Annotated in this window: 54 protein-coding genes and 1 pseudogene (2 of these 55 cut by a window edge); 20 read left to right on the forward strand and 35 right to left on the reverse strand. The window is 59.9% G+C overall.

The window, feature by feature from the left end; translation table 11 throughout:
• From IGS55_RS21700 to panB, 6 genes are all read left to right on the forward strand, one after another.
• Nucleotides 1–363, forward strand: the 3' portion of a protein-coding gene (locus IGS55_RS21700) for an AI-2E family transporter (protein ID WP_070301049.1). The gene continues 720 nt to the left of window position 1, outside the view; only the last 363 of its 1,083 coding nucleotides appear in the window; the start codon falls outside the window, past its left edge; its stop codon occupies nt 361–363.
• 76 nt (nt 364–439) lie between these two features.
• The gene (gene hda / locus IGS55_RS21705) at nt 440–1,108 is read left to right on the forward strand and encodes a DnaA regulatory inactivator Hda (protein ID WP_058048421.1); all 669 of its coding nucleotides are present in this window, start codon (nt 440–442) and stop codon (nt 1,106–1,108) included.
• Nucleotides 1,108–1,779, forward strand: coding sequence for an HAD family hydrolase (locus tag IGS55_RS21710; protein ID WP_128143214.1), 672 nt, complete (start codon nt 1,108–1,110; stop codon nt 1,777–1,779). The genes hda and IGS55_RS21710 overlap by 1 nt, the downstream gene beginning before the upstream one ends.
• Nucleotides 1,772–3,148, forward strand: coding sequence for a polynucleotide adenylyltransferase PcnB (gene pcnB, locus IGS55_RS21715; protein WP_230517008.1), 1,377 nt, complete (start codon nt 1,772–1,774; stop codon nt 3,146–3,148). The genes IGS55_RS21710 and pcnB overlap by 8 nt, the downstream gene beginning before the upstream one ends.
• Complete coding sequence (gene folK / locus IGS55_RS21720) at nt 3,145–3,621, forward strand: 2-amino-4-hydroxy-6-hydroxymethyldihydropteridine diphosphokinase (protein WP_230517007.1); 477 nt, start codon at nt 3,145–3,147, stop codon at nt 3,619–3,621. Before pcnB ends, folK begins: the two co-directional genes overlap by 4 nt.
• A gap of 108 nt (nt 3,622–3,729) precedes the next feature.
• Complete coding sequence (gene panB, locus IGS55_RS21725) at nt 3,730–4,605, forward strand: 3-methyl-2-oxobutanoate hydroxymethyltransferase (protein ID WP_230517006.1); 876 nt, start codon at nt 3,730–3,732, stop codon at nt 4,603–4,605.
• A gap of 14 nt (nt 4,606–4,619) precedes the next feature.
• Here panB and IGS55_RS21730 read toward each other — a convergent pair whose 3' ends face one another.
• The 8 genes from IGS55_RS21730 to IGS55_RS21765 form a co-directional block, all read right to left on the reverse strand.
• Nucleotides 4,620–5,327 (reverse strand): HipA domain-containing protein, encoded by a 708-nt coding sequence (locus IGS55_RS21730; RefSeq protein WP_230517005.1) that lies wholly within the window; start codon nt 5,325–5,327, stop codon nt 4,620–4,622.
• A gap of 91 nt (nt 5,328–5,418) precedes the next feature.
• On the reverse strand, nt 5,419–6,903 hold the full coding sequence (locus tag IGS55_RS21735; RefSeq protein WP_230517128.1) for an aldehyde dehydrogenase: 1,485 nt from the start codon (nt 6,901–6,903) through the stop codon (nt 5,419–5,421).
• A 38-nt stretch (nt 6,904–6,941) separates the two neighbouring features.
• On the reverse strand, nt 6,942–7,787 hold the full coding sequence (locus IGS55_RS21740) for an ABC transporter permease (protein ID WP_034746027.1): 846 nt from the start codon (nt 7,785–7,787) through the stop codon (nt 6,942–6,944).
• Nucleotides 7,784–8,713: an ABC transporter permease subunit gene (locus IGS55_RS21745; RefSeq protein ID WP_070301043.1), complete on the reverse strand. Its 930-nt coding sequence runs from the start codon at nt 8,711–8,713 to the stop codon at nt 7,784–7,786. The genes IGS55_RS21740 and IGS55_RS21745 overlap by 4 nt, the downstream gene beginning before the upstream one ends.
• A 7-nt stretch (nt 8,714–8,720) precedes the next feature.
• A complete protein-coding gene (locus IGS55_RS21750; RefSeq protein ID WP_230517004.1) occupies nt 8,721–9,869 on the reverse strand; it encodes an ABC transporter ATP-binding protein in 1,149 nt (382 codons plus the stop codon).
• A 197-nt stretch (nt 9,870–10,066) separates the two neighbouring features.
• Nucleotides 10,067–11,527, reverse strand: coding sequence for an aspartate aminotransferase family protein (locus IGS55_RS21755; protein ID WP_268991908.1), 1,461 nt, complete (start codon nt 11,525–11,527; stop codon nt 10,067–10,069).
• 10 nt (nt 11,528–11,537) lie between these two features.
• Nucleotides 11,538–12,908, reverse strand: coding sequence for a glutamine synthetase family protein (locus IGS55_RS21760; RefSeq protein WP_099376355.1), 1,371 nt, complete (start codon nt 12,906–12,908; stop codon nt 11,538–11,540).
• Nucleotides 12,909–12,964: 56 nt separating this feature from the next.
• Nucleotides 12,965–13,732: a gamma-glutamyl-gamma-aminobutyrate hydrolase family protein gene (locus IGS55_RS21765; protein WP_230517003.1), complete on the reverse strand. Its 768-nt coding sequence runs from the start codon at nt 13,730–13,732 to the stop codon at nt 12,965–12,967.
• A gap of 282 nt (nt 13,733–14,014) precedes the next feature.
• Between IGS55_RS21765 and IGS55_RS21770 the strand changes: the two genes are divergently transcribed.
• Complete coding sequence (locus IGS55_RS21770; RefSeq protein WP_230517002.1) at nt 14,015–15,160, forward strand: MFS transporter; 1,146 nt, start codon at nt 14,015–14,017, stop codon at nt 15,158–15,160.
• A 4-nt stretch (nt 15,161–15,164) separates the two neighbouring features.
• Here IGS55_RS21770 and IGS55_RS21775 read toward each other — a convergent pair whose 3' ends face one another.
• The 5 genes from IGS55_RS21775 to IGS55_RS21795 all read right to left on the reverse strand — a co-directional run bounded on the left by IGS55_RS21775 (nt 15,165) and on the right by IGS55_RS21795 (nt 21,582).
• Entirely contained in the window at nt 15,165–15,938 is a 774-nt protein-coding gene (locus IGS55_RS21775) for a hypothetical protein (protein ID WP_230517001.1), read from the reverse strand.
• Nucleotides 15,935–16,501 (reverse strand): sigma-70 family RNA polymerase sigma factor, encoded by a 567-nt coding sequence (locus tag IGS55_RS21780; protein WP_230517000.1) that lies wholly within the window; start codon nt 16,499–16,501, stop codon nt 15,935–15,937. Before IGS55_RS21780 ends, IGS55_RS21775 begins: the two co-directional genes overlap by 4 nt.
• Before the next feature lie 49 nt (nt 16,502–16,550).
• Nucleotides 16,551–18,428, reverse strand: a complete 1,878-nt coding sequence (locus IGS55_RS21785) for a beta-propeller domain-containing protein (RefSeq protein ID WP_230516999.1) — start codon at nt 18,426–18,428, stop codon at nt 16,551–16,553.
• A gap of 96 nt (nt 18,429–18,524) precedes the next feature.
• Complete coding sequence (locus IGS55_RS21790; RefSeq protein WP_034746006.1) at nt 18,525–19,148, reverse strand: trimeric intracellular cation channel family protein; 624 nt, start codon at nt 19,146–19,148, stop codon at nt 18,525–18,527.
• Nucleotides 19,149–19,152: 4 nt separating this feature from the next.
• Nucleotides 19,153–21,582: a penicillin-binding protein 1A gene (locus IGS55_RS21795; RefSeq protein ID WP_230516998.1), complete on the reverse strand. Its 2,430-nt coding sequence runs from the start codon at nt 21,580–21,582 to the stop codon at nt 19,153–19,155.
• 137 nt (nt 21,583–21,719) lie between these two features.
• Between IGS55_RS21795 and IGS55_RS21800 the strand changes: the two genes are divergently transcribed.
• A complete protein-coding gene (locus IGS55_RS21800; protein ID WP_230516997.1) occupies nt 21,720–22,613 on the forward strand; it encodes an HTH-type transcriptional regulator ArgP in 894 nt (297 codons plus the stop codon).
• A gap of 14 nt (nt 22,614–22,627) precedes the next feature.
• Here the strand turns inward: IGS55_RS21800 and IGS55_RS21805 are convergent, their stop codons facing one another.
• The 4 genes from IGS55_RS21805 to IGS55_RS21820 form a co-directional block, all read right to left on the reverse strand.
• Nucleotides 22,628–23,500 (reverse strand): ABC transporter permease, encoded by an 873-nt coding sequence (locus IGS55_RS21805; protein ID WP_230516996.1) that lies wholly within the window; start codon nt 23,498–23,500, stop codon nt 22,628–22,630.
• Nucleotides 23,497–24,342, reverse strand: a complete 846-nt coding sequence (locus IGS55_RS21810) for an ABC transporter ATP-binding protein (RefSeq protein WP_230516995.1) — start codon at nt 24,340–24,342, stop codon at nt 23,497–23,499. Before IGS55_RS21810 ends, IGS55_RS21805 begins: the two co-directional genes overlap by 4 nt.
• Nucleotide 24,343: 1 nt before the next feature.
• A complete protein-coding gene (locus IGS55_RS21815; RefSeq protein WP_230517126.1) occupies nt 24,344–25,300 on the reverse strand; it encodes an ABC transporter substrate-binding protein in 957 nt (318 codons plus the stop codon).
• A 90-nt stretch (nt 25,301–25,390) separates the two neighbouring features.
• Entirely contained in the window at nt 25,391–26,275 is an 885-nt protein-coding gene (locus tag IGS55_RS21820) for a TauD/TfdA dioxygenase family protein (protein WP_230516994.1), read from the reverse strand.
• Between the two features lie 210 nt (nt 26,276–26,485).
• On the opposite strand from IGS55_RS21820, the gene IGS55_RS21825 reads away from it, so the two are divergent.
• The gene (locus IGS55_RS21825; RefSeq protein WP_230516993.1) at nt 26,486–26,971 is read left to right on the forward strand and encodes a tetratricopeptide repeat protein; all 486 of its coding nucleotides are present in this window, start codon (nt 26,486–26,488) and stop codon (nt 26,969–26,971) included.
• Between the two features lie 18 nt (nt 26,972–26,989).
• On the opposite strand, the gene can is transcribed toward IGS55_RS21825, so the two are convergent.
• The 7 genes from can to IGS55_RS21860 form a co-directional block, all read right to left on the reverse strand.
• Nucleotides 26,990–27,661: a carbonate dehydratase gene (can, locus tag IGS55_RS21830; RefSeq protein ID WP_034788731.1), complete on the reverse strand. Its 672-nt coding sequence runs from the start codon at nt 27,659–27,661 to the stop codon at nt 26,990–26,992.
• Between the two features lie 136 nt (nt 27,662–27,797).
• Complete coding sequence (gene dnaJ, locus IGS55_RS21835) at nt 27,798–28,931, reverse strand: molecular chaperone DnaJ (protein WP_034745985.1); 1,134 nt, start codon at nt 28,929–28,931, stop codon at nt 27,798–27,800.
• A gap of 161 nt (nt 28,932–29,092) precedes the next feature.
• Nucleotides 29,093–31,036, reverse strand: coding sequence for a molecular chaperone DnaK (gene dnaK / locus IGS55_RS21840; RefSeq protein ID WP_034745982.1), 1,944 nt, complete (start codon nt 31,034–31,036; stop codon nt 29,093–29,095).
• 91 nt (nt 31,037–31,127) lie between these two features.
• Nucleotides 31,128–31,664, reverse strand: a complete 537-nt coding sequence (grpE, locus tag IGS55_RS21845) for a nucleotide exchange factor GrpE (RefSeq protein WP_034745977.1) — start codon at nt 31,662–31,664, stop codon at nt 31,128–31,130.
• 345 nt (nt 31,665–32,009) lie between these two features.
• Nucleotides 32,010–33,119 (reverse strand): ferrochelatase, encoded by a 1,110-nt coding sequence (gene hemH, locus IGS55_RS21850; protein ID WP_230516992.1) that lies wholly within the window; start codon nt 33,117–33,119, stop codon nt 32,010–32,012.
• 151 nt (nt 33,120–33,270) lie between these two features.
• Complete coding sequence (gene recN / locus IGS55_RS21855; protein WP_230516991.1) at nt 33,271–34,938, reverse strand: DNA repair protein RecN; 1,668 nt, start codon at nt 34,936–34,938, stop codon at nt 33,271–33,273.
• Nucleotides 34,939–34,985: 47 nt separating this feature from the next.
• A complete protein-coding gene (locus tag IGS55_RS21860) occupies nt 34,986–35,957 on the reverse strand; it encodes an NAD kinase (protein ID WP_230516990.1) in 972 nt (323 codons plus the stop codon).
• A gap of 257 nt (nt 35,958–36,214) precedes the next feature.
• Here IGS55_RS21860 and IGS55_RS21865 point away from each other — a divergent pair, with 257 nt between their 5' ends.
• From IGS55_RS21865 to gloA, 4 genes are all read left to right on the forward strand, one after another.
• Nucleotides 36,215–36,481: a hypothetical protein gene (locus IGS55_RS21865; RefSeq protein WP_230516989.1), complete on the forward strand. Its 267-nt coding sequence runs from the start codon at nt 36,215–36,217 to the stop codon at nt 36,479–36,481.
• A gap of 51 nt (nt 36,482–36,532) precedes the next feature.
• Nucleotides 36,533–37,843 (forward strand): PQQ-dependent sugar dehydrogenase, encoded by a 1,311-nt coding sequence (locus IGS55_RS21870; protein ID WP_230516988.1) that lies wholly within the window; start codon nt 36,533–36,535, stop codon nt 37,841–37,843.
• Nucleotides 37,844–37,958: 115 nt separating this feature from the next.
• Nucleotides 37,959–38,381, forward strand: coding sequence for an OsmC family protein (locus IGS55_RS21875; protein ID WP_035828320.1), 423 nt, complete (start codon nt 37,959–37,961; stop codon nt 38,379–38,381).
• Between the two features lie 111 nt (nt 38,382–38,492).
• Entirely contained in the window at nt 38,493–38,900 is a 408-nt protein-coding gene (gloA, locus tag IGS55_RS21880) for a lactoylglutathione lyase (protein ID WP_071653386.1), read from the forward strand.
• Between the two features lie 4 nt (nt 38,901–38,904).
• Here gloA and IGS55_RS21885 read toward each other — a convergent pair whose 3' ends face one another.
• A complete protein-coding gene (locus IGS55_RS21885; RefSeq protein ID WP_230516987.1) occupies nt 38,905–39,810 on the reverse strand; it encodes a LysR substrate-binding domain-containing protein in 906 nt (301 codons plus the stop codon).
• Between the two features lie 92 nt (nt 39,811–39,902).
• Here IGS55_RS21885 and IGS55_RS21890 point away from each other — a divergent pair, with 92 nt between their 5' ends.
• Complete coding sequence (locus tag IGS55_RS21890) at nt 39,903–40,370, forward strand: DMT family transporter (protein ID WP_230516986.1); 468 nt, start codon at nt 39,903–39,905, stop codon at nt 40,368–40,370.
• Nucleotides 40,371–40,442: 72 nt separating this feature from the next.
• On the opposite strand, the gene IGS55_RS21895 is transcribed toward IGS55_RS21890, so the two are convergent.
• The 10 genes from IGS55_RS21895 to IGS55_RS21940 form a co-directional block, all read right to left on the reverse strand.
• Nucleotides 40,443–41,783, reverse strand: a complete 1,341-nt coding sequence (locus IGS55_RS21895) for a TolC family outer membrane protein (RefSeq protein ID WP_230516985.1) — start codon at nt 41,781–41,783, stop codon at nt 40,443–40,445.
• Between the two features lie 141 nt (nt 41,784–41,924).
• A complete protein-coding gene (locus tag IGS55_RS21900) occupies nt 41,925–42,248 on the reverse strand; it encodes a rhodanese-like domain-containing protein (protein WP_034788759.1) in 324 nt (107 codons plus the stop codon).
• Nucleotides 42,249–42,261: 13 nt separating this feature from the next.
• A complete protein-coding gene (locus tag IGS55_RS21905) occupies nt 42,262–42,912 on the reverse strand; it encodes a protein-L-isoaspartate O-methyltransferase family protein (protein WP_139090593.1) in 651 nt (216 codons plus the stop codon).
• A gap of 169 nt (nt 42,913–43,081) precedes the next feature.
• Entirely contained in the window at nt 43,082–43,732 is a 651-nt protein-coding gene (locus IGS55_RS21910; protein ID WP_034745948.1) for a TetR/AcrR family transcriptional regulator, read from the reverse strand.
• Nucleotides 43,733–44,321: 589 nt separating this feature from the next.
• Nucleotides 44,322–44,774, reverse strand: coding sequence for a hypothetical protein (locus tag IGS55_RS21915; protein ID WP_230516984.1), 453 nt, complete (start codon nt 44,772–44,774; stop codon nt 44,322–44,324).
• A gap of 608 nt (nt 44,775–45,382) precedes the next feature.
• Nucleotides 45,383–45,889, reverse strand: coding sequence for a hypothetical protein (locus IGS55_RS21920; protein ID WP_230516983.1), 507 nt, complete (start codon nt 45,887–45,889; stop codon nt 45,383–45,385).
• The gene (locus IGS55_RS21925; protein ID WP_230516982.1) at nt 45,861–46,436 is read right to left on the reverse strand and encodes a helicase-related protein; all 576 of its coding nucleotides are present in this window, start codon (nt 46,434–46,436) and stop codon (nt 45,861–45,863) included. The genes IGS55_RS21920 and IGS55_RS21925 overlap by 29 nt, the downstream gene beginning before the upstream one ends.
• 109 nt (nt 46,437–46,545) lie before the next feature.
• The gene (locus tag IGS55_RS21930; RefSeq protein ID WP_230537280.1) at nt 46,546–46,818 is read right to left on the reverse strand and encodes a hypothetical protein; all 273 of its coding nucleotides are present in this window, start codon (nt 46,816–46,818) and stop codon (nt 46,546–46,548) included.
• A 114-nt stretch (nt 46,819–46,932) separates the two neighbouring features.
• Nucleotides 46,933–47,574, reverse strand: a complete 642-nt coding sequence (locus tag IGS55_RS21935; protein WP_230516981.1) for a retron system putative HNH endonuclease — start codon at nt 47,572–47,574, stop codon at nt 46,933–46,935.
• Nucleotides 47,561–48,889, reverse strand: coding sequence for an AAA family ATPase (locus tag IGS55_RS21940; protein ID WP_230516980.1), 1,329 nt, complete (start codon nt 48,887–48,889; stop codon nt 47,561–47,563). Before IGS55_RS21940 ends, IGS55_RS21935 begins: the two co-directional genes overlap by 14 nt.
• A gap of 212 nt (nt 48,890–49,101) precedes the next feature.
• Between IGS55_RS21940 and IGS55_RS21945 the strand changes: the two genes are divergently transcribed.
• The 6 genes and pseudogenes from IGS55_RS21945 to IGS55_RS21970 all read left to right on the forward strand — a co-directional run.
• The gene (locus tag IGS55_RS21945; RefSeq protein ID WP_268991912.1) at nt 49,102–49,308 is read left to right on the forward strand and encodes an ATP-binding protein; all 207 of its coding nucleotides are present in this window, start codon (nt 49,102–49,104) and stop codon (nt 49,306–49,308) included.
• 284 nt (nt 49,309–49,592) lie between these two features.
• A pseudogene (locus IGS55_RS21950) lies at nt 49,593–49,811 on the forward strand (IS3 family transposase); the annotation flags it as partial.
• 418 nt (nt 49,812–50,229) lie between these two features.
• A complete protein-coding gene (locus IGS55_RS21955; RefSeq protein WP_230516978.1) occupies nt 50,230–51,300 on the forward strand; it encodes a DUF4007 family protein in 1,071 nt (356 codons plus the stop codon).
• Between the two features lie 77 nt (nt 51,301–51,377).
• Nucleotides 51,378–54,704, forward strand: coding sequence for a hypothetical protein (locus IGS55_RS21960; protein WP_230516977.1), 3,327 nt, complete (start codon nt 51,378–51,380; stop codon nt 54,702–54,704).
• Between the two features lies 1 nt (nt 54,705).
• Complete coding sequence (locus IGS55_RS21965; RefSeq protein ID WP_230516976.1) at nt 54,706–55,557, forward strand: phosphoadenosine phosphosulfate reductase family protein; 852 nt, start codon at nt 54,706–54,708, stop codon at nt 55,555–55,557.
• A 24-nt stretch (nt 55,558–55,581) separates the two neighbouring features.
• Nucleotides 55,582–57,301 carry the 5' portion of a hypothetical protein gene (locus tag IGS55_RS21970; protein WP_230516975.1) on the forward strand. Its footprint extends 104 nt past the window's final position, so the window shows 1,720 of its 1,824 coding nt (coding positions 1–1,720); it begins with the start codon at nt 55,582–55,584; its stop codon lies beyond the right edge, outside the window.

The following is a 57,301-nucleotide window of genomic DNA, read 5'->3' on the forward strand; positions in this document are numbered from 1 at the left end:
GTGGCATTGCCTGTGGGCATCATCACGGGCTTGCTGGTGTTTATCCCCTACCTGGGCTTCGGCCTGGGCCTGATGCTGGCGCTGATCGCCGCCCTGCTGCAGTTTGCCGACTGGAGCGGCGTCATCGCCGTGGCCGTCATCTACGGCTGCGGCCAGGTCATCGAAGGCTTTTTCCTCACGCCGCGCCTGGTGGGCGAGCGCATCGGTTTAAATCCACTGGCCGTGATCTTCGCCTTATTGGCTTTCGGACAATTGTTCGGTTTCGTCGGCGTTTTGCTCGCTTTACCCGCTTCTGCCGTCCTGATGGTCGCTTTTAAGCATCTAAGACGCCACTACCTCTCCAGCAGCTTCTATAATACCTAGTAAAAGCGGATATCATATCAACCTAGCAATACCACGATGCACATGCAGTAATGAAAAACAGGACAAGGCGTACGCCATGAAACAACTGGTGCTCGATTTAGGCACAGACCAGGCGCACAGCCTCGATACCTTCGAGGTGGGACAAAATGCCGAAGTGGCGCAGCTGATGCGCCAGTTCGCCGCGCGCACGTCGCGCGAACATTTTGCCTACTTGTGGGGCGAACTGGCCGCCGGCAAGAGCCACCTGCTCAAGGCCCTGGCCAGCACCGAGCGCGCGCGCTACATTTCGCCATTCTCGATCGAGTCCGAATTCGTGTATTCGCCTGACGTCGACCTGTACCTGCTCGACGACTGCGAAAAGCTGTCGCCGCTGGCGCAGATCGACGCCTTTGCCCTGTTCAATGAAATCCGCGCCAACAAGGCGTTCATGGTGTGCAGCGGCGCCGTGCCGCCCGCCGTGCTGCCCGTGCGCGAAGACTTGCGCACCCGCATGGGCTGGGGCCTGATCTACCAGATCCACGGCTTGACGGACGATGAAAAAATCGCCGCCCTGACCCAGGCGGCCACCACCCGCGGCTTGACCTTGTCGCCCGGCGTGTTACCCTATCTGCTGTCCCATTTCCGGCGCGACATGCGTTCGCTGTCGACGATGCTGGACTCTCTCGACCTCTACTCCCTGGAAACCCAACGCCCGATCACCTTGCCATTGTTGCGCGAGTTGCTGCAGGCGGAAGCGAAAGAATGATGAATCTGGCCCTGTTTGACCTCGACCACACCCTGCTGCCCATCGACTCGGATCACGAGTGGGGCGAATTCCTGGTACGCATCGGTGCCGTGGACGCCGCCGAATTCACCCGCCGCAACGACGAATTTTTCGCGCAATACCAGGCCGGCACGCTCGATCCGGTGGAATACCTGGAATTCTCGCTCGGCACGCTGGCGCAATTCCCGCGCGAGCGCCTGGAAGCGCTGCACCGGCAATTCATGGCCGAAGTGGTCATGCCGGTCATCCGCCCGGAAGTCGTGGCCCTGCTGAAACAGCACCAGGACGCGGGCGACCTGCTGGCCATCGTCACGGCCACCAACCATTTCATCACCAAACCCATCGCCGATGCGCTGGGCGTCGAGCATCTGCTGGCCGCCATGCCCGAATATGACACTCAGGGCAATGTCACGGGCAAGCTGGTAGGCACGCCGACCCTGGGCGCGGGCAAGCTGACCCACACCTACGCCTGGCTGGAAAAGATGGGCAAGGAACTGGGGCAGTTCGAGCGCAGCTATTTTTACAGCGATTCGCACAACGACATTCCCCTGCTGTCGGTCGTGACCCACCCTGTCGCGACCAACCCCAACACCGCTTTGAGCGCACACGCATCCCTCCACGGCTGGCCATCACTCCACTTATTCAATGATTAAAAAATTCATCCGCAAGATCCTCGGCGTTAAAAAAGAGGCAGCGCGCGACACCACGGCACCCATCGTGCTCGGTCCTGCGCAACACGGAATCGACCCGAAACTGGTGTCGTCGAATGCCATCCGCGTCACCAGCAGCCTGCAGGAAGCGGGCTTCGAGGCCTTTGTCGTCGGCGGCGCCGTGCGCGACCTGCTGCTGGGCGTCAAACCGAAAGACTTCGACATCGCCACCAACGCCACGCCGGAACAGGTCAAGCGTTTGTTCCGCCGCGCCTTCATCATCGGCAAGCGCTTCCAGATCGTGCACGTGATGTTCGGCCAGGATTTGCTGGAAGTGACGACCTTCCGCGGCGCCGGCGCCGACTCCGCGCCCAAGGATGAACATGGCCGCGTCCTGCGCGACAACACCTTCGGTCTGCAGCACGAAGACGCGCTGCGCCGCGACTTCACCATCAACGCCATGTACTACAACCCGGCCACGCAGGAAGTGCTCGATTACCACGGCGGCGTGGAAGACATCCGCGCCAAGACCTTGCGCATGATCGGCAAGCCGGAAGAGCGCTACCGCGAAGACCCCGTGCGCATGCTGCGCGTCGTGCGCTTTGCCGCCAAGCTGAAATTCACCATCGAGCCGCACACGGCCGCGCCGATTCCCGTCATGGCGCCGCTGATCAACAACGTGCCGGCGCCGCGCGTGTTCGACGAAATGCTCAAACTCCTGATGAGCGGCCACGCGCTGGCCTGCCTGCAGCAGCTGCGCAAGGAAGGCTTGCATCACGGCCTGCTGCCGCTGCTCGACGTGGTGCTGGAACAGCCGCTGGGCGCGAAATTCGTCACCCTGGCGCTGGACGCCACGGACCAGCGCATCGCCGCCGGCAAGACCGTCTCGCCGGGCTTCTTGTTTGCCTCGCTGCTGTGGCACCAGGTGCTGGAAAAATGGACGGCCTACCGCGCCGCCGGCGAGTCGACGATCCCCGCGCTGCACCTGGCGGCCGACGACGTGCTCGACTCGCAAACGGAAAAACTGGCCTTGCAGCGCAAGATCGGTTCCGACATGCGCGACATCTGGTCGATGCAGCCGCGCTTTGAGCGCCGCGTCGGCAAGGCGCCGTACAAACTGCTTGAGCACCTGCGCTTCCGCGCCGGCTACGACTTCCTGCTGCTGCGCTGCGCCTCGGGCGAGATCGACGTGGACATCGGCGAATGGTGGACGGCCTTCTATGAAGGCGACGAGGAAACGCGCGAAGCGCTGCTCGTCAGCGCCAATGCCGCGCCGGGCGCCGTCAAGAAGAAGCGCCCGCCACGCCGCAGCACGCGCAGCAAGACCAGCACGGGCGGCGGCTCGACCACCGGCAGCACCAGCGGCGAATGACGGTCACCGCCTACATCGGCATCGGGGCCAACCTGGGCGACGCGCGCGCGAATGTGCAGGATGCGATCGCGCGTCTGGCGCGCCTGCCTGGCGCATCCCTCGTTGACGCCTCGGCCAGCTACCGCACGGCGCCCATCGATTCGAGCGGCGACGACTACATCAACGCCGTGGCGCGCATCACGACCGCCCTGCCGGCGGAGGAACTGCTGCTGGCGCTGCACGCCATCGAGGCGGCGCACGGACGCGAGCGGCCTTACCGCAACGCGCCGCGCACCCTGGACCTGGACTTGCTGCTGTACGGCGACGAGCAGATCGCCAGCGCCACCCTGACGGTGCCGCATCCGCGCCTCACCGAGCGCGCCTTCGTGCTGGTGCCGCTGCTGGCCCTGGCGCCCGCCATCGTCGTGCCCGGACTCGGGCCGGCGCAAGCCTTCCTGGCAAGCGTCGCCGACCAGGCCATCAGCCAGCTCTGAGCCACGGCGCCAGACATACACTACAATGCCGCCCCTGCACGCCGCCATATAAAGTACTACACTAGCGGCGTCGCAATCGCATCACCCCCTTTCACTCTAGAGAATACTATGTCCGCTTATTTGCAAGGAACAGATCTGGCAGCCAAAGACAAGGCCGCCACACCGGCGCCGGCGCCAGCCAAGCCTGTCGCCAACAAGGCCGTGACCATCCATACCCTGGCCACGCTGCGCGCCGCCGGCGAAAAGATCACCATGCTGACCTGCTATGACGCCAGCTTCGCGTCCCTGATGGACCGCTGCGGCGTGGAGATCCTGCTGATCGGCGATTCGCTCGGCATGGTCTGCAATGGCCACAATTCCACCCTGCCCGTCACCGTGGCCGAACTGGCCTACCACACGGCGTCCGTCGCGCGCGGCAGCAAGTCGGCCATGATCATGGCCGACTTGCCATTCGGCGCGTACGGCACGCCTGAAACAGCCTATGCGAACGCCGTCATCCTGATGCAGGCCGGCGCGCACATGATCAAGATCGAAGGCGGCGCCTGGCTGGCCGAAACCGTCCGTTTCCTCACCGAGCGCGGCATCCCCATCTGCGCCCACATCGGCCTGACGCCGCAATCCGTGCACCAGCTGGGCGGCTATAAAGTGCAGGGCAAGAGCACGGAAAGCGCGGCCGAACTGAAGAACGATGCGCTGGCGCTGCAAAACGCGGGCGCCGCCATCGTGCTGATGGAAGCGATGCCGACACAGCTGGGCAAGGAAGTGACGGAGATGCTGACGATCCCGACGATCGGCATCGGCGCAGGTCCCGACTGCTCGGGCCAGGTGCTCGTCATGCACGACATGCTGGGCGTCTTCCCAGGCCGCAAGGCGCGCTTCGTGCGCAACTTCATGGAAGGCGCGGCCAGCATCGACGACGCCGTCACCGGCTACGTCAAAGCCGTCAAGGATGGCAGCTTCCCGGCGCTGGAACACTGCTTCTGATCTTCTGATCTAGCCTATTGAGGCGATATCGCCCCGGCACTCGTCGGGGCGATTTTTTTTTCGAACTGGCTGGGCGTGGCTTCAAAGCCGACGATACCTGCCAGTGAAGCGGCGCTTTCCTGATGCAGCCGCAGCACTTTTCCATCCACGATGCGGCGGTCAAAACGGGGAATGAACAAGCTATCGTCCTGGTAGCGCAGCTGGCCTTCGGTGCGCAAGCCCACCGCGCGCGCCACAGTCATGTATGCGGCCTCATTCCGCAATACCTTGGCGTCGCTGGCGGTCTTGCCGCGCGGACGCTTGACGATGAAATGGACAGCCGCGTCCTCGTCCGCCAGGGCGCCATCGGCATGCCAGAGACCGGCATGGTCAGTGGTCAGCAGATATTTCGGCGCCGCTCCTTGCACCCCCAGACTGCCGGCGCCCAGCATGCTATGCATCAGCATGCGCTCATTGAAGGCATCGCCGCGACCTATGATCTCGTCCAGTGAAAAACCGGTCTGCGGCTTGCCCTTGTCATGGCGATTCATATGCTGTGCGTAGTACTGCACGGCCTCGGCGATGCGCACGCGCCCGACGGGATTGAATGCGCCAGCGCACATCAGAGGAAAATCGGCAGCCGGACCATCGGCCAGTTGCAGCTGCCCAAGCAAATATGTCCGTCCGCTTCCCTGGGGAATCAGGTCAAAGATAAAGGCTGGCCACTGCGCCAGCTTCTGCATCTCTGCGCCATGAAAAATTCAATAGGCCCTAAAAGAACTATTTTAAGCCGGCAACACCCTTAATTAGCCCTTTTAAGTACCCTTATAGCAATTACCCCACCTGTATCCACGTCGTCTTCAACTCCGTGTACTTGTCCAGCGCGTGCAATGACTTGTCGCGCCCGTTGCCCGACTGTTTGTAGCCGCCGAACGGCACGGTGATGTCGTCGCCGTCGTACTGGTTGACGTGCACGGTGCCGGCACGCAGGGCGCGCGCCGTCTGGATGGCCTTGGTGATGTCCGAGGTCCACACGGCTGCCTGCAAGCCGTATGGCGTGGCATTGGCCTGCTTCACCGCTTCGGCGATATCCGTAAAGCCCAGCACGGACAGCACGGGGCCGAAGATCTCTTCGCGCGCGATCGTCATGCCGGCCTCCACGCCAAAGATGGTCGGCTGCACGTAGTAGCCACCTGTCTCCGCGCGCACGGCCTCGCCGCCGCCCAGCAGCTGCGCGCCTTCGCTCTTCCCGGCCGCGATATAGCCCATCACCGTTTGCATCTGCGTGGCGTCGACGATGGCGCCCATAACGGTGGCTTCGTCAAGCGGGTCGCCGGGCTGGAAGCGGGGCAGCATGGCCAGCGCCTTGGCGATAAATTCTTCCCTGATCGATTCTTCCACGAACAAACGCGAGGGCGCGTTGCAGCTTTCGCCCTGGTTGAAGAAAATGGAGCCGACGGCGGCCGCCACGGCCTTGTCCAGATCCGGGCAATCGGCGCACACGATGTTGGCGGACTTGCCGCCCAATTCCGTCCACGCCCTTTTCAGGTTCGACTGGCCCGCCATCTGCACGATCAATTTCCCCGTGCGCGTGGAACCCGTAAAACCGATGCAATCGACGTCCATGTGCAGCGCCAGCGCGGCGCCGGCCTCGCTGCCGTAACCAGGCAGCACGTTGAAGACGCCCGCCGGCACGCCCGCTTCCAGCGCGATGTCGGCCAGGCGCAGGGCCGTCAGCGGCGATTTTTCGGATGGTTTCAATATCACGCTGTTGCCGGCCGCGAGGGCGGGCGCGATCTTCCAGGCGGCCATGATCATCGGGTAGTTCCACGGCACGATGGCGGCGACGACGCCTACCGGTTCGCGCGTGATCAGGGCCAGGCTGTTGGCGGGAGTTGGGGCGATTTCATCGTAGACCTTGTCGATCGCCTCGCCATACCAGCGCAGGCAGTTGGCTGTGGCGCCCACGTCCACGCTCTGGCTGTACTTGATCGGTTTACCCATGTCCAGGGTTTCCAGCAGGGCCAGTTCGGGACCGTATTTCTGCACCAGGTCGGCGAACTTGATCAACACGCGCTTGCGCTGCGCGGGCGATTTGCCTGCCCAGCGGCGGTCGTCGAAGGCGGCGCGGGCGGCCTGCACGGCCGCATCCACGTCCGTGCCATCGCAGCGGGCCACCTGACCCAGCAAGCGCCCATCGATGGGCGACAGATTGTCGAAAGTCTGGCCGGACGTGCCCCCCACTCGTTCGCCATTGATGAAGGCGCGTCCATCGATCGTGAGCGCTGCGGCCCGCGCATGCCAGCTGGTGTTTTCCATCATGGTCGTCTCCTGCAAGGTGAAAACGCCAGCTTACTCTAGTCTTCCAAATACGCTGCGGACAGTTGCTTGCGGCGTCTGCGGTCGGCGCGCGCCAGCATCACGGCGTACGCGATCACGGCGAGCGTCACGACGAGAATGGTCAGCGCGGCAATGGCGTTCACGCGGGGATCGAGCCCCAGGCGCGCGCGCGAGAAGATCACCAGCGGCATCGTCGTCGAACCGGGACCGGACAGGAAAGCCGAGAGCACCACGTCGTCGAGCGACAGGGTAAACGTCAGCAGCCAGGCGGACGCCAGCGCCTGCGTGATGTTCGGCAGGGTCACGAGGAAGAACACCTGGTGCGCGCGGCAGCCCAGGTCCATGGCCGCTTCGGCCAGGGATTTACTCATCTCCTGCAGGCGCGATTGCACCACCACGGCCGCATACGCCATGCCCAGCAAGGTGTGGCCCAGCCAGATGGTCAGCACGCCCCGCTCGGGAAAACCGAAAACCTTTTGCATGGACACGAGCATCAGCAGCAGGGACAGGCCGATGATCACTTCCGGCATCACCAGCGGCGCGCTGACCATGGACGAGAACAAGGTGCGGCCACGGAAGCGCTGGTAGCTGGTCAAGGCAAAAGCGGCAAACGTGCCGAGGATGACGGACGAGGTGGCCGACATGAAGGCGATCTTCAGGGACAAACCGAAGCCCGAGATGATCTCCGTATCGCTCATCAACTCGCTGTACCAGCGCAGCGAAAAACCGCTCCACACCATGTCCTGGCGCGAGCTGTTGAACGAAAAGACGATCAGCACGATGATGGGCAGGTAAAGGAACAGATAGCCGAGCGAGAGCCAGCCGCGGCCGAACCAGCGCTGCAGGAAAGTACGTCCGTTCATGTGCGCTCCTCCGCGTCCTGCTCCGTCTTGTATTTGTTAAAAATGGCCATCGGCACGAGGATCAGCAAGACCACCAGCACCGTCACCGACGACGCCATGGCCCAGTCGTTATTGGTGAAATATTCATCCCACAGCACGCGGCCTATCATCAGGGTTTCCGGGCCGCCCAGCAGCTCGGGAATCACGTATTCGCCCACGGACGGAATGAACACCAGCATGGCGCCGGCGATAATGCCCGACTTCGACAGGGGCACGGTGATGCGCCAGAACGCCTGCAAGGGCGTGGCGCCCAGGTCGGCCGCCGCTTCCAGGTAGCGCATGTCCATTTTCACCAGGTTCGCGTACAGGGGCAGGATCATGAACGGCAGGTAGGCGTACACCATACCGACGACCAGCGAGAACGAGGTGTTCATCATGTGCAGCGGTTCGCTCACGACGCCCAGCGCGATCAAGAGATCGTTGAGCAAGCCGTGGTTGGCCAGGATGCCCTTCCACGCATACACGCGCAGCAGAAACGAGGTCCAGAACGGCAGCATCACCAGCATCATCAGCACGGGGCGGATCGACGGTTTGGCGCGCGCCATGAAGTAGGCGAACGGGTAGCCGATGAAGAGGCAAATGGCCGTGGTAATCGCCGCGTATTTGATGGAACTGAGGTAGGTCAGCAGATACAGTTCATCGGCGGCGATGAACAGGTAATTGGCGATTTTCACCTTCAGCACGACGATGCCGTCAACGTACGACAGCAAGCCGCCGAACGGGCTGCCCGCCGTGTCCATGTCGGACAGGCTGATACGCAGCACGATCAGGAAGGGCACGAGGAAGGCGGCCGCCAGGAACAGCGACGGCACGGCGATGACGGCGTTGCGCCCAGTCACCCAACGCAGGGTGACCAGGCTACGCAGCGATTGCAGGAGGGACGTCATGGTGGCCTCAGCTGGTCAGCACGACGATGTCGGCGCCATCCCACCACACCCACACGCGCTGTTCGCGCTCGAGACGCACGGCGTCGTGGCGGGCCGCGTTGGTGCGCGACACTTTCACCATGGTGCCGCTGTCGAGCCGCACGTGGTAGCTGGTTTCATTGCCAAAATACGCCATGGCGACGATCACGCCCTGGGCGCAGTTGTAGCCGTGTTCCGCCGGCGATGCGCGCTCTTCCAAGGCGGGTGGCGCGATCTGGATGCCGATTTTTTCGGGGCGCACGGCCACCGAGACATCCATGCCCAGGTTGCCCGTGATGCCGTGCGACACATAGTGCTCGCCATCGGGCGTGGCGATCACCACGTGATCGGGTTCGTCCTGCGTGATGCGGCCGTCGAACAGGTTGACGCTGCCGATGAAGTCGGCCACGAAACGGCAATTCGGCGTCTCGTAGATTTCGCCGGGCGCGCCCACCTGCAAGATGCGCCCTTCGCTCATGACGGCGATGCGCGTGGCCATGCTCATGGCCTCGTCCTGGTCGTGCGTGACCATCACGCAGGTGACGCCCACTTGCTCAATGATGTTGACCAGTTCCATCTGCGTGCGTTCGCGCAGTTTCTTGTCGAGCGCGCCCAGCGGCTCGTCGAGCAGCAGCAATTGCGGACGCTTGGCCAGGCTGCGCGCCAGCGCCACGCGCTGCTGCTGGCCGCCCGACAGCTGGTGCGGCTTGCGCTTCGCGTATTGGCCCAGCTGCACCAGCGCCAGCATCTGCTCGACGCGCGCCGCCACTTCCGCTTTCGGCAAACCGTCGCGGCGCAGTCCGAAGGCGATGTTGTCCCACACGGACAAATGCGGGAACAGCGCGTACGACTGGAACATCATGTTGATGGGACGCTGGTGCGGCGGCACGTCGACGATGCTGTTGCCCGCCAGGGCGATGCGCCCCGACGTCGGCGTCTCGAAACCGGCCAGCATGCGCAGCAGGGTCGACTTGCCGCAACCTGAACTGCCCAGCAGAGCGAAAATCTCGCCCTTGTTGATCGTCACGGAAATATCATTGACGGCGCGCACGCCATCGAATTCCTTGACCAGTTGATCAATCAGCAAGAAAGGCGCTGGGGCGTCGCTGGCCGACGCGGCTGGTGTTGCTATCGTCATGTGGAGGCTTTGGGTAAGTGGCTATCAAAATGAAAAACTGGCCGCTACAAAGAGCGGCCAGGATGGAAGTTTAGCGGAACTGCCGCGATTCTGGTCCAAAAAAATGCATAGATGCCGCTTATTTGGGTAAAAACCCAACGGCAAAGGCTGGGGTCAGACCCGGCGGGTCTGACCCCGGTATTTAAGCCAGCTCAGAGCTAAACCCATCCCTTCGCCTGTACATCCGCATACGTCTTGTCCAGGCACAGCCGTATCAAGCCCACCATTTCATCGATCTGCGCGCGCGTCATGACCAGCGGCGGGGCGACGATCATGCGCTCGCCCACGGCGCGCATGATGACGCCGTTGTCGAACATGTGGCCGCGGCAGATCATGCCCACGCCCTGGCCCTCGTCGAACAGCTCGTTCTCGTGCACGGTGGCGCCCTTCTTGCGCACCAGGTTCAGGCCCGCGACCAGGCCGCAGCTGTCCGCATAGCCGACCAGCGGATGTTCGCCCAGGCTGGCGAAGCACTGCTTCAGGTACGGTCCCGTGTCGTCGGCCACCTTGGCCACCAGCCGCTCTTCCTCGATGATGCGGATGTTTTCCAGCGCCGCCGCGCAGGCGACGGGGTGGCCCGAATACGTAAAGCCGTGCGTGAATTCGCCCCCCTGCTCGATCAGCACCTTGGCGACACGGTCTCCCACCAGCACGCCGCCCAGCGGCACATAGCCCGAGGTGACGCCCTTGGCGAACGTGATCAGGTCGGGCTTGATGCCGAACAGTTCGGAACCGAACCAGCGCCCCAGGCGGCCGAAGCCGCAAATGACTTCATCGGCGATCAGCAAGATGCCGTACTTGTCGCAGATGCGCTGGATTTCGGGCCAATAGGTCGAGGGCGGGATGATGACGCCGCCCGCGCCCTGCACCGGTTCGCCGATGAAGGCGGCCACCTTGTCGGCGCCGATTTCCAGGATTTTGTCTTCCAGCCAGCCGGCCGCCTTCAGGCCAAAGGCTTCCGGTGTCAAGCCCTGGCCCGACTCCAGGTAATTGGGCTGGCCGATATGCACGATGCCCGGTATCGGCATGCCGCCCTGCGCATGCATGCCGTCCATGCCGCCCAGCGACGCTCCCGCCACCGTGCTGCCGTGATACGCGTTGTGGCGGCTGATGATGGTGTGGCGTTCCTTGTGGCCGAGGATATCCCAGTAGCGGCGCACCATGCGCAAATTCGTGTCATTGCCTTCGGAACCGGAACTGGTGAAGAACACGTGCTGGAACTGCGGCGGCGATATCTGCGCCAGCTTGGCGGCCAGCTGCGCGGCCGGCACGTTCGTCGTGCCAAAGAAGCTGTTATAGAACGGCAGCGTTTCCATCTGTTTGTACACGGCTTGCGAGATCGACGTGCGGCCGTAGCCCACGTTCACGCACCACAGGCCCGACATGCCATCGACGATCTTCTTGCCCTGGCTATCCCACAGGTAGACGCCGTCGCCGCGCACCATCACGCGCGCACCCTTGGCTGCCAGATCCTGGAAATCGGTAAATGGATGCAGGTAGTGGGCCGAGTCCATCTGCTGGATGGCGGCCGTGTCGTACACCTGCGGCGCCGCGTTTTTCTGCGCCACGGAGGCAACCAGGGCGGCGCTTGGCGCCAGCGGATTGTTGGATGTGCTCATAGATGATCCTTTATACGTGCAGTAACAGGTGTTCGCGCTCCCATGGGCTGATCACCGTCATGAACTCCTGGTGTTCGAGGTCCTTGATGGCCGCATACACGTCGATGAAGCGCTCGCCCAGCACCGTGCGCAGCTTGTCTTCCGCGCGCAGCAGCTGCAAGGCCTCGGGCAAACCTTGCGGCAGTTCGAACTTCATGTCGTAGGCGCTGCCCACCATCATCGGCGTCGCTTCCAGCTGCTCCGTCATGCCCAGGTAGCCGCAGGCCAGCGTGACGGCCAGGGCCAGGTAGGGATTGGCGTCGGCGCCGATGATGCGGTTTTCCACGCGCCGGTCCTGCACGCCCGACTCGGGCACGCGGAAGCCCACCGTGCGGTTGTCCAGGCCCCACTGGATGTTGATCGGCGCGGCCGTGTGGCGCACGATGCGGCGGTAGGAATTCACGTAGGGCGCGACGATGGCCATGGCCGACGGCATGTAGCGCTGCAAGCCCGCGATGTAATGCTTGAAGATGGGCGCGGCAGAACCGTCCTCGTTGCTGAAGATATTCAGGCCCGTCTTCGCATCGACGACGCTCTGGTGCACGTGCATGGCGGACCCCGGCTCGCCCGCCATGGGCTTGGCCATGAAGGTGGCGTACATATCGTGTTTCAAGGCCGCTTCGCGCAGGGTGCGCTTGAAGAAGAAGACCTTGTCGGCCAGGCCCAATGGGTCGCCGTGCAGGAAGTTGATTTCCATCTGCCCCGCGCCGATTTCGTGGATCAGGGTGTCGACGTCAAGGTTCATCAATTCGCAGTAATCGTAGATATCCTCGAACAGCGGATCGAACTCGTTGACGGCGTCGATGCTGTACACCTGGCGGCTCGTCTCGGCCCGGCCGCTGCGCCCGATGGGCGGTTTCAAGGGCAAGTCGGGGTCCGTGTTTTTCGCCGTCAGGTAGAATTCCAGTTCCGGCGCCACGACGGGTTTCCAGCCCTTGTCCGCATACAGTTTCAGCACGCGCCGCAACACGGATCTTGGGGCGAAATCGACCAGCGCTCCGTCGGAAAAATAGCAGTCGTGGATGACTTGCGCGGTGGGATCGGTTGCCCACGGCACCATGGTGATGGTGGTGGGATCAGCCTTCAAAATCATGTCGCGGTCGGTGCTGGAAATGGCGCGGTCATAGCCGCCGTCATCGACCGGATAATTGCCCGTCACCGTCATGCCCAGTACCGCTTCCGGGATGCGCATGCCGCGCTCCTGGGTAAATTTCCCGCGCGGCAGAATCTTCCCCCGCGCCACGCCCGTCAAATCGGGGACCAGGCATTCGATTTCCGTGACGCGCTTTTCATTGAGCCACAAATCCATGTCCGTATAAGTGAAATTTTCGCGTATTGCCATGTTTCCCTCTCGCTGGTCTTGATCAAACGCCGCGTGCTACTCGTGCGGCGCGCCGGTCATTCTTTCTTTCGGTGCTGCTGTTCCTGGTAATCGCGGCATGCCTGGCCGAAGGCGCCAAACAGCCGCATGGACTGCGGATTGTCCTCCACCTGCCATTCCGGGTGCCATTGCACGGCCAGCGCAAAGCCGGCGGCGCTGGCCACGCTATACGCTTCCACCAGGCCGTCGTCGGCCAGCGCTTCCACCAGCAAGCCATCGGCCAGCCGCGCCACGCCCTGGCCATGCAGGGAATTGACCATCATTTCGCTCTCGCCGCCCAGCAACCGTGACAGCAGGCCGTCGGGCATCAGCTTGATGCGGTGCGCGGGCCCGTACTGGCGCGCCAGGGGATCGAGCACGTTTTCACGGTGGTCCTGCATGCCCGCTACCGCGTGCACGGCCTGGTGCAGGCTGCCGCCCAGGGCCACGTTGACTTCCTGGAAGCCGCGGCAAATGGCGAGCAGGGGCAGCTGGCGCGCCAGCGCGGCGCGGATCAGGGGCAAGGTGGTGGCGTCGCGCGCGGGGTCTTGCGGCAGGTCGGGATGCAGGATGTCTTCGCCATACAGGCGGGCGTCGACGTTCGAGGCGGAACCGGTCAGCATGACGCCGTCGGCGATGCGCAGCGCCGCTTCCAGGTCCGCGTCCGCGCCCAGGGCGGGCAGCAGCAGCGGCATGCAGCCGGCGCCACGCAGCACGGCGTGCAGGTATTTGTCCTGCGCCATGTGCCAGGCATGGCTGCCCAGCTGACGCTGGCAGGCGGGAACGAGAACGACGGGACGGCGCATAGAGCTTCCTCGCTGGCGTGACGATCCAATGACAGCGCCATGACAGCGCTGCCGCTCGCTTCACTGTACAGCAGAGCCGCAGGCAGCGGCCACACCGATGGGCGTGGCCAGCGATGGCACACATCGCCTACACTACGGCTTTGCAATATTGCACTTAGTAAAATCATCATATGCCCGTCCGGCGCCAAACACCAGCGCCGCAGGCAAAGTCCCTCACTTTCCCATGCATCCACACCGTATTCCAGCCTTCCTGAACACCTTTTCCACCCCGAGGGGGCGGCCATGAAGCACATGCCATGGCGCGACTTCTTCGCCCTCGTCGTCAGCATCGGCGTGGTCGGCCTGGGCCTGGGCGCCACCATGCCGCTCACCGCGTTGACCCTGCACCAGCGCGGCGTGGGCACGGACATCATCGGCATGATCACGGCCGTCAGCGCCCTCGGCATCCTGGCCGCCTCGCCGTTCGTTTCGCGCTGGGTGGGGCGTTTCGGCGCGCGCGCCACCATGCTGGGCGCCGTGTGGGTGGCGTCGCTGGCGACGATCGCCATGCAGTGTACCGACCACCTGCTGGCGTGGAGCTTGCTGCGCTTCCTGTTCGGCGGCGCCATGGGCGTGCTGTTTACCATCGGCGAGGCGTGGGTGAACCGACTGGCGCCCGACAATTCGCGGGGACGGGTGGTGGCCATGTACACCACCAGTTTTACGTTTTTCCAGCTGATCGGCCCTGCCCTCGTGGCGCTCTTCAACGACAAGATTTCGTGGAGCTTCGCCGCCTGCGGTCTGCTGTTTCTGCTGGCCGTGCCGGGATTGATGCTGATCTCGAACAGCGGCCCGGAAAGGGAGCCGGAAGAACACGGCGTGAAGTGGCCCCTGATCCTGCCGCGCATGCCGATGATCGTGCTCGGCGCCGCCTTCTTCGCCCTGTTCGACACACTGGCATTGAGCTTGCTGCCGCTGTACGCGATGGAGCACGGCATCGGCACGGACCTGGCCCTGCTGTCGGCCACCGTGGTGCTGGTGGGCGACACTGGCCTGCAATTCGCGCTGGGATGGATGGCCGACCGCTACGGCCGCGCCAAAGTCCACGCGGGCTGCGGCGTGGCCGTCTGCCTGCTGCTGCCGCTGCTGCCGTTTGCCGTCGGCACGCCGTGGCTGTGGTGGACCTTGCTGCTGTTGCTGGGCGCGGCGGCGGGCGGCATCTACATGCTGGCGCTGGTGGCCTGCGGCGAACGGTTTACGGGCCTGTCGCTGACCAGCGCCAGCGCCATCGTCAACGCCACCTGGGGCGTGACCAGCGGCGGCGGCCCCCTGCTGACGGGCGTCCTGATGCAGTCCGTGGGCGTGAACGCCCTGCCGGCCGTGATGTGGGTGTGCGCCGCCATTTTCGTCGGCAGCGCCGTATGGGAACGCAGGAAGGGGATCGTGTAACGCGCTATTTCTTTTCCAGCCGCTGCCGCAGCTCGTCGGCCACCGGATAGTCGGGATAGGCCTGCCGGAACGCCGTCCACTCTTCCTGCGCCAGCGCGCCTTCGCCCGCCTTCAAAAGGGCGTCGATCTTCACCAGCCACACGCCAGCGTCGAGTTTTGCGGGCGGCGGCATCGGCGCGGAGCGGGCCGCGACGGGCACGGGCGCCTGGCGCTGCATACTGGACTCGGCCTGCATGGCCGCTTGCTGCTCCATCGCCTGGCTCATCGCCGTGGCAGGCGCCGGTGGGGCCACTGCTACCGCCTGCGGCGCGGAAAACGGGGCTGGCGCCGGCGGCGCTGGCTTGGCTGCCATTTTGGCCATGGCGCGCGGCGCTGGCGCTGCCGGCGGCGATGGCGCGGGCGCAGCGGCCGGTGCGGCAACCGGTGCGGTGGCAGGCGCGGACATCACCTCCTGCGTGACCGGTTCCCCCACCACGGGAAATTGCGCCGGCTTCGAGCCGAACCAGTCCACGCCGATCAGGTTCACCGTCAGCAGCACGGCGGCGGCCAGTCCCAGCGGAACGCGCCAGCGCTGCAGGTAGTCCGGCGATTTCTTGGCCGGCAAGGTGCGCAGCACGCCGTCGGCGCTGTCGTTCGCGGCTGCCGGTTTTTGCAAGGCTTTTTCCGCGTCCGCCAGAATGGCCGCATCGAGGGCGCTGGAAGGCGCCGGCTGCGGCAGGCTGGCCAGCAGCGCGTTCAATTCCTCGTCATTCGGTTCGTCGTGATCGTGCGTATTCATGCCTGTCCTCCCGCGCCAGCGGCGCTGTCCAAGCCCGCGCGCAATTTCTGCATGGCGTAGCGCAGCCGGCTCTTGACGGTTTCCGCTTCCGCCCCCGTCACGACGGCGATCTCGAGGATGCTCATGCCGCTGAACTGCTGCAGCACCAGCGCTTCCTTCTGCTCCACCGGCAGCGCGGCGATGGCCGCATGCAGCCGCGCGTGCTGCTGTTTCTGCTCCAGCGATTGCGGCGGCGACGCGCCCTCGTCCGCCCGTTCGCCCGCGTCATCGTGTTCCTGTCCTTCCCGCTGGCGCAGCAGGTCGATCAGGCGGTTGCGCGCGATCTGGTACAGATAGGTGCGGAATGCCGCTTGCGGCTGATAGCCGGCACGCGCCGCATGCAGACTGGCCCACGCATCCTGCACGATCTCGTCCACCCACGCGCGGCGCGGCGAACGCCAGGCCACGAAGCGGTACAGGCCATGGCTATGGCGCCGGTACAGTTCGCGAAACGACGGCAGGTCGCCGGCGCCGTAGCGCAGCATCAGGTCTTCATCCGTCGCGGTAATCAGGGTGTCGTGCATGCGGACCAGTGTAGCCGAACTACGCGGCAGCGGCAATTTCACTACGCCATCAACGTGCAGTGGGTGCATAGCTGATGCGGCGCACTTCGCGTATCTGTCCCTCCTTGAGCGTCCCTTCCACCAGTTCATAGCCGAGCAAGGCGAAGACCCGGCCCTGCAGGAACAAAGGACGCGCATTGCCGTACCAGTCCACGCACGACGCGCGGCAGCCGTCGTCCGGCGCCTGGCCCGGCCGCGCCGCCAGCGCGCCCAGTTCCGTCAATGTCAAACCGCTGTTGCGCAGATACAGGACGGAGGCGGCTGGCTTGTTGAGGCCGGGCCGCTCGTCCGCGCCCAGGATCGGCAAGCCGATCATGCCCTCACCGGCCGCTTGCGGCTTGTAGAAAAAGCCGTGACTGCGCGACTCGCCCTGCGCCGCGTCGGCGCGGATGTAGCGCGTGGCAATCGCCGCCTGCGCCCCCAGGCCGATGGTGCTGAAGTGCAGATCCCTGCCCTGAGCGCCGATCACCACGGCGTCATTGCCCAGCGCCTCGATGCGCTCCACGCCATGCGGCAGGGACAAGGCTTGCACGCTGCCCGCATCGGCCCAGCGCACGGCGTACAGGGGCTGGCGCGGCCAAGCCTGGTCCGCCTTGCGGCGTCCCGGATTGCCGGGATTGCCGTACAACAGATAGGATCCCACATAGCGGTTCTGCAAGCCGTAGCCGCCGCCACCGGGCAGCGGCTTGTAGCTGCTGGCGGGCGCGCTGTCGCGGCCATCGGAAAACGACGCCAAGGGCACGCGCAGCAAGGCCATGTCGCCCCGCCCTCTTGCACCATCCCACATGGCGTCGCCCTGGCCCTCGGCGCGCAGCAGCACGTTCAGGTGGCCATCGCTACTTTCCAGGAACGAGAACTGGTCGACGGGCGCGCCGGCCACCTTCAGGGCGCTGGGCGCGCTGCCATCGAGGGGAATGCGGAACACGCCCGAGTCGCTGCCGCGGCGCGTCGTCCACACGAAAACGGATTCGCCCGACACATAAAATACGCGGCCCTGCGGCCCCATCACGGCCGTCGCTTCGCAGCGCATGTCGCGCTGCGCCAGGTCGCACACGGTGACCGTGTGCAGGGTCAGGCCGAAGCCCGTTTCGGGTTCTTCATCGGTACGGTAGATGCGCGTGGCCGGGGCGATGCGCTTGAAGTCGGATGGCACGGCGTCGGGGCGCCAGCGGCGCAGCGCGGGAAAGCCGCCGAACGGGTCGCCACGGCGCAGGTTCAGCGACAGGGGCGAATAGAACACCAGTTTGCCGCCGACCAGGCGGCTCGCGTAATTGCGCGACGAGTAATAATCGTTGGAGCGCAAGTGATAGGTGGAGCGGTAGGCCAGCTTGCCGTTCGCATCGATATCGAACAGGCCGATCTCCGTGCCGCCACGGCTGTAGCTGTAGCCGATCACCACGACCGTATCGCCGTCGATCAGCATTTCGTCATACCAGCTGCCGGAAGGATCGCTGCCCGGCGCGAACGCGTCGAGCGAGGACACGGGCTGCAAGGCATTGCCGCCCACCGCCACCGTGAACAGCTTGCCCCGCCGGAGCATCACCAGGTGCTTGCCATGCAGCTTGACGATGCCGCCTTCGTCCACGCCCGCCGTCTGCACATTGGTGACGGATTCCGCCGCTTCTGCCGATGGCGCGGGGGCCGCCTTGGCCGCCATCGGCGCGGGAGGAGCGGGCGGCGCCGACATGGACTGCGCCGTGGCGCGCTGCAGTTTCTGCTGCTCCCGCAGCAAGGCCGCCTGGCGCGCCTGCAGCTGCTGCAGGTAGCTGCTCAAGGCTTGCTCGCTGGCGAACGGCGCCAGGGTCTTGCGCGGCGCCGTGCCGGCGGCGTGGCTGCCTGCCGACAGCAGCAGGGACAGTATCAATGTGATCTTGAGGGCGCTGGACATCGCTTCTTCTCCGGTTGGCTGGGGTGTCCAACATGAAACGCGGCGGCGCAGAAAAAGGGGTTAAACGCGCGTGAAAATATTCACTCGGCTGCTGCCTTACTCAAAACCCCGTATGCGGTCGCCATTGAAATTCGGCAGCCGCCATTCGAAGTGCAGGGCCAGGAAGCGGAACAGGAAACCGGCGCCGATGGACGCCAGCTGCGCCACGGAGCTGTCGACCTTGAAGTACAGCAGGCCCACGTACAGGCTGCCAGTGAACAGCGCCACGGTGGCATACACTTCGCGCTGCAGCACGAGGGGAATCTGGTTGCACAGGATATCGCGCAGCAGGCCGCCGAAGACGCCCGTGATCATCCCCGCCAGCACGACGATGGCCGGGTGCATCTTGGCCGACATGGCGATGTCGCAGCCGATCACGCAGAACGCCACCAGGCCCAGTCCGTCGACCAGCAAAAAGATGGCGCGCAGATGGTGCAGATAGCGCGCGACAAAAGCCGTGACGATGGCCGCGCCGATGGTAAACAGCAGGTATTCTGGATGCGCGATCCAGCCCAGCGGATAGTGCCCCAGCAGCACGTCGCGCACGGTGCCGCCGCCGAGCGCCGTGACGGTGCCGATCATGCAGATGCCGAACAAATCCATGCCGCGCCGCATGCCCATGATGGCGCCGGACATCGCTTCGGCGACGATCGCCACCAGGTAAATCGTATATAGCAGCATGGTCTTACTCTTCCGAAAATGATTTGAGAATTTGTTCGCGTTCGCGCGCTTCGCTCAGGGTGCGCGCTTCGTTCGTGCCCGTGCTCGAGCCGCCATCGCCGGCGTCACCGTGCGCCATGCGCGTATCGGCAGCGCCGCTGCCGCAGCCGACGCTGCTGTGGATAAAGGCAAAGTTATCCTTCAGGCAGTCGCCGGCCAGGTATTCGGCATACACATAGTCGCCATCGAGCAGGGCCAGGCCTGCTGGTTCGGCCAGCACCTGTTCGCGGCGGCCCTGCACGGCCACCTGCATGTAGTCGCGCCAGACGGGCAGCGCCAAAGTCCCCCCCGTGGCGTTGCCCAGGCTTTTTGGCTGGTCGTAGCCGAGCCAGACGACGGAGACGAGGCCGGACGAGTAGCCGGCGAACCAGGCGTCGTAGGCGTTGTTCGACGTGCCCGTCTTGCCGGCCGCGTCGCCGCGTCCGAGCGCCAGCGCGCCGCGTCCCGTGCCGCTCTTGACGACGTCGCGCAGCATGCTGTCCATGACGTAGGCGTTGCGCGTGGAGATGACTTGCGTGCCAGGTGCCGGCTCGCCCTTGGCGCGTGGCGCCGCATCGCTGAACAGCACTTCGCCGCTGCGGCTGCGCACTTCCTTGATCAGTTTTGGCGGCATCTGCATGCCGCCGTTGGCAAATACGGCATACGATTGCGCCAGCTGCAGCGGCGTGACGGCGCCCGCGCCCAGCGCCAGCGGCAGGGACACGGGATTGCGCGCGCCCTCGAAGCCGAAGCGCGTGGCGTAGTGCTGCACATAGCCGGGGCCGGCCGCCTGCATCAGGCTCACGGCCACCAGGTTTTTCGAACGCACGAGGCCGCGCCGCACGCTGATGAAGCCTTCATAGTTGTTGCCGTAATTGCGCGGACGCCAGGGCCGTGCGCCCGTTTCCCGCGGCAGCAGCAGGCGCTGCGTGTCATCGACGGCCGTGCCGGGAAAATATCCCTTTTCCAGCGCCGCCGAATACACGAAGGGCTTGAAGCTGGAGCCGGGCTGGCGGTAGGCCTGCATGGCGTGGTTGTAGTGGTTGCGGTAAAAATCGAAGCCGCCCGCCATGGCGACGATTTCACCGCTGTGCGCCTCGACGGAAATGAGCGCGCCTTCCATCTCGGGCAGCTGGCTCACGAGCCAGCCCTTCTTGGCCGCATCGTGCACCACGCGGATCACGCTGCCCTCGGCGATGGCGCGCTTGCCATCCCACTGCAGCTTGCCGCCCAGGCGCGCTTCCGATGCCGTCAGCACGATCTCGTCGCCATTGCGCAGCTGCGCGGTCACCTGGCGCTTGCCGGCGGTATCGACCTTGCGCACGAGGGCGGCGCGCAGTTCTCCGCTGTCTGGATAGGGAGCCAGCTGGCGCGCCACGCTGTCTTCGGAAGCTGCCAGGCGCGCTTCCGGGCCGCGATAGCCGCGCCGCGCCTGCGCATTCAACAGCCCATCGCGCAGCGACTTGTCGGCCGCCCGCTGCGGCGCCATGCGGATAGTGGTCGTCACGTCCAGGCCCATGCTGTAGGCGCCTTCGGGATAGCTTTGCAGGATCAGCTGGCGCGCTTCCTCGACCGCATATGCTGCAGCATGCACGGAACTGTTGCGGTCCTTGTTCAGGGCCAGTTTTTCCGCCACGGCCGCGTCGTATTCCGCTGGCGTGATGTAGCCGAGTTCGCGCATGCGCTGCAGGATGTAATGCTGGCGCACGGTGGCGCGCTGGGGATTGGCGACGGGGTTGTAGGCCGACGGCGCCTTCGGCAAGCCGGCCAGCATGGCCGCTTCGGCGATGCTGACGTCGGCCAGCGGCTTGTCGAAATAAATGTTCGAGGCGGCGGAAAAGCCGTAGGAGCGCTCGCCCAGGTAGATCTGGTTCATATACAGCTCCAGCAGCTTGTCCTTGCCGTAGTGCTGTTCCAGCTTGTAGGCGAGCAGCATCTCCGTCAGCTTGCGCTGCACGGTCTTTTCGCGCGACAGGAAGAAGTCGCGCGCCACCTGCATGGTGATGGTGCTGGCGCCCTGCGCGTGGTGGCCCGTGACGAGGTTAGCCAAGGTGGCGCGCGTCAAGCCATAAAAATCCACGGCGCCATGCTCGTAGAAACGCGCATCCTCGATGGCCAGCAAGGCCTGGCGCATGCGCAGCGGGATTTCTTTGAGGGGCAGGAATTCGCGGCGCTCTTCGCCGTATTCGGCCAGCAGCTCGCCTTCGCTGGAGAAGATACGCAGCGGCAGCGCGGGCTTGTACTGGGCCAGGTGCTCGACGGCCGGCAAATCCTGCCACGCCTGGCGCAGCCACCAGCCGCCCGCCAGCGCGGCGGCCATGCCCAGGCCCAGGGTCAATCCCAGGCCGAATTTCAGATTGCGCGCCAGCTTCGACTGGGGCTTGCGGGTGCTGCTGTCGTTCGCTTGTGCTTCCATGGTGGTATTCCTTGCTGCCAGGAGGCCGCACGCTGGCGCGCGGCACTCCATCAAAGAGGTATTGTGCACTGCAACACATCCATCCTTATGAAAAGTAAGTATTATTTAGTATTGATAAATTTTTCTTATGTAAGGCAGTGGTCATGGATCTCAATCCCAAACATACGGAAGCATTCCGCGCCGTCGTCGAAACGGGCAGCTTCGAGCAGGCGGCGCTGCGGCTGCACCTGACCTCCCCCGCCATTTCCCAGAGGGTGCGGGCACTGGAAAGCCAGTTGGGCAATGCCCTGATCGTGCGCAGCCGCCCCGCGCGCGCCACGCGCATGGGCCAGCGGCTGATGCAGTATCTGAAACGCGCCAAGCTGCTGGAAGCGGATTTGCAGGCGGAACTGGCGGTGCAGCAGGACGCCCCGCTGACCCTGGTGCTGGCGCTGAACGCCGATTCGATGGGCACCTGGTTCTTCCCCGCCCTGTCCGAGGTGCTGATACGCGAGCGCGTGCTGCTGGACCTGACCGTGGAAGACCAGGATCACACGTACACCTTGCTGGAGACAGGCATGGCGATCGGCTGCATCAGCACGGAGCCGAAACCCATGCGCGGCTGCACGGCCGAGCCGCTGGGCGTGATGCGCTACTGGCTGGTGGCCACACAAGCGTTCCGCCAGCAGTGGTTCGCGCACGGCCTGACGCGCAAGGCGGCGCGCACGGCGCCCGTCGTCGCCTACACGCGCAAGGACACATTGCAATCGTCGTTCCTGCAGGAAGCGCTGGGGCTGCCCGAAGGGGCCTACCCCTGCCATTACGTACCGGGTGCCACCTCGCACTTCAACGCCATCCGCTATGGCCTCGGTTACGGCATGGTGCCCGAACTGCTGCTGAAAGCGAACACGGATGGCGAACTGGTGGAAATGCTCACGCCCAAGACGCCGGCCGACGTGGCCCTGTACTGGCATACGTGGAAGGTGCAGTCGCCGCGCATGGAGCAGCTGTCGCGGCAAATCATCGCGGCGGCGCGCAAGATCCTGAAATAAATATGGTGAGATAACTACCGTTGCATGCCCCAGCGTTTCAAAGTGACGCGCTCCAGGCTGCGAAAGCCGATGTTTTCCACCAGCAAGCCGATGACGATGACGGCCGCCAGGCCCGCGAACACCTTGTCCGTGTACAGCTCGTTGCGGTTCTGGAAGATGTACCAGCCCAGGCCGCCCTGCCCCGACGTCGTGCCGAACACCAGCTCGGCCGCGATCAGGGTGCGCCAGGCGAATGCCCAGCCTATCTTCAAGCCCGAGACGATGGAGGGCAAGGCGCCCGGCACGAGGATGTGCAGCACCAGGCGCAAGCCGTTCAAGCCGTAGTTGCGGCCCGCCATGCGCAGGGTCTCGGGCACGCCCTGGAAGCCCGCATAGGTGTTCAAGGCCAGCGGCCACATCACGGAATGGACGATGACGAAGATCAGGCTGGCGCGCCCCAGGCCGAACCACAACAAGGCCAGCGGCAACAGGGCAATCGCCGGCAAGGGATTGAGCATGGCCGTCAGGGTTTCCAGCAGGTCGCGCCCGATACGGCTGGACACGGCCAGCAAGGTCAACACGAAGGCGGCCAGCACACCCACCGCATAGCCTTGCAGCAAGACGACGAGGGAAGCAGCCGTGCGCGTGAGCAATTCACCGCTGGCGATGCCGCCAACAAACGCCTGCGCCGTCTGCAAAAAGCCGGGCAGCAATAAATCGTTCTGCGTCCAGCGCGCCGCGCCTTCCCACAGCAGGGCCAGGAAGATTAGAATCAAGACCTTGCGCCACAGCGCGTGCTGGCTCCAGCGCTGCCAGTGCGACAATGGCCGCTCGACGGTGACGCCGGCCGGCGGCGGCGCCGCATACACGAACTCCTGGCGGATCGGCGGCTCCAGCAGCGCGCTCATACGGCCTCCCGCTGCGCGGTAACTGCTTGCGGGACAGGAGTGACTTCCTCATCGAACAGCAAGCCGTGGATGCGGCTGCTGGCGGCCTGGAATTCCGCGCTGCCCGCGCTGTGCAAGCCGAACTGGTGACTGTTCAATTCGGCACGCACCCGGCCCGGATGGGGCGACAGCAGCAGGATGCGGTTGCCCACGACCAGCGCTTCCTCGATCGAATGCGTGACGAACACAAGCGTAAAGCGCAACTCTTCCCACAGGCGGCTCAGCTCTTCCTGCATCTTGCGCCGTGTCAAGGCGTCGAGGGCGGCAAACGGCTCGTCCATCAGCAGCACTTCCGGCTGCATGGCCAAGGCGCGGGCAATGGCGACCCGCTGCTTCATGCCGCCCGACAAGGTATGCGGATGGGCATCCTCGAAGCCGGCCAGGCCCACCTTGGCGATCCAGTGATGGGCGCGCTCGCGGGCCGCCTGCTTATCCAGGCGCTTGCTGGCCAGCAAGGGGAACATGACGTTTTCCAGCACGGTTTTCCACGGCGGCAACTGGTCGAATTCCTGGAACACGACGACACGATCCGGCCCCGGTTTATGAATGGGCTGGCCCTGCATGGCGATGCTGCCCGCGCGCGGCGCGATGAAGCCGGCCACGGCTTTCAGCAGTGACGACTTGCCGCAGCCCGATGGTCCCAGCAGCACGAAACGGTCGCCGCGGAACACGTCGAAACTGACGTCATGCGTGGCGCGCACGGTGCGCTGCTCGGTACGGTATTCCAGGCTGACATGTTTGACGCTGAGCAATGGCTGCAGCGCAACGGGAGGACGTACCAGGTGAAAAGCGGGTGCGTTCATGTCAGCCTCCTTGCGTGATGGCGGGATCGTCAAAGAAATAATCGCGCCAGCTGTCGGGCAAGTTGCGGATCGCGCTCACGCGGTGCAGGAATTGCGCCAAGCCATAGGTGTTTTGCGGCGCGATCTTGAATTGCACTTGCGGGTTGGCAAAGATTTTCAGCAGCAAATTGCGGTCCACCTTGCTTTTATTCACCTTGATGTAGATGTCGGCCGCGCCTTGCGGATTGCTGCTCGCATACTGCGCCGCTTCCGCCAGCGCGGCGATGAAGGCGCGGTAGGTTTTCGGATTGTCCTTGCGGTATTTTTCCGTCGCATACAGCAAGGTCGACGAGCTGGGCCCGCCCTGTACATCGTACGAGTTCAGGATGATGTGGGCGTTCGGGTTTTGCGCCAGTTCCTGTTCCTGGAATGGCGAATTGCCGAAGTGGCCGCTGAGCTCCGTGCCGCCGGCGATGATGGCGGCGGCCGCGTCCGGGTGCGGCAAGGTTTGCGTGATCTTGTCGAGGCGGGCAAATTCCTTGTCGCCCCACTGTTTCGCCACGGCCATTTGCAAGATGCGCGCTTGCACGGAAACGGAGACGGCAGGCAAGGCGATGCGGTCCTTGTCCGTCAAGTCCACCAGGGTTTTTACTTTGGGATTATTGCTGACCAAATAGTAGGGGAAGTTGCCCAGGGACGCCACGCCGCGCACGTTCTGCCGGCCTTTCGTGCGGTCCCATATGGTCAAGAGCGGCCCCAGCCCAGCGCCTGCGATATCGATATTGCCGGACAACAAAGCATCGTTGATGGCCGGGCCGCCGGACAAGGTAATCCACTCGACTTTCACATCGACGCCCTGCTGCCTGCCATGTTTTTCAATCAGTTTCTGTTCCTGCGCAATATTGAGCAGCAAGAAGGTGATGCCATGCTGGCCCGCGATGCGGATCTGCCCTTCGGCCCGGGCCATGGGCATGGCCATGCACAGCACGGCAATGGCGGCGAGCAGATGGCGGGTAAAAGTCAAGATCGGCAACATGGACACTCCTTGGGTCAGGCTTACAGGGAAAAATCAGTAGGGTGCATCGCCTTCGATGGTGGTGCGGTAGAGCTTGCGGCGCTGGTCGGGTGGGCATCCCGTCGCCAGATGCATCAGGGAGCGGTTGTCCCAGAACACCAGGTCGTGCGGCTGCCAGCGGTGCACATATAAATGCTCGGGGCGCACGCTGTGCACGAACAATTCGTCGAGCAGGGCGCGGCTTTCGTCCTCGGGCAAGCCGACGATGCGCGTGGTGAAATGCTCGTTGACAAACAGGGCGCGGCGTCCCGTTTCCGGATGCACGCGCACGACGGGATGGGTAACGGGTTTGACTTCATCGATCTGCGCCTGCGTCAGCGCGGGCCGCCATGGGTTGCGGCGGCGCAATTCCTCGTACTGGCTCAGGTAGCTGTGTTCGGCGCGGGCGCCGCGCGCGGCGTGGCGCAGCGCGGCCGGCAAGCTTTCCCAGGCCAGGTGCATATTCGCAAAGACGGTATCGCCGCCCTCGTCCGGCAACTCTTGCGCGTGCAGCATGGAGCCGAGGCTGGGCACTTCCTTGTACGACAAATCCGAATGCCAGAAATGACCGGCATCGCCGAGGCCGATGGGCTGGCCGTTTTCGACGATATTCGAGATGATCAGCACTTCCGCTTGCGTGGGCAGCTGGAACTGGCGCAGCACGTGGATTTGCAGCGGGCCGAAGCGGCGGCTGAAATCGACTTGCTGCTGCGGCGTGATGCGCTGGTCGCGAAACACCAGCACGTGATGGTCGAGATGGGCGTGGTGCAGGCGCTGGAAGTCGCCAAACGACAGCGGCTGCGCCAGATCCAGCCCCAGCACTTGCGCGCCGAGCGGCGCATCGAAAGTCTCGATACGGAAGTGGCTGGTGGATTGCACGGGTTTCAGGACGGCCGACATGGGAGTTCGCCAAGAGTCTGGGGAAGTCCACTGTATGCCGGCCAGCCTTGCTTGCAAACGAAGCATTTACTATATGAATATGCGCGGCGCGTTGCGCCACGCTGCAACAGGCACTGTCACGCAATGGCGCAGCAGCAGGGACTTTGCCCGGGAATGGGCTGAGCATGCAACTTGCTTACCCACCAATCTTTACAATAGACCAGGAAAGCCATGCCCACTTACGCCCTGCTGCTCGCCTTGCTGTTCCCTGCTTTCGTCCACGCGCAGGATAGCGAGGGTGAAAGCGATCTCAGCTACAAAGCCCATGTGCACAGCGACAAGCGCATCAAGTGTTTGTACGGCTATGCGGCCGACAAGACGGGCGACCATGCGGCCGCCGTCGCCATCTTTGAAGACTGCATCCGGCGCTGGAACGATGTGTATTCGATGATTTGGCTGGCCCAGCTGTATGAAACGGGTATCGGCGTGACCAAGGACTTGCAACAGGCGACGGCGCTGATGCGGCGCGGTGCGCATACGAATGATGACGCCGCCTATGCGCGGCTGGCGCGCTACCACTATGGCGTGGCGCTGGCCGAAGGCCGGGGCACGCCGCAAGACATTCCCCAGGCCAGAACCTGGCTGCGCCAGGCGGCGCAGGAAGGTGTGCGGGAGGCGGCCGATTATCTGGACCGCCTGGAAGGCGCCACGCCCTAGGCATGGCGTCAGCGCCGATTACGCGATTGCTTCGTAGCGAGCCAGGCGCGTCGCCATGCGCGGCGCCAGTTCGTGGCCAGCCGTGACGGTCACTTCCAGGTCGTTCAGCAAGCCATCCTTCAAGCCATAGACCCAGCCGTGCACGCTGAGTTCCTGGCCCCGCTCCCACGCATCTTGCACGACGGTGGTCTGGCACACGTTCAAGACTTGCTCGACCACGTTCAGTTCGCACAGACGGTCGCCGCGCTGGCGGCTCGTCAGCACGTCGCCCAGGTAGCGCTCGTGCTTCTGGCCCACGTCCTGCACGTGGCGCAGCCAGTTGTCGACCAGGCCGATGCGCGTGCCCGTCATGGCAGCATGCACGCCCTTGCAGCCGTAATGGCCGACGATGATGATATGTTTGACTTTCAGCACGTCCACGGCAAATTGCAGGACGGACAGGCAATTGAGATCGGAATGCACGACCACATTGGCAATATTACGGTGCACAAACACGTCGCCAGGCGCCATGCCCAGCAATTCGTTAGCTGGCACGCGGCTGTCGGAGCAGCCGATCCACAGGTATTCGGGCGACGTTTGCGCTTCCAGGTTCTTGAAGAAGTTCGGGTCCTTCGCCACCATCGAGTCGGCCCAGCGGCGGTTACGCTGCAGCAGTTCCGCCAGGGCCGGGCCATTTTTCTGTTCGGTCATATCGCTCCCATTGTGTACGTACGACTGAATTGGCGGCAGATCGCGCCCATAGGCCGGCGATGCGCGCACATTGTTCAGTCGTGATGAAAAAAACGCCGGGATGTTGAAGCATCCCGGCGCATGGTGTTACGTGTGCTTATTCAAAAAAATCCTTGACCTTGTCTTTCCAGGTCTTGCTTTGCGGACTGTGCTTGGCACCGCCCTCGGTCGTCGACTTTTCAAAGTCGCGCAGCAGGTCTTTCTGTTTTTCCGTCAGTTTCACCGGTGTTTCGATGGCCACGTGGCAGAACAGGTCGCCCGCGTAACCGGAGCGCACACCCTTGATGCCCTTGCCTTTCAGGCGGAAGGTCTTGCCCGACTGGGTGCCTTCCGGGATCGTGAACGACACTTTGCCGTTCAGGGTAGGCACTTCGATTTCGCCGCCCAAAGCTGCCTTGGTGAACGAGATCGGCATTTCGCAATGCAGGTCGTCGCCTTCGCGCTGGAATACGGCGTGCGGCTTGATGTGGATTTCCACATACAGGTCGCCCGACGGACCGCCATTCGTGCCCGGTTCGCCGTTGCCGGACGAACGGATACGCATGCCGTTGTCGATACCGACTGGAATTTTCACTTCCAGCGTCTTGTTGCGCTTGATGCGACCGGCGCCGCCGCATGGCGTGCACGGGTCGGTGATGACCTTGCCGCTGCCATGGCATTTCGGGCAGGTTTGCTGGATGCTGAAGAAGCCTTGCTGCATGCGCACCTGGCCATGGCCACCGCAGGTACCGCAGGTGGTGGGCGACGTGCCCGGCTTGGCGCCGCTGCCATGGCAAGTGTCGCACTTGTCCCAGCTCGGCACACGGATGGTCGTGTCGAAGCCGTGAGCAGCTTGCTCCAGTGTAATTTCCAGGTTGTAGCGCAAGTCGGCGCCACGGTACACCTGTGGCCCCGCATTGCGGCTGCGTCCACCGCCACCGCCAAAGATGTCGCCGAAGATATCGCCGAAGCTGTCGGCAAAGCCGCCAGCACCGCCGCCGAAGCCGCCACCGCCGCCCATGTTCGGGTCCACGCCAGCGTGACCATAACGGTCATACGCATCGCGCTTTTCCGGATTGGTCAGCATCTCGTAGGCTTCTTTGACTTCCTTAAACTTTTCTTCCGATTCCTTGCTATCCGGATTGCGGTCCGGATGGTATTTCATCGCCAGTTTACGGTAAGACTTTTTGATCTCTTCTTCCGAAGCATTTTTTGCGACACCGAGTGTCTCGTAAAAATCACGCTTTGCCATGTTGTCGGCACCTTGCAGTCTATCTACTGATGTAAAAATTACACGAAAAAGCCGAGTCGAGTGCTGCACTGGGCAGCGACTCGGCTCGGCCGGTCTTCGCGGCTAATCCCGCGATGTAGCGTTCAGCCCGGCTGCCCCCAGTTCATGGGAGCGCAAGACAATTACTTGCTGTCTTTGACTTCTTTGAAGTCAGCGTCGACAACGTCGTCCTGCTTGGCGCCTGCGTCCGATGCGCCAGCAGCTTGCTGTGCACCTTCCGCGCCGCCGGCAGCTTGCTGCGCTTGCATGTCGGCATACATTTTTTCGCCCAGTTTCTGCGATGCGCTCGACAGTGCTTCCACCTTGGCGTCGATCTCAGCCTTGTCGCCCGCCTTGATGCTTGCTTCCAGGTCGGTGATCGCCGCTTCGATCTTCTCTTTCTCGCCCGCATCGAGCTTGTCGCCGTATTCGGTCAAGGATTTCCGGGTCGAGTGTACCAGAGCATCGGCCTGATTGCGCGACTCGGCCAATTCTTTGACCTTTTTGTCTTCTTCCGCGTTCAGCTCGGCATCCTTGACCATCTTCTGGATTTCAGCCTCGGTCAAGCCGGAATTGGCCTTGATCGTGATCTTGTTTTCCTTGCCGGTGGCCTTGTCTTTCGCGCCGACATGCAAGATGCCGTTGGCGTCGATGTCGAAGGTCACTTCGATCTGTGGCGTGCCGCGCGATGCTGGCGGGATGCCTTCCAGATTGAATTCGCCCAGGCCCTTGTTGCCGGCGGCGATTTCGCGCTCACCCTGGAAGACCTTGATGGTCACCGCAGGCTGGTTGTCGTCGGCCGTCGAGAACACTTGGCTGAACTTGGTCGGAATCGTCGTGTTTTTGTGGATCATCTTGGTCATCACGCCGCCCAAGGTTTCGATACCCAGGGACAGAGGAGTAACGTCCAGCAACAGCAAGTCCTTGCGTTCGCCCGACAGGACCGAACCTTGAATCGCTGCGCCCACGGCGACGGCTTCGTCCGGGTTCACGTCCTTGCGTGGATCCTTGCCGAAGAATTCCTTCACTTTTTCCTGCACCTTCGGCATACGGGTCATACCGCCGACCAGGATGATGTCATCGATGTCCGACACTTTCACGCCTGCATCTTTGATAGCGATGCGGCATGGTTCCATCGTGGCCGTGATCAGTTCTTCCACCAGCGATTCCAGCTTGGCGCGGGTCATCTTCAGGTTCAAGTGGACCGGCGCGCCGTTCGCCATGGCGATGTACGGCTCGTTGATTTCGGTTTGCTGCGACGACGACAATTCGATCTTCGCGCGCTCGGCCGAAGCCTTGATGCGCTGCAGGGCGATCGGATCTTTTTTCAGGTCGATGCCGTTGATCTTCTTGAACTCGTCGATGATGTAATCGATGACGCGCTGATCGAAGTCTTCGCCGCCCAGGAAGGTGTCGCCGTTGGTCGACAGCACTTCAAATTGTTTCTCGCCATCAACATCCGCGATTTCGATGATCGACACGTCGAACGTACCGCCACCCAAGTCGTACACGGCGATTTTACGGTCGCCTTTTTCGGTCTTGTCCAGGCCGAACGCCAGCGCTGCCGCGGTTGGCTCGTTGATGATGCGCTTGACGTCCAGGCCAGCGATACGGCCGGCATCCTTGGTGGCTTGACGCTGCGAGTCGTTGAAGTACGCAGGCACGGTGATGACGGCTTCGGTGACTTCTTCACCGAGGTAGTCTTCTGCCGTTTTTTTCATCTTGCGCAGGACTTCAGCCGAAATTTGCGGCGGAGCCAGTTTTTTGTCGCGCACGCCGATCCATGCATCGCCGTTGTCGGCTTTCATGATCTGGTATGGCATCAGCGCGATGTCTTTTTGGACTTCTTTTTCGTCGAACTTGCGACCGATCAGACGCTTGACTGCGTACAGCGTGTTTTTCGGATTGGTCACGGCCTGGCGTTTCGCTGGCGCGCCGACGAGAATTTCGCCATCTTCTTGGTAAGCAATAATCGACGGCGTCGTGCGTGCGCCTTCAGCGTTTTCGATTACCTTTGGTTGACCGTTTTCCATGATGGAAACGCAGGAATTCGTGGTTCCCAGATCGATACCGATAATTCTACCCATGATTTATTTCCTTTTATTTGCTAGATTTCAGATGGTTCTTATATGTGGCAAAGCGGCATGGTTTCAAGGCTTGCTTGATGCCGCCCTCTGATTATTTTGCTTGCGCGGTCGTTACAATGGCTGGACGCAGCAGGCGGTCCGCAATCATATAGCCCTTTTGCAGGACTGACACGATGGTATTGGCTTCCTGGTCCGCCGGCACCACGGCAACAGCCTGGTGTTTCATCGGATCGAGCTTCTCGCCCTGCACTGGCAATACTTCCACCAGGCGGTTGCGCTCGAACGCGGCGTTCAATTGCTTCAAGGTCATCTCGACGCCTTCTTTCAGCGATTCGATGGTCGGTGCTTCCACCGTCAGCGCCGTTTCCAGACTGTCTTTCACCGGCACCATGGCTTCGGCAAAGCTCTCGACTGCGAATTTATGCGCTTTTGCAACATCTTCCTGCGCGCGGCGACGGATATTTTCGCCATCGGCCTTGGCGCGCATGAAGGCATCGTGCATCTCTGCAAGACGCGCTTCGGTACTCGCCAGCTGCTCTTCCAAAGTAGGCTCTGCGGGAGTCGATGGGGCAGTCGCCGCGGCGTCCGCTTGCGGATTAGGTACAGCTTGGTTTTCCTGATCTTGCATCTGAAAAGCTCCTACAATCAATGACTTAAATGAGTTAGTCTAACTATCTTTACAACACTAACGGGCAGATGGGGCTATATCCTATTGTTTCAAGGGGTATGCGTGGCAAAACCAGAATTACATCGGTCCATGTTACAGCGTATTACAAATACGCTCCCCATTCCGGGCATCCATCCGTGCGCGCATCCCTTGATTTTCCAGGCTTCCCACGGCAAAGCGGGCATTCTACCAGCCCCGCCACGACCATCGCCACTGGCGGTGTTGCTATTTGGAAAGCCGCTTGGCCGCGCCAGACATGACAAAGCCGCGCAAGCGCGGCTTCAAGATGGCAAAAACTCGGCAATGTCAGTTCGCCGCGCCCAAGGCCAGCGCCGCCGTGCGTGCCTGCTCGCCCGCTTTCTTGTCCGCCTCGCGCTGCGCCGCCGTCTTCATCGTCGGCCAGCCAATCATGTGCTGTTCCGCAATTTCCGCCATGCCCGCGATCCAGGCCGGCGTTTCGTTCAGGCAAGCGATGTAATGAAACTGCTGGCCGCCGGCCGTCTCGAAATCATGCTTCGCTTCCATGGCGATCTCTTCCAGGGTTTCCAGGCAATCGCTGGTAAAACCCGGGCACAGCAAGTCGACGCGCTTGACGCCCTGCTGCGCCAGCGCCACCAGGGTGGGCGCCGTGTACGGCTGCAGCCATTCGGCCTTGCCGAAGCGCGACTGGAAGGTCACCACATATTGCTCTTTAGTTAATTTCAACTTTTCCGCCAGCAGGCGCGCCGTTTTCAGGCATTGGCAGTGGTAGGGGTCGCCCAGCAGCAAGGTGCGCTTGGGCACGCCATGAAAACTCATCACCAGTTTTTCCGGACGGCCATGCGCTTCCCAATGATTCAGCACCGAATCGCGCAAGGCGTCGATATACGTGTCGTGCTCGTGATATTGCTTGATAAAACGCAATTCCGGCACATTGCGCACGCTGGCGTAATGGGCAAACACGGCGTCGTAGATGGATCCCGTCGTCGTGCCCGAGTATTGGGGATAGGCCGGCAGGATGGCGATGCGCTCGCAGCCTTCGCTTTTCAGCTTGGCCAGCACTTCCGGCAAGGAAGGCGAACCGTAGCGCATGGCCATGGCCACCGTCACGCCGTCATGACCGCGCTCGGCCAGGGCGCCGGCCAGCAACTTGGCTTGCTTTTGCGTATGCACTTTCAAAGGCGAACCTTCACGCGTCCAGATCGACGCGTATTTCTTCGCCGACTGGCCGGAGCGGAATGGCAAGATGATCAGGTTCAGGATGAACCACCAGACGATGCGGGGAATCTCCACCACGCGCGGGTCCGACAAAAATTGCTTCAGGTAACGCCGCACGGCCGACGAGGTCGGCGCATCGGGCGTGCCCAGGTTGACCAGCACCACGGCGCTGCGGTCGATGCTGCCATGCGTGTACGGCGGTTCTGTTTGAAATGACATGAAGGCTCTTCGAAGGCGTTGGATGGATTAGTCGACCATTATAGTTACATTGCGTCAACATCGGGAAAGATGGATGTCGATGCAATTCACCCATAGCAAAAGCTGGGGTCAGACCCGACGGGTCTGACCCCGGTCTGCCCCCAGCCATGAATCAAATCGCGAGCAATTCACGCGCATGCTTGCGCGTGGTGGCCGTGATTTCCAGGCCGCCCAGCATGCGCGCCACTTCTTCCACCCTGGCCTTGGCGTCGAGCATGTCGATGCGCGAGGCCGTCTTGCCATTGTCCAGGGTGCTTTTCGCCACCTGGAAATGCTGATTCGCCTGGCTGGCCACCTGCGGCAAATGGGTCACGCACAGCACTTGCCGTCCCTGCCCCAGGCGTTTCAATAGACGCCCGACGACTTCGGCGACGGCGCCGCCGATGCCGCTGTCGACCTCATCGAAGATCAGGGTGGGCGTGGTGGTGGCGTGCGAGGTGATGACGGAAATGGCCAGCGCGATGCGCGCCAGTTCACCGCCGGACGCCACTTTCGCCAGCGAACGGGGCGCCGTGCCCGCGTGGCCGGCGACGAGGAACTCGACTTGCTCGAGACCATGCGCGGCCGGTACGCACGGGTGCAGGGCGATTTCAAAGCTGCCGCCCGTCATGCTCAGTTCCTGCATGGCGCGCGTGACGGCTTGCCCCAGTTCCAGGGCGGCCGCACGGCGCGTGGCGGACAGGCGCTCGGCGACGGCGCGGTACTCGGCCTCGATCTTCGCTTCCTGGCGCAGCAAGCCTTCGATATCGGAAGCGTCGGCCAGGTGCTGCAGCTTTTCCGACAGCTTCGCGTGTTCCTCTGGTAACTCTTCGGGCGTGACGCGGAATTTGCGCGCCGTGCTGTGCATGGCTTCCATGCGCGCGTCGAGCTGGTGCAGGCGCTCCGGGTCCAGTTCCACCCGGTCCAGGTAATTGTTCAGCGCGTACACGGATTCCTGCAACTGGATGCGCGACGATTCGATCAGGTCGACAATCGGTTGCAATTCCGCATCGACGGACACGAGCTTGCCCAGCTTCTGGTTCAGGGCCGACAGTTGCGACACGATCGGGTGGTCTTCCGACTCGGAAATGAGGGACAAGGCTTCCTGGGCCCCTTCCAGCAGGCTGGCCGCGTGCGACAGACGGCTGTGCTCGTTCGTGATCTCCGTCCACTCGCCGGGCTTGGCGGCCAGTTTTTCCAGCTCTCCCACTTGCCATTCCAGGCGTTCACGCTCGTACAGCACGTTGGCCGCATTCGTTTCGAATTCCTCGCGCTGGCGCACGAGGGCGCGCCAGCGCTTGTGCAGGGCGGCCACTTGCCGCGCATCCTGTTCCGCGCCCGCTTCGCGCGCCGTCGCCTGGCCGTCGAGCAAGGCGCGCTGCGCTTCGCTTTTCAGCAAGGACTGATGCGCGTGCTGGCCGTGGATGTCGACCAGCATGTCACCGAGCTCGCGCAACTGCGCGGCCGTGGCGGGAATGCCGTTGATGTACGCTTTCGAGCGGCCCACATTGTCGATCACGCGGCGCAGCAGGGCGCCGCCATCGTCGTTGGCGAATTCATGCGCCACCAGCCAGGCTTGCGCCACGTCGCTGACGGAGAAATCGGCCGAGATGTCGGCCTTGGCCGCGCCTTCGCGCACCACGCTGGCGTCGCCTCGCCCGCCCAGCGCCAGGGTCAGCGCATCGATGAGGATGGACTTGCCGGCGCCCGTCTCGCCCGTCAGCACGCTGAAGCCGGCGGAAAATTCCAGTTCAATGGTATCGACAATGACAAAATCGCGAATGGACAGTGTATGGAGCATGGCTTCTGTGGTTGAGCGGCGCACCGCGGGTTGAGGTGGAGAAAAAGTTAGCTGAGCTTGCCCTCGCCCGACGGATACTCATTCCAGTGCAATTTTTCACGCAGGGTGTTGTAGTAGCTCCACCCTTCCGGATGCAGGAAGGTAATCGTGTGCGGCGAACGGCGGATGAGGATGCGGTCTTGCTGCACCAGGCTGGCAACGGTCTGCATGTCGAAATTGACGCTGATATCGCGCCCGCGCACGATTTCCACGACGATCTGGCTCGAGTCGGGCAAGACGATGGGGCGGTTCGACAGCGCATGCGGGGCGATCGGCACGAGCACGATGCCGCCCAGGGTCGGGTGCAGCAGCGGGCCGCCGGCCGACAGCGAGTACGCGGTAGAGCCCGTGGGCGTGGAAATGATCAAGCCATCGGAACGCTGGTTGTACATGAAGTGGCCATCGACCTCGACGCGCAATTCGGCCATGCCGGCGCCGGCGCCGCGCGAGACGACGACATCGTTGACGGCCATGCCCACGTGGATCGACTCGCCGTCGCGCAGCACGCTGCCTTCAAGCAAGGTGCGGCGCTCGGCCTTGAAGCGGCCGCCAAGAATTTGCGCCAGCACGGGCAGCATGCGCTCGAGCGGGATGTCGGTCATGAAACCCAATCGTCCTTGATTGATGCCGATCAACGGTACGTCAAATGGCGCCAGCTGTCGCGCAATGCCCAGCATGGTGCCGTCGCCGCCCATGACGATGGCGCAATCGGCGGCGGCGCCGATCTCGGCCGGCGACATGGCGTGCACGCCGGGAAACGCCAGGTTCAGATGCGCGGCCGTCTCCGCCTCGAAGACCACCGTATGGCCCAGCACTTGCAGGAAATCGACGATGCTTTTTACGGGTTCGGCAATGCCATCCGTATTCTGGCGCACGACCAGGGCGATGGTCTTGGCGCCCAGGTTGAAGCGTTCGCCCGGGGCTGGCAAGGTCGCGGCTGGCTGTTCGGCGCGCTGTTCGGCGTGTGTATCGACGGGCATAAGAGTCTCGGTAGTGAATTCGGTGGCAAGCCGCCCCAGGCTGTCGCGTCGCACGCCGGCATCGCATGATTACTGTATATATCCACAGTATAGTGCGGCTGCCGTGTGCCCGCAAGGGGCGTTCTTGGTGTTGCACGCAGTGTAGCGCAGAAAAAGAATCGTCCATGCGTGCGCCAGCGCTCCCTGCATGGACAAATCCGCTTGCAGGCGGCCTGCCGCGGCGGGACACTGGTTTCACTTTACTGTCAGGAGGCCATATGCTTACCCAACCAAGTGAACGCAAGATCAATACCGATGAAAAGGTCAAGAATGACGGCGTCGACCGTCTGCCGCACGAGCGAGATGAGTCGCCCGATGCGCAAAACGCGCGTCCGCGCAAGATCATGCAACAGGCGGCCAGCGACCTGGAACAGGGCCTGGTCGACACGGACCGCCGCGCCCAGCCCGGCGTGGAAAAGGTCAAGCCCACCGAGCCGAAACAGGCCCGTCCCGACCCGCAACTGGAACCAAAGAAGGCGCGCTGACTCCAACCCTCACGCACCGCTACTCGCACTGCCCATGTTATGGAGTACGCCATGCACCGTTACGTCTGTTCATTCCTGCTGGCCGCTGCCTGCGGCGTCACTACCGCCCACGCCCAGGCGCCCGCCATGCCCATCGGCTTCGGCCCGCAGCCCGTGCTGCCCGCGCCGGACAAGCAGCTGATTCCCACCGTCAACGTGGCACCCGTGCGGCGCTGGACGGCGGCACAGCGCCCCGTGGTCGCGCCCGGCCTGGCCATCCATGCGTATGCGCGCGACCTCGACCATCCGCGCTGGCTGTACGTGCTGCCGAATGGCGACGTGCTGGTGGCGGAAACGAACGCCCCGCCGAAGCCCGAGGATAACAAAGGTATCAAGGGCGCCATCATGCAGATGCAGATGAAAAAGGCGGGCGCCGCCACGCCCAGCGCCAACCGCATCACCTTGCTGCGCGGCGTCGATGCAAACGGCGTGGCGCAGACGCGCAGCGTGTTCCTGCAAGGATTGAATTCGCCATTTGGCATGGCACTGGTCGGTAACGAGCTGTATGTCGCCAATGCCGACGCCTTGATGCGTTTTCCTTACAAGGAAGGCCAGACGGCCATCACGGCGCCTGGCGTCAAGGTGGCGGATTTGCCGGGCGGGCCCCTCAATCACCACTGGACCAAGAACGTCATCGCCAGTGCCGACGGCAAATTTCTTTATGTTTCCGTCGGGTCCAACAGCAACGTGGGCGAGAACGGCCTGTCGGCCGAAGACGGCCGCGCCGCCATCTGGCAAGTGACGCGCGCGACGGGCAAGGCACGCGTGTATGCGACGGGTTTGCGCAACCCCGTCGGCCTGGCCTGGCAGCCGCATAGCGGGGCACTGTGGACGGCCGTCAATGAACGCGACGAGCTGGGCAACGACCTGGTGCCCGACTACATGACGTCCGTCAAGGACGGCGCCTTCTATGGCTGGCCCTACAGTTATTTCGGCCAGCACGTCGATGCGCGGGTCAAGCCGCCACGTCCCGAATTGGTGGCCACCGCCATCGCGCCCGACTACGCGCTGGGCGCACACACGGCCTCGATGGGGCTGGCGTTTTATGACGGCACCTTGCTGCCCGAACGCTACCGGGGCGGCGCCTTCATCGGCCAGCACGGCTCGTGGAACCGCAAGCCTTTCAGCGGCTATAAAGTCATTTATGTGCCCTTCGCCAACGGCGTGCCCAGCGGGCCGCCGCAGGACGTCGTCAGCGGCTTCCTCGACAGCAATGGCAAGGCACAGGGGCGTCCCGTCGGCGTGGCCGTCGACAAGGCGGGCGCGCTGCTGGTGGCGGACGACGTGGGCAATGTCATCTGGCGCGTGACGCCGGCGCCGTGAACGGCGATGCGCCGCACATGCTGCCCCCCGCATGCGCCCCCTGTGTGGCGCAACGAACGGAAGGGCAAGGGTGGCGCGCGCATGATGGGCGCTCGAACCACGCAAGGAGTACATCATGAAAAAAACAGGATCAGCCGTCTGGAGTGGCGGCCTTAAAGATGGCAAAGGGTTTATTTCCACCCAAAGCGGCGCGCTCGACAATGTTGCCTATGGCTTCAATACGCGCTTTGAAGACGGTCCCGGCAGCAATCCGGAAGAACTGATCGGCGCGGCCCATGCCGCCTGCTTTACCATGGCCCTGTCCGGCCAGCTGGGCGAAGCGGGCCTGCGCGCCACGGCCCTGAAAACCACGGCCGACGTCAGCCTGGAAAAAATCGATGGCAGCTATGCCATCACGGCCGTGCACCTGACCCTGGTGGCGACCATTCCCGGCGCCACCGACGAAGCGTTCCAGGACGCGGCCCTGCGCGCCAAGCTCGGTTGCCCGGTGTCCAAATTGCTGGCCACGGAAATCACCTTGGACGCCCATCTGGAGTAAGCACGCCACCGTCCGCCGCCCCGGTACCAGCGGGCGGCATGGGCGGCCTCGGCAAGAAAGCCGTAAAACGCATAAAATCCTGCCATTCCCCTACACCCTCAAGGATTTACGATGCGTATTTTGCACACCATGTTACGGGTCGGCGACCTGCAGCGCTCCATCGATTTTTACACCAAGGTCCTGGGCATGACGCTGCTGCGCACCAGCGACAATCCGGAATACCAGTACACCCTGGCCTTCGTCGGCTATGGATCGAATCCCGACCATGCGGAACTGGAACTGACGTATAACTATGGCACCACCAGCTACGAGCTGGGTACGGCGTATGGCCACATCGCCATCTCGGCCGACGACATCGTCGCCGCCTGCGACGCGGCACGCGCGAATGGCGGCAACGTCACGCGTGAACCGGGCCCCGTGAAAGGCGGCAACACGGTCATCGCCTTTATCACCGACCCGGACGGCTACAAGATCGAATTGATCGAACGCAAGTTCGACGGCCAGGGCGGCGGCCTGTAATACATCAGCCTGGCTCGGCGGCCTGTGCAACGGCCGCGCGCAGCCAGGCGATGCCCGCATCGCCGTCCGTGCGGCGGTGCCGTATCGTTTCAAACGCAAACGGCGCGATGGCAAATGGCGCAGCGTACAGCGCCAGCCCCTGCGCCGCACTGCCCTGCAAGGCGCGCTGCGCCACCGTCAGGATCAAGTCCGTCCCCCTCACAACATCCGGTGCGACCGTCCAGTACGGCACACGCACGGCAATGCGGCGCGTCTGGCCCAACTGGGCCAGGGCCGCATCGACTTCGGCCGCCATGCCGCCTTCGCTGGATGCCACCAGCACATGCGGGCGCGCCAGATAGGTTTGCAGGCTCAGCATTTCACCGGGCGCCAGGCTGGCCGGGTCGAGCGCGCACACGAATGTTTCCTCGAACAAGGTTTCACGGCGTAACTGCTCGGGCAATTGCGGGAACACGCCCAGCGCCAGATCGATCTCGCCATCCTGCACGCCAGCGATCACAGCTGATCGGCTGGCATAGCTGATGGCCAGGTCGATGCCGGGCGCATCCACGCGCAAGCGGCGCAGCAAACGCGGCAAGATCAGCGCCGCGCCGTAATCCGACATGGCCAGGCGTAACACGCGCTGCGCCGTGGCCGCCTCGAAGACGGCGCCGCCGAGCACGGAACGCACGCTTTGCAAGGCTTCGGCCAGCGGCCGCGCCAGCTCCAAAGCACGCGCCGTCGGCTGGAAGCCACCTTTGCCGCGCAACAGCAGCGGATCGCCGAGCAGATGGCGCAAGCGGGCCAGCGCATGGCTGACGGCGGGCTGGCTCATGTGCAAGCGCTCGGCCGCACGTGACAAGTGGCGCTCGCTGAGCAGCGCTTCCAGGATCACCAGCAAGTTCAAATCGACGGCCCGCAGATTATTCATTTGGTGCATAGTTGGCTGACAAAATACGAATTGGATTTAATGACGACAGCATAATACGATGATCCCATCAACTCAAGGTGATGGAGTCACACATGCATGGATGGATTACCGTATTTGCCCCGCTGGCCATGCTGGCCGGCGCCGTCGTCCCGTTTCAGGCGGGCGCGAATGCCGCGCTGGGCCGCAACCTGGGCCACCCGCTGTGGGCCACGCTCGCCTCGCTGGCCGTCAGCGCCGTGCTCGCCTCGCTCGTGATGCTGGTCTGGCGGGTGCCCGCGCCCGATGTCAGTCTCGCCATGCGGGGACCGGGCTGGTCCTGGCTGGGCGGCGCGGCCGGCGTGTTTTACATTACGGCCGCACTGATGCTGGCGCCGCGCATGGGTTCCGGCCCCTTCATGGCGGCCGTCATCGGCGGGCAAATGCTGGCCGCGCTGGCCATTGACCGCTACGGCTTGCTGGGCTTTGCCGTCAAGCACATTTCTCCGCTGCACTGGGCCGGTGCGGGGCTGGTGGTAACCGGTGTCGTGCTCACGCAAGTGGCCAACAGCCGTGCCGCGTGAAAACAGGTCAAGACGAAAAAAAACCAGCGCCGTCGCCGGTGCTGGTTTTCATCTGAATCTGCAGAAAAAAGATTATTTGTCGAGCAAGGCGTTCACTGGCATCAAATCCGTTTCCTTCAGGGTGCCGGCCGCCGCCTTCAGGCGCAAGCCGTTCATGATGGTGTCGTAGCGGGCTTTCGACAGGTCTTTTTGCGTCGAGAACAGTTGTTTCTGCGCATTCAAGACGTCGATATTGATGCGCACGCCCACTTGATAGCCGAGCTGGTTCGATTCCAGCGCCGACTTGCTCGACACTTCCGCCGCTTCCAGCGCCTTGACTTGCGCCAGACCGCTGTTGACGCCGAGGAAAGCCTGGCGCGCGCCTTGCGATGCCGTGCGGCGTGCCGTTTCCAGGTCGTTGCGGGCCTTGTTTTCCAGCGCGATCGATTCGCGCACCTTGCTGGTGACGGCAAAGCCGCTGAAGATCGGGATGCTCCACTGCACGCCGATGGCATTGTTGTTATTGCCGCTGCCGTTGCCGCCACCAGAGGTGTAGCTATGGCCCGTATTGGCGATCAGGTCCAGGGTCGGGTAGTGGCCGGCGCGATTGCGGCCAATGTCGCGCTTGGCCGATTCCACGTTGAACTGGGCCGTGACGACGCCGTAGTTCTGTTCTTCCGCCGAGCTCACCCACGGCTCGACGGCGGCCGGTTCCGGCGCGCTGATGACCACGCCCGTGCGCATCGGCGCCAGCGACGTTGGCGCTTCGCCGATGATCGTTTGCAAGGCGCTGCGCTTGTTGGCCAGGTCATTGATGGCGGCAAATTCCTGCGCCACCACCAAATCGTACGCCGCTTGCGCTTCGTGCGTGTCGGTAATCGTTTGCGTGCCGACTTCGAAATTGCGCTTGGCCGATGCCAGCTGCTCCGTCGTGGCCACTTTTTGCGCCTGCGTGGCGCCCAGGTTGTCCTGCGCGCTGAGCACGTCGAAATACGCCTGCGCCACGCGCGTGATCAAGTCTTGCTGGACTTGCGCAAATTGCGCTTCAGCAATCGCTTGCGCCAGCTTGCTTTGCTGATAGGTTTCCCAACGGTCCCAGCGGAACAGCGGTTGGGCCAGGGTCAGGTTGTAGCTGTTCGTGCGCACGTTGACGGACGGCGAGGTGATCTTGTTGCCGCCATTGTTCTGGGCGATCTGCTCCTGATTTCCACGTGTATTCGTGCCCGACGCCGACACTTGCGGCAGCAAGCCAGCCAGCCCCTGCGGAACCCGCTCCATCCCGGCCGACAGGGCCGCGCGCGCACTCGCATACTGCGCGTCATTGGCCAGCGCCTGCTGGTACACCTGGATGAGATCGGCCGCCTGCGCTTGCAGCGAGCATGTCATCGAGACAAAGGCGCTGGTCATCAGCACGGCGATAAGGGGTTTCCGCATTGCATTTCTCCGTTGGAGTCGTCAAAAGTTGATGGAATCAAAAATCTGCTACCGCTTGCCTTGCGCCCGCCGGATGAGCGGGGTACAGGCCTCCGCAGGCATGCAGGAAAACATGCCTGGGTGCATCTACTGCAAAATAACTTAGTATTTAGGCATCGCGCTGTCGACTTGCAGCGCCCAGGCATGCACGCCGCCCGTCAAATTACTGATCTTGCCAAAACCATTGCGCTCCAGGAAGGCCGCCACTTGCATGCTGCGCATGCCGTGATGGCAGATGCAGACGATCTCGGCGTCTTCATCGAGGTCATCGATGCGGGCAGGAATCGAGTTCATCTGCATCAGGGTGGCACCGTCGAGGTGGCACAGGTCGAACTCCCACTGTTCCCGCACGTCCAGCAGGAACGGACGCGGGCGGGAAGGGTCAGCCAGCCAGGCGGCCAGCTGCGGTGCACTCAAATGCTCCATCGAATCGGTCGCCTCAGAACTGGAAATGCGACGGTGCAACAGCTTGCAGCGGCGTGACATTGGTTTCAAACAGCTTGCGCGTGTCGTAGGCCTTGTCCGAGCTGCGCGTGATCAGGTGCGCGGACATGATCGGCGCTTCGCCGATGATGGCCAGGATGCGGCCGCCCACTTTTACTTGTTGCAACAGCGCTTCCGGCAGGACCGACAGGGCGCCGGACACGACGATCACGTCGTACGGCGCGCCCTTGCTCCAGCCCTGGGCGCCGTCGCCCAGTTCCACGGTGACGTTCGTCACGCCGTTGGCGGCCAGGTTCTGCTCGGCCAGGGTTTTCAATTGGGGAACGATTTCCACGCTCGTCACATGACGCGCCTTGTGTGCCAGCAAGGCGGCCATGTAGCCGCTGCCGGTGCCGATTTCCAGGACATTTTCATGCTTCTTGACGGCTACGTCTTGCAAAATGCGCGCTTCCAGCTTCGGCGTGAACATGCATTCGCCGCCGCCCAGTGGAATTTCGGTATCGACGAAGGCCAGGTTTTTATAGGCGGCCGGCACGAAATCTTCACGCTTGACCACGTTCAACAGCTCCAGCACGTCGATATCCAGTACGTCCCATGGACGGATTTGCTGTTCGATCATATTGAAGCGGGCTTGTTCGATATTCATCTTTGGACTCGGTAAGTGAAGTAATAATCCGCCATTTTATCGTTGAACTGGCTGAAAGCACATGTTAACCATAAAGGCGGGCAATGGAGGGAATTTGCGACGATCTGCAGATTTGAGGGGGCGAACCTTGGAAAAGGGGCAACTGAACGGTAGCAGAGGACACGACGCGTCAGCTTTTCCCGGGCGCCTCCACCTGCAGGCTGCGCAAGCTCATGTCGATAAACGCATCCATATAGGCGATCGGATCGATATTCTTGACCTCGCACGGCAGGAAGGAATGCGTCCACATCATGAGCATGGTGACGGGCGCGCTGAGGATGGTGCTGACCAGCACGGGATCGACCTGGCGGAATTCACCGCGCTGCATGCCCCGTTCGACCAGGGTGGCAATCAGCGCATTCCCACGCGTGACCACCTCTTCGTTGTAAAACTGCGCCAGTTCCGGGAAATTGTTCGCTTCGGCCAGCATCAGCTTGGTCAAACCGGCCAGCTTGGTGGCGCCGAACTCTTCCCACCATTGCATCATCATGCTGCGCAACAACTCGGCGCTGCTGCTGTCCGACGCGGCCATGCTGTCTTCCGCCTCGCCGATCGACTGCACGATATTGTCGCGCACCACGGCCTTGAACAGCTCTTGTTTATTCTCAAAGTACAGGTACAGAGTGCCTTTCGACACGCCAGCCCGCTTGGCCACATCCTCCAGGCGCGTCGATGCGAAGCCCCGTTCGACAAACAGGTCGAGGGCGGCGGCGAGCAACTCCTGCGGGCGGGCATCCTTGCGCCGCTCCCAGCGGGGCTTGGTATCAATCGGGGCTTGCATGTGTCTTTCCAAGTAACTTACTTTTGAGTCATTAATAGTAGTCCTGTCTACCGCCAAGGTCAAGCGCGGGGCGCCGTTGGACGACACATAAGTTTGCACCGGCGACAGATAAAGTTGCACGCGACGACACATAAACCTGCATACGGTGTAAAGCTCGGATGCAAGTTGCTGACGACCCCATCAACCACAATTGCACTAATGACACATGAGTTTGCACAGGACCACAGATGGGCTTGCACTGAGCAAATTACCGGGACACAAATATTTTCACCTCGGCGTCCAAGTTCGATGCCGCACTCATCCATCCTTGCAACAATTGATAAGCTTGGAGTGACTCACTACGTCCTCCTACACCTAGTCTCATCTGCGTCTCAAAACCAGAAATCGAAAAGCTGTTTGCCGCAATAATCCAGACCTCCTTGCGAACGCCGACACTTCTGCGGCGTGCTGCTATTACAGCCCAAAGCTGCTCAAGTGCAGGTTCAAGCGCATCAACTGTACTATCAAATCTACGCCCCTCGAACAGACGAATGCGATTTGCCAAGCGCTGAGGAGCGGCAGGCTCCGGCCAATCCGCCAACAGATTTGTTCAATTTGCAGCCTTCAGGTTACGGTCGCCCGAAACAAGCATTTCCAAATTTTTGGTTGCTTGAGAGCCAACCTCAGCTAGCGCGCCCGCAGACGATTGCGGACGTTGCGCAGACGTGCCACATTTGACAGGTACATACACAAGTTTTTCTGGGGAGGAAATGACAAAATCAGCAGGCTCAGTTCCCATGTCGGAACACAAGATGAAATCTGCCGCAGCAATATGTGAATAGAACGGCCCCAATTCTGATATTGTTGGATTTGGTAAAGAGTAATTTTTTAGTTTATCAAAAATATGAAATACTGAATTTAAGGAAAATTCATCGGCTGAGATCTGGATAATTCCGCCTACATGTCCTTTTTCAGTTAATCCATCTTGCAATAGGCCGGGAATAGCGATGAGAACACCGCTCAATTCAGAATTAGCAACAACAAAACCATCTTGTGTCGGCAATCTTAATTCATAAAATCGACCTCCCGTATAAGTAATTCCATTTTTAAATAATATTTTATGCAATGACCGGATTAAAAATTTTTCGAATCCAAAACTCTCATCGAAACTAATAATCTCAATATCATTTTCTGCAACAAATTCAACATACGGATACTCAGCAATAATATTTACACTTACATTGCACGCCTCACTCCATTACTTAAAACAAATTTCGAATCATATTGATAATATAAAAAATTATTATCCAATTCAAACTTAATTCCATTTAAAAGAAACTCAATCGGTTTTTCGTAAATACTAAAATCGAACGCAACTGATTCCGCCATTAAAGCATCGGTGGGCATAATTTGTTTTAAAAACTAATTCAAAATTCGCCCCGAAGCTTCGACATCAGATGCCAAACATTTTTCAATCATTTCAAACCATTCATCCAGATCTGCCAAACTAAATTGACGGTCCTTATGATCCGAAATTCGTCCAGCATCGCCCCCTACATAATAGCTACCTGACTTATTTCCTTGATTGTCTAAAGTGTCGCACTTTATTGTCGACATACGATATGCTGCAAATTGCTGCTGCCCCCCAAGATCATCCAGGTTCCCCCCTAATTACCATTGCTTCAGGTCTTTTACGAGCTGATTGATTGATCTAGTGCTCGCTTCTTTGGGCCGTATAGAAGCACCTCTAGTCATGACTTTGAGCAACTTACTCTGTTCCAGAGGGGAGCCAAAATTAAGTTCAGCATCAGAACTGTAAGTGCGTCCACGACTATCGAATACAGCAACAATGCCGTTTGCCAATTGTCGCAACAAAACAATTTCAAGACTTTGCTCAAAAAAAAGCTCATTGGACAGAAACCGAGATTTATTAAATACGACAGACAGAACAACAATTATTTCCGTTGAATTTGATTTAAATACTTTACACAACTTCCCTTGATTCGTCGCACGCCAATAAAGCGTGTCAGCAGCTTGCGGCAGCGCAAACCCGACCTGCGAGTGTAGAAAACAGATCGAAGCGGTTGGAATACTTAATGCCGTATCAGGATCAAAAGAATTAATATCAAATTTTCCTACGAACCGATTTTCATCGGTAACTGAATTCAGGAAATGCATCCAAGTATAATTCAAATAGTCTTCCCGTGTTAAGAGAAGCCAAAAACTTGCTAACGCCGTTAACAGATTGAAGCGAGCTGTCAAAGTCACGGTAACTAGACCACATCGCGAAATTGGTTGGATGGTCGAATTCGAGTACGACTGGATGAAGGCCGTCAAAAGTACGCACCACACGTCCAACAGTTTGAACAAGCTCTCGGGCACTACCTAAAGGACACGTTAATACCATGAGCTTGGCCGCGGGGATATCAACGCCTTCATCCAGTTTATGTTGATGGACCAGAACTCTAAATGCACTATCGCTTAGAGCCTTAGGCACAGCCGTTTTTACGTTATCGCGAGTATCGTTCGTATATCGCTGATGTATTGCAAGTGTCGGAACGTCCCAAATCGTGGGCAAAGCCACCGAATTGCAGTTACGCTGCGTATGAAAGAAGACCGTGAAGAACACAACTTCGACTTGAACATCGATCAAATTAACCGCACACGCAATCCCGTATTTGAAGTAATCGCGAGAAAATTCGACGTCTATGTCGTCAGATGCCAAGTTTCAGATCAGTCCAAACCTATCTGGCGCTTATGTGCCGTGGTGCAAGCTCATGTGCCGTCTAATGCCAAGCTTCCGAGACATCGAGTTTGCGGTCGTAATACATCAATCATCGGCGCCAGCGTTCGTTCCACGCATGGGTCCTTTCAACGATCCAGCGCATGGGAAGGACGATGAGTCCGGCATCTTTAGCAGCAGCATGCTCAGGAGCGATGTTGGGATCGAGTAACGTTCCGGTCGTGCCATTGGTTGGATGACAAACCACTTCAACCGAAAGACGATGTGCCAGCTCGATGGCATGAGCACATTTTCCGCAATAGGCGCCATCGGTATAGAGCTTTTCAAAGCGAGGACTCTTGCTGCACGCTTGCGTAAGCTCCACTCGATCACCCGATCGCTAGACACCTTCCGGCTGTTGAATCCCACCGGTCGCCGCGTGTTCGCGGACAATTCGGCGCGCAACTCAAATGAAGTGTTCAGAACGTCTAAAACATCATTAAAAAAGGCTTTTTGCCCAAGCTGAAAACTCACTTGTGGTTTTTTTGGCCTCAATAATTAAGTTCATTGCTTCCGGATCAGTGGCGGCTTTTGTTCGGATAAAAGCGAGATTTCTAATCATGGTAGAGCGTCGCCTTACCAAATGCTTACGAGTATTAAGCCCAAATATCTCAACAGTCTTGACACCGCGTCCATTTTTTCCTTCCGCTCGCGCCATTCGAGTTTTAGCATCATAGGTAAATTTTATGAACGAGTCTGGATTCTCCGTGCAGGGATTAACGAGCGGTCCGCCTTGGGCCGCCAACGGAAACAATTGCCCTTTATGTTCGGCATCGTTGCAGCGCGCGCATGCCAAAAGTAAATTTTTCCAAGTAAAAGTGCGGGACGGATATTTACTTTTAGGCCTGAAATGTTCGATGTGACCATACGTGACGCTACTGATCTCAGATTCGCAATATGCGCACTTATCATTAAACATTAACTCAAGTGCCGCCTTAACGTCTTTCTGTCCATACTTAGAAAAAGCATTTTTTATATCTTTTTTGACGCCACCGGAAATCGCAGCGAGAAGTTCGCTCTTCCATTTGGAAGCATTGGTCACCAAAGATTTTGGCTGGGCTGAGCGATTAACTTTTATCATTTTGCTTTGCCATATAATTATTGATTTTCCTCTCAAAATCTGATGGAAGCTCTTCAATTCCATAGGGATTATAAATAGCAAAAAACTCACTAAGATTAGACAGCTCATTCTTCTGTCGTGTTGTAAGTCGAGTCCTTTTTGCCATCAAAAATTCATATCGATTCAATTTATCTTGTATTTCTGGCGCATAGGTAGACGTAAGATCGAAAGCATCACTTTTTAAAATATCGTCAACATCTAGAGCGAAAACATCATGAACAATTTTATTTGGAGACTCATTATCTTTTATTATCTTTAGAGTTAACGCATCACGGCCGGCTCCAGCAGCGACAAAGGGACTATGAGTGCTAACAATAAACTGTATATTTGGAAATTTCTCCTGCAACCAGGTCGCAATATAACGTTGCCATACTGGATGCAGGTGGATATCTAGTTCATCGATTAAAACGACACCGTGAGCGGAGAGAGGATTCGACAAATCTGGAAATCCTTCAATCAATCTCCAAACCAGATCTCCAGCCAATGCGAGAACACTACGATAACCATCACTGAGCGCGAACGTAGGAACTTTGGCACCATCCACATCAAACAAAATTCGACCTTCATCGTCTATCGAGTCGAAGCGAACACTCGAAGGAAGCAAGCCATTTATCGCGTCAACACTTATCTCTTTCAATCTAGTCGAAGTGTTTTTTGAACGTTTTACTTCTTGATAATCAAGATACATCAACCAGTTTTCTAGAGTTGCCAGTCCTTCGTCCTCTGCAAACTGAGTGGAGAAGTTGGTGAATCGAGATGGCTGTTGCATTGAGGGAACCAAAACTTGGCTTCTTCTCGTCAGCCGCCTAAACGCGCCATAGCCAGCCGCGAACCAACCTTTGCTGCTTGATGAAAAAGCGTTTTGTCGTAGCCAACTTAATGATCGGTCAGCGGACTCATGCACTCCCGGTTGCGTATGAACCTTTCCTCGGATGATGATTCGTTCATGGCCTGTCACATGCTGTGTATATGCGAAGGAGGTACGAATTTTATCCACGCCAAAAGTGCCTGAATCAGAAGGCTCTTGATGTATACGGCATGAAATTTTTCCAACCACACCTTCTTGCCGCAGCCAGCCCGTGGGGCGCGGTAACAACTGTGATGCGACCTCAGGTCCAGCGAGCGCTAAGGCCATTGATTGGAGCAAAGTGGTCTTACCGCCGCCATTCTCGCTTAACAGTGTTACCCATCCAGCTCTTCCACCCTCTTGCTTTAAATTTAGGGTGGTTTTCTTGAAACATTTAATATTTTCAAGACTGACTTCTTCTAACCACATACGATGTCCTTGACTAGATTAAATGATATTGATCTTTCCGGGCACCTATACGAGTAGCATTGACCAAGAAATTCAAGGTTAGGCCGTGTGGTCTATTTCTTGATTTATCACACTACCTAACGCATGTACTGCCATATGAAAATTCTTTAGCGCAGAACTCATTGTAACGGTGAATCGACTCGGGGTCCCGAAAAGGCGGGTATTACGTTCATCTGCCGTGTTTGCTCTACGAGCTGGCCATTGGCCGCACCGGAGGGCCCTGCATGAAGTTGCTCAGGCAACTGGTCAAAATAGCTGTGCTCGTGATTGATGGTTGGGGACTAGTGGTGCTCGACGACGCGCACCGGCGCGACCTGCTAAAAGTGTTCGATCCGCCAATGCAGCCGCTTGACCATGGCCACCAGCCAGCTTCCCATTGAAGATCGGCACGCCGCTATCGGTGACGCCACCTTGACCAAGACCATCCTTGACCAAGACCATCCTTGACTGCTTGGTTCACATCGCCGGCCTACACCCGGTTTGGCTCATGCAGTCTTATGCAACCCAGTCGTCAACGCTGAGGCGTTTGCCTTTCTTACGAGTCACAATAACTGGCTTCGCCCAGTCAAACATCGACGTCGAGAGACGTTGTTTCTTCGCTGTGAATACAGTCAGAATCATGCCTTTGACGTTTTCGATGAGGGGCGGCTCGAAGTCTGCGTGGAGGGGGTACCGCGCTCTTGATGTCGGAAGGGATAGAACGTACGAGGTAATCGATCAGATTTGTGGTGACGAATCAATCGAGTTGATCTGCGCGGTGTTCGACGTAGCGCGGTCATGCCTATATGCATATCGGGAGCGCGCCCGCCACATTGATGTTGAGCGCACGGCATTGCGTAGCCGTGTGCACGAGCTGTTCGTCGAGAGTCGTAGTTCGGCGGGAATCGGCGGTTATTCGACGTGCCGAAAGCGGTAGTGACGTATGCCCGGCGGCAAACCATAGTCTACTTGCCAATGCTGGGAGCGGGTATGCCCCCGGCTCATTTCGGTCCCTGGCAAAATACACCAAATTTCCGTCCGTTTGATGCTAGCACTGAAATCGCTGCTATCATTGACAGCTTGACGTGGCATGTTACTATTGCGCCAGAAAAGTACCCCCTAATGCGCTAAAAAAATACTCCCCTCAAGATCGGCACGGACATCGCGTCTTCGAAGACGGTATTTCTTCGTGACCCTCCCGAGCTACACGCCGCATTGGTGATTGCTGCCGGGGCGGAGCAGCAGAAGCGAGGGGAGAAAGTCAGCATTAACTGGTTGGCCGCAAAGGTGCTTGCAGAAGCGATGGGCTTTGAGGTCGCGAAATGAAATCTACGACCAATATATCGGCTCACGCCCGTTGCAGAAAAAATGCCGGCGCCCCCGAAATATCACCCTCAGAAACCAAAGATCATTGCAGCAAGCCTGAAAGTTCTATGTCGAATCTCCGTCGTTCTACCCTTCCAATTGCCGAGCAGGCGCCGTCCTTTCGTTTCTCGGGCCACCAATCGTTCTCTCTGCGAATTTCTTGGCTCCCAAAAGCTATTCAACAGATTCTTGACGACAAGGATCCGTTCACGGACATCGACCATGGAATTACGTCTATGGGTTTGGGAAAAAATATGGTCGAGTCCTTGCGGTGTTGGATCGAGGCCTTCCAAGTAGCAACCCGTATTGACGGGAAATGGCAGCTCAGCCCCATTGGCGCCATGATATTTCGTCCGTCATCAGGCCTCGACCCATATCTCGAAGACCATACGTCCAACTGGCTCCTTCATTGGCTCATCTGTACAAATACCGAATATTCACTATTTGCGTGGGAGTGCATGTTTAATCGTTGGCCCACTATGGAATTTAGTGTTTCGGAAGTGCTTGAGGCTTTCCGGCGAGAGTCGCAGGAGAGTTCCAAGGATGCCTCACCGGTCACGCTTCGCCAGCATTGGGATGTGCTCTTGCATAGCTACCGACCGCCACGGGGCGACAAAGGCGAAGATCATTTGGACAGCGCCCTTTCGGTTCTTGGTCTCATCCGCGAGGTCGGCGAGAGGCCCAATTCTCATGGTAAGTGGGAGTCCCTTTACACCTTCGACGTTGGTGTAAAGGCCAGCATTCCACAACAGCTTTTTACATACTTCATCCATGACTGGTGGAACCGGAAATTTCCGAACGAAAGCACGGTTTCGTTTCGCGAACTCACCTCAGGGGATCACAGTCCAGGTCGCCTATTGAAGATGCAAGAGCGTGAGGTGCTGAGCCGAATTGAGCATCTGGCTCGGACTCAGCCACAGGTGTTTCAATTGACCGATTCAGCAAATATGAGACTGCTACAACGCGTATCCAAGCAAGACGGGTGCAAGGCGCTCGCTGAAGCTTACAAGAACCCAATTTTCGTATAACAATGCCTAACACTAGAAAGTCCGCTGTCACAGCGCACACCACAATTTCAAGCCTGCTCCGGATCCATCCCCGGTTCATGCGTTCCGTTCATCTAGAGCGCGACATTGAAGATCCACGTTCTTCTTTGGCATACATCCTGACTCCTGTGGCTCGCCAGGCGCTTGATCGAATTACTGAAGGTCTGCAGCCAGATTCTACTCAGCGTGCATGGCGTATTGCGGGCGACTACGGATCAGGTAAGACGGACTTCGGATTAGCGTTGGCGCGTATCGCAAAAGGCGAAAAAGGTGAATTGCCAAAGAACCTACACCGGTTTATAGGTAATTCTTCATTCGTGCCCGCGCTCGCAACAGGCGATAGCGAGCCGCTGGGCCGGACCGTTCTGCGTGCCCTTGATGTCCCATGGACCGCAAAAAGAAAGCCAAGCACGGACGAGGTCCTCTCGGCAGTCAAGGCAGCTGTCGTTGCGGCGAGAAAGCGAAAATTTACCGGTGTCGTTTTGGTATTGGATGAGCTAGGTAAGAATCTAGAGTTCGCGGCGCGACACCCGGAAGAAGACGACATCTTTTTGCTCCAGCGTTTAGCTGAAGAGGCCAACCGCAGCGGGAAGAACGCCTTCCTGGTCATCGCAATGTTGCACCAAGGTGTCGCGGCATATGCGAGCAGTCTTGACTCTGTATCGAAGCGAGAATGGGATAAGGTCTCTGGACGGTATGAGGAAATAGTCTACGTTCAGCCTACCGAACAAGTAGCTACGCTTCTGTCTGCGACATTGAATGTGAACGAGACACTTCTTCCTAAAATGATTCGCGAGGAAGCGTCCCATTCAATGGTGTCAGCGGTGCGAGCGGGTATGTATGGTGCAGCAGCAGCGGAGTCCTTACTAGGATTGAGCGCAAGAATTTTTCCGATTCACCCCGCAGCTCTGCCTGTCCTCACGAGGACGATGCGGAAATTCGGTCAGAACGAACGTTCGCTCTTCAGCTTTATTTCGTCCGGCGAGCCAATGGGGCTACAAAGTCACATCGCCAATGAGTTGAATGGGGACTGCTTCTATCGAGTTTCGGATCTGTTCGATTATGTTCGCTTAAACCTCTTGCCGACGATTGTTTCTGGAAGTAGTTTTACACATTGGGGAGTCATCGAGTCGGTACTCGCGTCGACAGTCACCGAAGGTGAAATTGAAGACAAGGTTCTTAAGACGATCGCAATGCTGAGCCTGCTGGATTCTCCGGACTTGCCTTCTACTGAAGCGGCAGTCGCGTTGGCCATTGGCGGGCGATCATCGGTAGTAAATGCCGCGATAAAATCTCTCCGCCAGCGGGGCGTTATTTATGAACGAGGGACGGTTCGCGGTCTCTGCCTTTGGCCTCACACAAGTGTCGATCTTGAGGAAGCACTCGTGCGAGCGACAATCGCCACCACAAACGGGGCCGGAGGGCTGCATGCGTTGTGTAGTCACATCAAGTCGGAAGACTTGGTGCCACGCGCCTACTACTCCGAGACCGGAACGCTTCGGTATGCAGACGTAAAAATCGTGCCCGCGAGCGACCTTGAGAAGTTATTGACTAGCTTCCCAAAATTGAATGGAAAAGGTGCCGACCTCAGCTTATTCGTTGTCTTACCTATGGACGCAGCCTTGCAAAAGAAGGCCCAGAGGCTTCTTTTACAGCGGGCAGGAGAAATTCCAGAGGGAACATACGTCAGTGTCGCGACACCGCAAAACTCAGCAGTTAAGGCGCTGGGTGATTTGCTCGCTTGGAAATGGATTGGTGCCAATGTTCCTCAGCTTTCTGGCGACAAACATGCCCGAGAAGAGGTTGCGCGCCAAATTCGGCGGGCCGAGAAGCACGTGAGAGATTCTTTGGAGGGGCTGGACAACCTTGCAGTGTCAAATGGTCAAAGGCTTGCATGGCATCACTGCCATGCTGACTCTCCAATAATCCTCTCCTCCGGGAAAGATCTACTCACTTTTCTTGGCAAGGAATGCAAGCGGATCTATTCTCAGACGCCAAGGGTTTTGAACGAACTCATCAATCGGCGATATCCGAGCAGTGCGGCAGTTGCTGCGCGTACGAAGCTCGTCGAGGCGATGACGATGAACCCGGAAAAACCCTTTCTCGGCATGGACTCGACTAAGCGTCCCCCGGAGATGGCGTTATACCTTTCCGTGCTAGAGCACGGTAACTTCCATATGAAGGGTGAGAACGGCTGGGTATTTCGCGTCCCGTCCGAAGAAGAGGACGCGTGTCGCCTGATCCCTACCTTCGATTTGATAACGAAGACACTTCAGCAAAGAGGGAACGACGTCCTGATCCCTTTGACGGAAGTGTTTGAAATTCTCTCCCTTCCACCGTTCGGACTTAGAGAAGGATTGCAGCCGTTTGTCGTAGCCATCTATCTCGCCACGCATCACCAGCGGGTCGCTGTCTATGAAGATCGGACTTACCTTCATGAGGTAGGGGGAGACGCGTTTTTGAGATTAATGAAGGAGCCTCAACATTTCCACCTGCAGCATTGTGAACTCGACACTGTACGCACCGAGCTACTAACCAACTTGTTATCGCAGCTGCAAATCGATCCTCGGGACGCATCGAAAGCGGATCTTTTAGACTTAATCCGTCCACTTGCGATTTTTATTGGTCGAGAGGTTCCGGATTACGCTCGGAAGACCCAAACGCTGTCAGCCGTCGCCGGCGCTGTCCGGCGTGCACTGTTGGACGCCCGGGAGCCACTTAAACTAGTATTCGTGACTTTGCCCATAGCCTGCGGATTCGAACCTGTTGGAGCCCAAGGCCTCTCTGACCCGCATGAATTTGCTGCCTCACTAAAAAAGGCGTTGCACGAAATTCGAACGGCTTACCCAAACCTCATCGAGCGCCTCGCGGCATCGCTGAGTGCCGCATTTAGGGTAGAGCTGCCGGCGGCAACAGCCCGCCTCAACATTGCTGACCGGGCAGCTCAGCTCAGCGTTGCAGTGACTGAGCCTAGCCTGAAGGCTTTCGCATTACGCCTTTCGGACAAGACGTTGGAGCAACGAGAGTGGATCGAATCGATAGCCAATCTTTTGGCTCGCAAATCCCCTGAACGTTGGACGGATAAAGACGAAGCGGAATTTAATCACCAGCTTGAGTTGGCCGCAGGCCGTTTCTTGCGAACAGAAATGGCCTTGATAGGCACTACAAAGAAGCTAAGTGGTCGCGCCTGTCGAATAGCGTTAACGAAGAGCGACGGCACAGAAGTTGGCGAGCTTATAAATTGGGATGGAATGGATGACGGTCGATTAATCCAGGCCGAAGCGGCCATTGTAAATATACTCTCGGAGCATGGCCGCTATGGACTAGCGGCAGCAATGCGTGCAATATGGGCGCAGCTCGAGGGCGAGCAAAAAGGTGCAATATAAAATGACAGACAAATTACCACTTACCTCAACGGCGTGGCCGGAAGACCGTACGAAGGTCCGCCACATCCTGAGCCTCTCTGGAGGGAAAGATAGTGCGGCTTTAGCCGTTCATATGCGCGATCGCGTCGAGAATATGGAATATATTTTCCACGACACGGGTAAAGAGCTGCCTGATACGTACGAATACCTTGAGCGGCTTGAGGGATACCTCGGGCAGAAAATTGTGCGCACTACGTTTGGGACGACTTTTGACTTAATTCTCCGGATGAAAGGTGGCATGCTGCCGTCTAACCATCGTCGTTGGTGCACCGATTTAATGAAATTGAAGCCCTTCGAAAATTATATCGGAGACGACTTCTGCATCAACTACGTGGGCATCCGAGCCGACGAGGAGCGCGTAGGCTATATTAGCCACAAGCCCAATATCCGTGCGGTTTTCCCATTTCGTGACGACGGGATTGCATATGAAGGTGTGCAACGCATTCTAGAAGATTCTGGATTGGGAATGCCTCCCTACACCGAGTGGGGTCGTACGCGAAGCGGATGTTTCTTTTGTTTCTACCAGCAGAAAATTGAATGGGTCCGCTTAAAGCAGCGTTATCCTGATCTTTATGAGGAGGCGAAAGCGTATGAGAAGCCAAACCACATCAATGGAAATGTGTTCTATTGGTGCACTAACGAGTCGTTGACCGATCTTGAAAAGCCTGAGAGGATGGCGCAAATTGAAGGCAACTGGGATGAAAAACAGATTCGTATCTTGAAGCGCCAGCCGAACCGAACTCTTGCGGAAACTCTCGGTGGGCTCGAGGTGGTGCCCAGGGCTAGAGACGGTTGTTTGATCTGTCAATTGTAAGTACTGGAGCAAGGCGAGGCGGACATGACGAACGGCGAAAGTTGGATTCGATTACTGAGAAGCTACGGCCCCGTAGCTGATAACGAAGCCATGCAAGCGGAGCACGTGGACAAGCTTGCATCTGATCTAGGCATTCCTAAGCTCGCTTTCGAACATCCCGCACGCGCAGAAGTGATGGCGTGTTTTCCGCGCGAGACAGGCGATTTTAAGAACGTTGTTCTAACGGGGACGGCCGGCGACGGCAAGACATCGCTCTGTATTGATATCGTCCGAGAACTGACGAATGGTGATGGCGCTGGGGATCAGGGAATGACCAGTATAAACGTCTCCACGTCGGCAGGGATGCGTACTTTGACCCTGATCTACGATGTGACTGCATGGAAATCTACTTCTACCCTGCGTCCAGAGCAGATTGAGCTTCTAGGGCGTATGGCTCGTTCTGTCTACGGCCCCGCATCAGATGACTATTTCGTCCTGGCGGTAAATGATGGACAGCTGCACGAACTATTCCGCGCGATACCTCACGGAACAGACGAGCTGATCGAGCGGTTGAAAACGGACCTTGTTTCCCTGCACGCGAAGGGCGGTCGTGACTGCGAACGGCTGCGGTTGCTCAACTTAAGCCATATTCCCAGCGAAGACATCATGCGGCGCTGCCTTGAGGCCCTGCTCGACCGAGACGAGTGGCAGTGCTTCGAGACAGAGCAAACTAATCCTCTTTTCTCAGCTAAGTCATCGCTAAGGCGAAATCACGCGGCCTTGAGCGCGCCCGAAATACGCGAGAAGCTCATCATGCTTGCGCGGATTGCCGACGCGACCGGCCATCATCTTCCTGTACGTGGCGTCCTATGTTTGTTGACAAACAGTTTGCTGGGACACCCGAAGGCTCGTGATCGCCTTATCCGACCAGGTGTGGACAACGAGTTGGCTATTGACTCCGACGAGCTGCACCTCGCCGCTTTCCATCGCAACCTGTTCGGTGACAATCTTACTTCGAGTGCCCGCAACAAGAGAGGCGTGTACCGATTTCTTGCCATGTTGCACGTGGGAGAGGAGACGACAAACGACTTGGACGAACTCATCGTTTTCGGCTCCCGTGACCCAGATCTCCACGCGGCCCATCAGGCCCTAGTTGAGGTGGACAGGTTTAAGCAACACAACCCCCATTTTGACGAACTCCTGAATCAATATATCCGAGGCGACATCGTAGACGAAGAACGGACGCTGGAATTCTTAGCGGCCCTCAGCGCCGAGCGGCGGCGGATATTCCTGCAAGCGTCCGAAGCGCAATTAACGGAGCATAAACTCTGGGAGACGACTACCTTCCACTATGCTGGAGTCTACCTCACCGATATCATCGGGCAGCTCGCGGCTGGTAAAAAACCGTCCCGTTCCAACCTCAGCAAACTTGCGTCGGGCCTGAATCGTGTCTGGACAGGCCTTCTTTTATCCGATGAAGTGGCCGAGGTCCTCTACACTTCGGGTCTTGATCTAACCGCCGCGCCGATCAGTAATTTATTCCTAGGGCAAGCTGAGCTAGAGGGGGCGCCCCCCGGCATGAAAGTGGTGCGCCAACCCCATCAAACGGTTCCAGATTTGGTACTGCAGCATGCAAATGGCTTGACCTTCTCCTTTCCTTTGACGCTACAGCGCTTCGAATTTCTGCGCCGCGTAGCCGAGGGAACGATGCCATCCAGTTTCTCACGCGAAGCGTCTGCTGACTTCATGTCCTTGAAACAGAGTT

This window comes from Janthinobacterium sp. EB271-G4-3-2 (assembly GCF_020858035.1).
In the GTDB taxonomy this organism is placed as follows: domain Bacteria; phylum Pseudomonadota; class Gammaproteobacteria; order Burkholderiales; family Burkholderiaceae_D; genus Janthinobacterium; species Janthinobacterium aestuarii.

Coding starts and splice junctions, on each gene's coding strand:
- IGS55_RS21870 (WP_230516988.1), top strand. CDS start 36,533: ATGCACCGTTACGTCTGTTCATTCCTGCTGGCCGCTGCCTGCGGCGTC.
- IGS55_RS21750 (WP_230517004.1), bottom strand. CDS start 9,869: ATGACGATAGCAACACCAGCCGCGTCGGCCAGCGACGCCCCAGCGCCT.
- IGS55_RS21940 (WP_230516980.1), bottom strand. CDS start 48,889: ATGTGGTTAGAAGAAGTCAGTCTTGAAAATATTAAATGTTTCAAGAAA.
- IGS55_RS21765 (WP_230517003.1), bottom strand. CDS start 13,732: ATGCGCCGTCCCGTCGTTCTCGTTCCCGCCTGCCAGCGTCAGCTGGGC.
- IGS55_RS21935 (WP_230516981.1), bottom strand. CDS start 47,574: ATGATAAAAGTTAATCGCTCAGCCCAGCCAAAATCTTTGGTGACCAAT.
- IGS55_RS21775 (WP_230517001.1), bottom strand. CDS start 15,938: ATGAATACGCACGATCACGACGAACCGAATGACGAGGAATTGAACGCG.
- IGS55_RS21795 (WP_230516998.1), bottom strand. CDS start 21,582: ATGGAAGCACAAGCGAACGACAGCAGCACCCGCAAGCCCCAGTCGAAG.
- pcnB (WP_230517008.1), top strand. CDS start 1,772: ATGATTAAAAAATTCATCCGCAAGATCCTCGGCGTTAAAAAAGAGGCA.
- IGS55_RS21780 (WP_230517000.1), bottom strand. CDS start 16,501: ATGCACGACACCCTGATTACCGCGACGGATGAAGACCTGATGCTGCGC.
- IGS55_RS21905 (WP_139090593.1), bottom strand. CDS start 42,912: ATGAATATCGAACAAGCCCGCTTCAATATGATCGAACAGCAAATCCGT.
- dnaJ (WP_034745985.1), bottom strand. CDS start 28,931: ATGGCAAAGCGTGATTTTTACGAGACACTCGGTGTCGCAAAAAATGCT.
- IGS55_RS21955 (WP_230516978.1), top strand. CDS start 50,230: ATGAAATCTACGACCAATATATCGGCTCACGCCCGTTGCAGAAAAAAT.
- IGS55_RS21820 (WP_230516994.1), bottom strand. CDS start 26,275: ATGTCGGCCGTCCTGAAACCCGTGCAATCCACCAGCCACTTCCGTATC.
- IGS55_RS21920 (WP_230516983.1), bottom strand. CDS start 45,889: ATGCATTTCCTGAATTCAGTTACCGATGAAAATCGGTTCGTAGGAAAA.
- folK (WP_230517007.1), top strand. CDS start 3,145: ATGACGGTCACCGCCTACATCGGCATCGGGGCCAACCTGGGCGACGCG.
- IGS55_RS21825 (WP_230516993.1), top strand. CDS start 26,486: ATGCCCACTTACGCCCTGCTGCTCGCCTTGCTGTTCCCTGCTTTCGTC.
- IGS55_RS21900 (WP_034788759.1), bottom strand. CDS start 42,248: ATGGAGCATTTGAGTGCACCGCAGCTGGCCGCCTGGCTGGCTGACCCT.
- IGS55_RS21730 (WP_230517005.1), bottom strand. CDS start 5,327: ATGCAGAAGCTGGCGCAGTGGCCAGCCTTTATCTTTGACCTGATTCCC.
- dnaK (WP_034745982.1), bottom strand. CDS start 31,036: ATGGGTAGAATTATCGGTATCGATCTGGGAACCACGAATTCCTGCGTT.
- IGS55_RS21735 (WP_230517128.1), bottom strand. CDS start 6,903: ATGGAAAACACCAGCTGGCATGCGCGGGCCGCAGCGCTCACGATCGAT.
- gloA (WP_071653386.1), top strand. CDS start 38,493: ATGCGTATTTTGCACACCATGTTACGGGTCGGCGACCTGCAGCGCTCC.
- IGS55_RS21885 (WP_230516987.1), bottom strand. CDS start 39,810: ATGAATAATCTGCGGGCCGTCGATTTGAACTTGCTGGTGATCCTGGAA.
- IGS55_RS21740 (WP_034746027.1), bottom strand. CDS start 7,787: ATGAACGGACGTACTTTCCTGCAGCGCTGGTTCGGCCGCGGCTGGCTC.
- IGS55_RS21960 (WP_230516977.1), top strand. CDS start 51,378: ATGCGTTCCGTTCATCTAGAGCGCGACATTGAAGATCCACGTTCTTCT.
- IGS55_RS21810 (WP_230516995.1), bottom strand. CDS start 24,342: ATGAACGCACCCGCTTTTCACCTGGTACGTCCTCCCGTTGCGCTGCAG.
- IGS55_RS21710 (WP_128143214.1), top strand. CDS start 1,108: ATGAATCTGGCCCTGTTTGACCTCGACCACACCCTGCTGCCCATCGAC.
- grpE (WP_034745977.1), bottom strand. CDS start 31,664: ATGCAAGATCAGGAAAACCAAGCTGTACCTAATCCGCAAGCGGACGCC.
- IGS55_RS21755 (WP_268991908.1), bottom strand. CDS start 11,527: ATGAGCACATCCAACAATCCGCTGGCGCCAAGCGCCGCCCTGGTTGCC.
- IGS55_RS21875 (WP_035828320.1), top strand. CDS start 37,959: ATGAAAAAAACAGGATCAGCCGTCTGGAGTGGCGGCCTTAAAGATGGC.
- IGS55_RS21865 (WP_230516989.1), top strand. CDS start 36,215: ATGCTTACCCAACCAAGTGAACGCAAGATCAATACCGATGAAAAGGTC.
- recN (WP_230516991.1), bottom strand. CDS start 34,938: ATGCTCCATACACTGTCCATTCGCGATTTTGTCATTGTCGATACCATT.
- IGS55_RS21745 (WP_070301043.1), bottom strand. CDS start 8,713: ATGACGTCCCTCCTGCAATCGCTGCGTAGCCTGGTCACCCTGCGTTGG.
- IGS55_RS21785 (WP_230516999.1), bottom strand. CDS start 18,428: ATGTCCAGCGCCCTCAAGATCACATTGATACTGTCCCTGCTGCTGTCG.
- IGS55_RS21770 (WP_230517002.1), top strand. CDS start 14,015: ATGAAGCACATGCCATGGCGCGACTTCTTCGCCCTCGTCGTCAGCATC.
- IGS55_RS21760 (WP_099376355.1), bottom strand. CDS start 12,908: ATGGCAATACGCGAAAATTTCACTTATACGGACATGGATTTGTGGCTC.
- panB (WP_230517006.1), top strand. CDS start 3,730: ATGTCCGCTTATTTGCAAGGAACAGATCTGGCAGCCAAAGACAAGGCC.
- IGS55_RS21895 (WP_230516985.1), bottom strand. CDS start 41,783: ATGCGGAAACCCCTTATCGCCGTGCTGATGACCAGCGCCTTTGTCTCG.
- IGS55_RS21860 (WP_230516990.1), bottom strand. CDS start 35,957: ATGCCCGTCGATACACACGCCGAACAGCGCGCCGAACAGCCAGCCGCG.
- can (WP_034788731.1), bottom strand. CDS start 27,661: ATGACCGAACAGAAAAATGGCCCGGCCCTGGCGGAACTGCTGCAGCGT.
- hemH (WP_230516992.1), bottom strand. CDS start 33,119: ATGTCATTTCAAACAGAACCGCCGTACACGCATGGCAGCATCGACCGC.
- IGS55_RS21790 (WP_034746006.1), bottom strand. CDS start 19,148: ATGCTGCTATATACGATTTACCTGGTGGCGATCGTCGCCGAAGCGATG.
- IGS55_RS21910 (WP_034745948.1), bottom strand. CDS start 43,732: ATGCAAGCCCCGATTGATACCAAGCCCCGCTGGGAGCGGCGCAAGGAT.
- IGS55_RS21965 (WP_230516976.1), top strand. CDS start 54,706: ATGACAGACAAATTACCACTTACCTCAACGGCGTGGCCGGAAGACCGT.
- IGS55_RS21805 (WP_230516996.1), bottom strand. CDS start 23,500: ATGAGCGCGCTGCTGGAGCCGCCGATCCGCCAGGAGTTCGTGTATGCG.
- IGS55_RS21815 (WP_230517126.1), bottom strand. CDS start 25,300: ATGGCCATGCCCATGGCCCGGGCCGAAGGGCAGATCCGCATCGCGGGC.
- IGS55_RS21890 (WP_230516986.1), top strand. CDS start 39,903: ATGCATGGATGGATTACCGTATTTGCCCCGCTGGCCATGCTGGCCGGC.
- hda (WP_058048421.1), top strand. CDS start 440: ATGAAACAACTGGTGCTCGATTTAGGCACAGACCAGGCGCACAGCCTC.